The sequence below is a fragment of the Candidatus Poriferisodalis sp. genome, from assembly GCF_965208555.1.
GTDB lineage: Bacteria > Actinomycetota > Acidimicrobiia > Acidimicrobiales > Poriferisodalaceae > Poriferisodalis.
In genome coordinates this window covers 3,144,871-3,202,541 of record NZ_OZ242342.1, presented here as the reverse complement: position 1 = coordinate 3,202,541, position 57,671 = coordinate 3,144,871, and the positions used below count along the sequence as shown (strand labels likewise).

Sequence of the window (57,671 nt, the reverse complement as noted above, 5' to 3'; positions counted from 1 at the left end):
CAACAGCCAGGTTGATCGTGCGGTTCGGGATGTCGATCTCGATGATGTCCCCGTCTTGCACCAGCCCGATGAGCCCGCCCGACGCAGCCTCCGGCGAGACATGGCCGATCGACAGGCCTGACGTGCCGCCGGAAAATCGGCCGTCGGTGACCAGCGCACACGCCTTGCCGAGCCCTTTCGATTTCAGGTACGAGGTGGGGTACAGCATCTCCTGCATGCCGGGGCCGCCCTTGGGGCCCTCATAGCGCACCACCACGACGTCACCGGCCACGACCTCGCCGTCGAGAATGTGCTCGACCGCTTCGTCCTGGCTTTCGACCACATGAGCCGGGCCGGAGAACACCCAGATGGACTCATCCACCCCGGCGGTCTTCACCACGCAGCCGTCGGGCGCGAGGTTGCCGTACAAGATGGCCAGCCCCCCGTCGGCGGAGTATGCGCTGTCGACCGAGCGGATGCAGCCGCGGTCGCGGTCGAGGTCCAGCGTGCGGTAGCGCTCGGATTGGCTGAACGCCACCTGCGTGGGGATGCCCGCCGGACCGGCCCGGAAGAACTCGTGGAGCGACGCATCATCGTTCGTCGCCACGTCCCAGCGGGAGATGGCATCGAACATGGTCGGCGAGTGCACGGTCGGCACCTGGTTGGCGATGAGCCCAGCCCGATTCAGCTCAGCCAGGATCCCCATCACGCCGCCGGCGCGGTGCACGTCTTCGACGTGGAAGAACTCCGATGCGGGCGCCACCTTGCAGATGTTGGGCACCTTGCGAGACAGCCGGTCGATGTCGGCCATCGTGAAGTCAAGCTCCGCCTCTTGGGCGGCGGCCAGCAAGTGCAGGATGGTGTTGGTGGAACCGCCCATCGCGATGTCGAGCGTCATCGCATTCTCGAACGCCTCGAAGCTGCCGATGGACCGGGGCAGCACCGATTCGTCGTCCTCCTGGTAGTAGCGGCGGCACAGCTCCACCACGAGGCGCCCTGCCTCCAGGAACAGCTCACGACGGTCTGAGTGGGTCGCCACCACGGTCCCGTTGCCGGGCAGCGACAGGCCGAGCGCCTCGGTGAGGCAGTTCATGGAATTGGCGGTGAACATGCCCGAGCACGAACCGCACGTGGGACAGCCCGACCGTTCCATCTCGGCCACGTCCTCGTCGCTGACCGAATCGTCGGCGGCTACCACCATCACGTTGATGAGGTCCACCTTCTGCGTGGCCAGCTTCGTCTTGCCGGCTTCCATCGGGCCGCCTGAGACGAACACGGTGGGGATGTTCAGCCGCATGGCGGCATTCAGCATGCCCGGTGTGATCTTGTCGCAGTTCGAGATGCACACCAGCGCGTCAGCGCAGTGGGCATTCACCATGTACTCGACGGCGTCAGAGATCAGATCTCGCGACGGCAGGCTGTAGAGCATCCCGTCGTGGCCCATGGCGATGCCGTCGTCGACGGCGATGGTGTTGAATTCCTTGGCCACGCCCCCCGCAGCCTCGATCTCACGCGCGACCAACTGGCCGAGGTCTTTCAGGTGGACGTGGCCGGGCACGAACTGGGTGAACGAGTTGGAGATGGCGACGATCGGCTTGCCGAAGTCCTCGTCGGTCATGCCGGTGGCTCGCCACAATGCTCGGGCCCCGGCCTGATTTCGGCCCGCTGTGGAGGTGACAGATCGGTAGCTCGGCATGGGTTCAGCCTACGCCCCGGCCGCCTGTTCGCTTCACCTGAACGCCCGTACCCGAGTTTCCGCCCGCACCGCCGCAAGGGTCCATGTTCTGCATTCATGACGGCCATTCATGGCACGATCTTGGCCCGATTCGAGGGCGAAGTAGCCTGCGCAAACCAATGGACCCGGATGACCAGGCAGCGCCGAGGGACACGATCCTCATCCGGGTGACCGGCCCCGACGGCCCGGGCATCACCACCGACCTGCTCAGCCTGCTTTCGAATGCGGGCGCTGACGTACAAGACATGGAGCAGGTCGTCGTCCGCCGCCAGCTCACCCTCGGGCTCGCGATCACGGTGCCTGCAGGCCGAGACCTGGTCAAAGAAGTGCTGCTGTTCGGCTACGAGCGGGGCTTGGAGATGAACTTCGAGGTCGTCGACGCCACGCCGACCCGGCACGCGGAGCGCCTCGTGGTCACTGCCCTCGCTCCCGAGCTCAAGCCGGCGGACCTGTCCGTCGTGACCGGCGCCATCGCCACCAGCGGCGGGAACATCGATCGCATTCACCGGCTCTCACGCTTCCCGGTCTGGAGCTACGAGTTCCTGGTCGAGGGCGCGCAGGGCGACAAGCTCCGTACCGATCTGATCGAGGTGGCCGCCGATCGGCGCATCGACATTGCCGTCCAGCCACACGGCCTGTCACGGCGCTCGACCCGCATGATCGTGATGGACGTCGACTCCACGCTCATCCGCAACGAGGTCATCGATCTGCTGGCCGCGGAAGCAGGGCACGAGGCGCGCTCGGCCGAGCTGACCGCAGCCGCGATGGCCGGCGAGATCGATTTCGAGACGTCCCTGCGGCAACGGGTGAGACTGCTGGCCGGCCAGCCTGAGGGGATCATCGAGGCCGCGATCGTGCACATGTCGCTGACGCGCGGCGCCCGCACGTTCGCCCGCACGCTGAAACGACTGGGCTACAAGGTCGCAATCATCTCCGGCGGCTTCACGCACTTCACCGATCACCTAGCGCAGCGATTCAAGTTCGACCACGCCTACGCCAATGTGCTCGAGATCCGCGACGGCCGGCTGACCGGCGAAGTGGTCGGCGATGTGATCGACGCAGAGGCCAAGGCGCGGCTGCTGCGGCAGCTCGCGTACATCGAGGGCGTGCCGCTGGAGCAGATCGTGGCAGTGGGCGACGGCGCCAACGACCTGCCCATGCTGACCGCAGCCGGGCTCGGCATCGCCTTCAACGCCAAGCCGGTCCTGGCCGAGTCGGCCGACGCCACCGTGAACGTGCCCTACCTCGACGCGATCCTGTTCATGCTGGGCGTCACACGCGAAGAAGTCGAAGCCGCCGACGCGTCGACGACCCCGCTGAGCGCTGAGCGGCCGCTGTCGAAGCTGTTGCCCTGAAGTGTGCTGCCACGACAACTGCTGCAGTGACATTCATGCCCGCATGTCCAATGTTGGGCGGCTCGCGCAGGTAACTTCGGCCCCATGGCCGAGGTGACCATCTATCACAACCCGCATTGAAACTCGTCCCGGAATGCCTTGGCGGTCGCCGAGGAAGCTGGAGTCGAGACCGACGTCGTCCTGTACATGAAGACGCCTCCCGACCGGGAGACGCTCGAGCACTTGGTGTCGATCCTCGAGGATCCCGTCGAAGACCTGGTGCGCAAGGACTCGCAGTTCAAGAAGCTGGGGCTCGACGCCGACGACTACGTCGGCAATGCCGAAGCAGTGGTGGACCTGCTGAGCCGGCGCAAGGCGCTCATGCAGCGCCCGGTCGTCGTGCGCGGCAACCGGGCCATCGTCGGACGTCCAAAGGGTCGCATTGCCGAGCTGCTCGCCGACTGAGACGCACCGGCAGAAATCCCTGAGTCGATGATTGACCCAGGCACCGGGGGCCTTCGCACCCCGCTGTTCGACCTGCACACCGAACTCGGCGGCCGCATGGTCAACTTCGGCGGCCATGCGCTGCCGATGCGCTACGGCGACGGCACGGTAGCCGAGCACCGCTCGACCAGGACCGCCGCCGGCATGTTCGACGTGAGCCACATGGGCATCGTCGAACTGCACCCTGCGGACGGTGGTGAGCTCGGCGATGCCGCGATCTGGCTGGAACAGTGCGTGCCGGGGTCGATCGTGAATCTGGCACCTGGCCGGATGCGCTACACGCTGTTCACGACAGCAGCGGGCGGGGTGCTCGACGATCTCATCGTGTCGAACCTCGGGAGTCACCTGCGCATCGTGGTCAACGCCGTGCGAACCGAGGCCGATCTGGACATGCTGCGGCGCGCCAACGGCGGCAGCGACGACGGCAGCGTGCGCATCACGGTGCGCACGGATCTGGCGCTGCTGGCGCTGCAAGGCCCCGCTGCCGTGCAGGTCGTCGCCCGCTGGGCCCCTGCGGCCGCCGATCTGGCGTTCATGTCGACAGCCACCATGTCGATCGACGGCGTCGAGTGCGAGGTCGCACGCTGCGGCTACACGGGCGAGGACGGCTTCGAAGTCGCCGTGCCTGCTGGACAGGCGCCACAGATCGCAAGGCTGCTGCTGAGCTCCGCTGAGGTCGCCCCCGCAGGGCTCGGTGCTCGCGACACGCTGCGACTCGAAGCAGGCCTTCCCCTGGTGGGCCATGAGCTCACCGAGGCGACGACGCCGGCTGAGGCCGGCCTGGGCTGGTCGATACCGAAACGCCGGCGCGCCGAGGGCGGCTTCCCCGGCGCTGACGTCATCGTGGCCCAGCTGACCGCAGGGCCGCCGCGACAGCGTGTGGGCGTCTCGGCCGATGGTCGCCGTCCGATTCGTGACGGTGCCGTGCTGACAGATGCCGGCGGCAACCAGGTCGGCATGGTCACGAGCGGCGGGTTCGGGCCGACAGTCGATGCTCCCGTGGCCATGGCCTACGTGGGAGCCGAGCACTCGGCCGACGGCACTGAGCTGTTTGCCGAAGGCCGCAAGGGCCTCGAGCCGTGCCATGTGGCCCCGCTGCCGTTCACCGAGCACCGCTACTGGCGGCCGGCGTGATGGACAGCCGGATCGAGGAGCGTGATCAGGAGTCGTGATGAGAAGAGGCGCTGGGAATGAGTGAACCCCATGTAGGTACGAACGCAGGCGGCGAATTCGCATCGCGTCACATCGGCCTGCGGCCCGACGATGTCACCGCCATGCTCAAGCGACTCGGGTTCAGCTCGCTAGGTGACCTCGTCGACGCAGCGGTTCCCGCCGAAATCCGGCTCGACGAGCCGATCACACTCGACGGCATCGACCGCCCCTTGACCGAAACGGAAGCCACCGCTGCGATGCGCTGGCTGGCGAACGCCAACACACCGGTGCACTCGCTGATCGGGCTCGGCTATTACGGCACGCTCACCCCGGCGGTCATCCGGCGCAGCGTGCTCGAGAATCCGTCGTGGTACACGGCCTACACGCCCTACCAGCCCGAGATCTCCCAAGGTCGGCTGGAGGCGCTGCTCAACTACCAGACAATGGTCTGCGATCTGGTGGGCATGGAGATCGCCAACTCATCGCTGCTGTGCGAGGGCACCGCAGCGGCCGAGGCGATGGCCATGGCCCGCCGCATCACACGCAGCGGGCCGGATCGGTTCTTCGTCGATGCCGACTGCCATCCCCAAGTCATCGACGTCGTTGCAACACGCGCCGCCCCACTCGGCATCGACATCGTCGTGGGCGATCCCGGCACCGAATTGCGGCCAGCCGAGGTGTACGGGGCGCTGCTGGCATTCCCGGGCAGCAGCGGCGCCGTCCGCGACCTTCAACCAGTGATCGAGACCCTGCACAGCACCGGTGCGGTCGCCGCCGTCACCGCCGACCTGCTGGCGTGCTGTGTCCTGCAGCCGCCCGGCTCGGTGGGCGCCGACATCGTGGTCGGCAGCTCGCAGCGCTTCGGCGTGCCACTGGGATTCGGCGGACCGCATGCGGCGTTCCTGGCTACCAGCGAGCAGCATCGGCGCTCGATGCCCGGGCGTCTCGTGGGCGTCTCGGTCGACGCGGCCGGCCGACCCGCGTACCGGCTGGCGCTGCAGACCCGTGAGCAGCACATCCGGCGGGAGAAGGCCACCAGCAACATCTGCACCGCACAGGTGCTGCTCGCGGTCATGGCCTCGATGTATGCGGTCTGGCACGGCCCCGAGGGCTTGGCCGAGATTGCCGGGCGGGTGCAGCGCCTGACCGCAGCGCTCGCTGCCGGCCTGCGATCCATAGGGTCTGGCGGCACGCCACGCGGCACGTCGGGCCGGTTGTCGGTGCACAACCACACCTTCTTCGACACGCTGACGGTGGAGGTTCCCGGCGCCGCCGATCTCGTGGTGGATGCTGCGCTCGCGGCGGGCTTCAACCTGCGTCGCGTCGATGCCGACACGGTAGGTGTCTCGCTGGACGAGACCTGCGACGAGGCGACGGTGGCGCACCTCCTGGACGCGTTCGGCACGCTTCCGGACGACCGGATTCCCGATGTCGGCACGGTGGCAGGGCTGGCCGCCTCGGCGCCGTCGGGGATAGCCGACGGGCTGCGGCGCACCAGCGAGTACCTCACCCATCCCACCTTCAGCGCCTACCGCTCCGAGACCGAGATGATGCGCTACCTGCGTCGTCTTGCCTCGTTCGACGTCGCTCTGGACCGGTCGATGATCCCGCTCGGCAGCTGCACCATGAAGCTCAACGCCGCTGCGGAGATGACCCCGGTCACCTGGCCGCAGTTCGCTGACATCCATCCGTTCGCGCCTGCCAACCAGTGGGAGGGCTACCGGCAGATCATCGCCGACCTCGAGCGATGGCTGGCAGCGGTCACCGGCTACGACGCAGTGTCGTTGCAGCCCAACGCCGGCTCCCAGGGCGAGCTGGCCGGGCTGCTCGCCATCCGCGGCTACCACGACGACCGTGGCGACACCCACCGCACGGTGTGCCTCATCCCCTCCTCAGCGCACGGCACGAACGCTGCTTCCGCCGTCATGGCCGGCATGCGAGTCGTGGTGGTGGGCTGCACCGACGACGGCGACGTGGACCTCGACGACCTCGACGCCAAGATCGCTGAGCACGGCGATCAGCTCGCGGCGTTCATGGCCACCTACCCCTCCACGCACGGCGTCTACGAGGACGGCATCCGGCAGGTCTGCCTGAAGGTGCATGAAGCGGGCGGGCAGGTGTACGTGGACGGCGCCAACCTCAACGCCCTCGTGGGCCTGGCCGCACCGGGCACCTTCGGCGCCGACGTCAGCCACCTCAACCTGCACAAGACGTTCTGCATTCCCCACGGCGGCGGCGGGCCGGGCATCGGGCCGGTGGCATGCCGGCTGCACTTGGCGAAGTACCTGCCCAACCATCCGCTGGCGCCCACTGCCGGCCCCGACACAGGTCCGGGAGCCATCTCGTCGGCACCGTGGGGCTCTGCGGGCATCCTGCCGATCCCATGGATGTACATCGCGATGATGGGTGTCGAGGGGCTCACCCAAGCCACCCAGACTGCGATCCTGTCGGCCAACTACCTGGCGTCCCGGCTCGGCGAGCACTTCCCGATCCTGTACCAGGGCCGCTACGGCCTCGTCGCGCACGAGTGCATCGTGGATCTGCGTCCGTTCTCCGAGTGGGCCAGCGTGGACGATGTCGCCAAGCGGCTCATCGACTTCGGCTATCACGCCCCCACGATGTCGTTCCCGGTCGCGGGGACGCTCATGATCGAGCCCACCGAGAGCGAATCGCTCGCGGAGATCGACCGCTTCTGCGATGCCATGGCGTCCATCAGAGCCGAGATCGACAGAGTCGCCTCGGGCGAATGGCCCGCCGGGGACAACCCCCTCGTCAACGCACCGCACGCGGCGGTCGACGTTCTCGCTGACGAGTGGAGCCACCCCTACTCGCGTACCGAGGCTGCCTATCCGGCCGGTACCGGCGTGGCGACGCTGGTCGCCGACAAATACTGGCCGCCGGTCAGCCGCATCGACGGTGCCTATGGCGACCGCAACCTCATGTGCGCCTGTCCCGACCCCCGCGCATTCGAAACCTCCTAGCGTTCGCTCATGGCGAGAGTCGATCCTTCCGTGCTGGAGATGCCGGCCGATGCCGCGGCCGGCACGATGCCGTACTTCTCCCATATCGACACGTGGCTGCGCGCCGAGATCGACGGCCTCACCGACGCTCAGCTCGACCTTGATGACCAGTCCCCCGACCGGGAGCTGATGTGGTGGTCGATCCGCCGGCAGATCAGCCACATCGCCTGGGTGTCGCTGATCTTCTCGAAGCGTCGCTGCGGGATGCTGCTGTGGCCCGACGGCAACATTCCCGAGCCCATCGTGTGGTCCGAGCACCACCAGGGGCGCAACAACAAGCACGGGCTGCGCCTCGACCCTGCGTTGTTCTGGGAGGTGCCCGATCTGCTCGACAAGCTGGACCTCGGCCTGAGCTGGATGCGCTACGTGGTGGCGTCGCATCCGATCGAGACGTTCCGGGACATGGTCGAATCGCGCCACAGCACGCATTTCTGGGACGACGCCATCACCGTTCTGCCCCGGAGGGCGTGGCACGACCCCGAAGACGAGCGCATGATTGTCAACACGCTCGAGTGCGCCGTCTGGATGCTGTTCTACGAGATGGCCTCGCACATCCGATCCATCCAGCGGATCAAGCAGATCCAGGGATTGCCCTCGGCAGTCGAGCTGACACGCTTCGGCTACCTGCGCCTGCCCCACTACTGGGGCGAGACCGACGCGCCGGCACCCAGCATCACCAAGCTGTGAGCCCGAAGATCATCCTCGACTGCGATCCCGGCCACGACGACGCAGTGGCGATCCTGCTGGCCGCTCGCGAGTGCGAGGTGCTGGCCATCACCACCGTCTCTGGCAACGCGCCGCTGCATCTCACCACGGCGAACGCCTTGCTGATATGTCAACTGGCCGGGCTCGACATACCGGTTCACGCCGGCGCCGATCGCCCGCTGCTGGTGCCCGCAGCGCATGCGCCGCGGGCCCACGGGGCGACCGGGCTGGACGGACCGCCGCGACCGGAGGTGTATCTGGAGGCCGCAAGCGCCGATGCAGTCCGCTGCATCATCGACACGGTCAGATCGCATGACGACGTGTGGCTCGTGCCGGTGGGCCCGCTCACGAACATCGCGCTCGCCATCCGCCAGGCGCCCGACATCGTCGAGCAGATCGCGGGCATCTCGCTCATGGGCGGCGCGGTGGGAGCCGGCAACGTGACGCCTGCCGCCGAGTTCAACATCTGGGCCGACCCGCATGCCGCGCAGATCGTGTTCGGCAGCGGAGCGCGGGTGATGCGCATGGCAGGGCTCAACCTCACCCACCAACTGTGCGTCGGTCCCGAGGTCATCACTGCGCTGCGGGCAGAAGGCGGCACAGTGCCGGGCTTCATGGCGGACCTGTTCGACTTCTACCTGGCCGGCTACCGGGAGCGGGCAGGGCTGGAGGCTGCGCCGATGCACGACCCCTGCGCCGTGCTGGCGGTTACCCGGCCCGAGCTATTCACCTTCGGCACCCGGCAGGTCGACGTGGAGACAGAGGGTGGGCTCACCCGCGGCATGACGGTGGTGGATGAGCGCCCAGGCACCGACGCCGTGCCCAACTGCGACGTCGCCTACGGCATCGATGCCGTGACGGCGCTCGATCTCATCGTCGACGCGGTGCGAAGCTACGGCTGATGCGCCGCCGCTTGGCTGCACTGATCGTCCTGGCGCTGGCGGCCGTCATGGCCGCAGTTGCCTGCAGCAGCGACGAGCTTGAAGCACGAGACCTGACGCTGCCCGAGGCGGTGGGTCAGATGCTGCTGTTCGGCTTTCCCGGCACCGACGTGGAGCCTGCCGTGGCCGAGCTGCTCGACGAGGTCCGCCCCGCAGGGCTCATCGTGTACGACTACGACGTACGCAGCGGCGGCACGCAGCCGCGCAACATCGTCTCGCCCGACCAGCTCGCTGCGCTCACTGCGAGCCTGCAAGAGCACAGCGACATCGGTCTGCTGATTGCCGTGGATGCCGAGGGAGGGCTGGTCAACCGGCTCAAGCAGAAGTACGGCTTCCCCGTCGCGGTGCCCTCGGCCGCCGAGATGGGCGCCGGCGACGCGGCGGAAACGTCCAGGATCGCTGCAGAGCTGGCCCGAGAGCTCCGTGCAGCGGGCATCAACTGGAACCTGGCACCGGTAGTGGACGTCGACGTGTATCCCGACAGCCCGGCGATCGGTGCGCTGGGGCGGGCGTTCAGCGCCGATCCCGCCGAGGTGGCCGCACATGCCGGCGCGTTCGCGGACGCTATGCACGCCGAGTCCGTGGTGCCGACGCTGAAGCACTTCCCCGGCCACGGCAGCGCGGTCGGCGACACGCATCTGGGTGTCACCGACGTCACCGACAGCTTCGTGCGCGAGGTCGAACTCGCTCCCTACCGGACGCTGTTCGAACAGGACTACGCCGGCGCGGTGATGACCAACCATGTCGTCAACCGCACGCTGGACCCCTCAGCGCTGCCCGCCACGCTGTCAACGGCCGTCGTCACCGGCCTGCTGCGCAATGAGCTCGGCTTCGAGGGTGTGGTGATCTCCGACGATATGGGCATGGGTGCCATCGTCGAGGAGTACACCCTGGAGCACGCGGCGGTGCGCGCCGTGATTGCCGGTGTGGACGTCGTGCTGCTGGCCAACCAGATCCAGGACGACGAAGCCGAGCGGGTGCTGCGCGTCCGGGACGCGATCCTGGCCGCTGTGGAGTCGGGCGAGATCCCCGAGGAGCGGATCTACGAGTCGGCGCAGCGGGTGCTGGAGCTGAAGCGCCGGTACGGCTTGCTGGACTGAGGGGCGTGGGGCCCAGACGGCCACCTCGGCGCGCCACGTCGGTACCGTTGCCGCTGTGCCGACCGACAGCACACACGACAGCCCCGCGTTCAGGCTGAGCCAGTACAGCCACGGTGCGGGCTGAGCGTGCAAGCTCGGGCCATCCGAGCTGGCGCAGGTCCTGCGCCATCTGACCCCCCCGTCGCATCCGGACCTGCTGGTCGGCACCGACACCAGCGACGACGCCGCCGTGTGGCGCCTCGACGACGGCGCGCTGCTGGTGACGTCGACCGACTTCTTTGCGCCGATCGTCGATGACGCCCGCACGTGGGGACGCATTGCGGCAGCCAACGCTGCCAGCGACATCTACGCAATGGGCGCCAGCCCGCTGTTCGCCCTCAATCTGGCGGCGTGGCCCCGCGACGTGCTGCCGCTGGACCTGCTGGGCGAGGTGCTCGCCGGCGGTGCCGATGCCGCCGCTGAAGGCGGCTGGATCATCGCCGGCGGCCACACGATCGACGGGCCCGAGCCGCTCTACGGGATGTCGGTCACCGGCACCTGCAGGCCGGCCGCCGACGGCACGGGCCTGCTCACCAATGCGGACGGCCGCCCAGGGCAGGCGCTCGTGCTCACCAAGCCGCTGGGCACCGGCTTGCTCGCCACTGCGCTGAAGCGTTCCGAGCCTGAAGCGGTCGCCCGGGGCGGCACGCTGTCGGGCACCTATGAGGCCGGCGTGGTCGAGATGTGCAGGCTCAACAACACGGCTGCCGCTGTGGCCATCAAGTCCGCAGCGACGGCAGCCACCGACGTCACCGGCTTCGGACTGCTCGGTCACCTGGCAGAGCTGGCTGCGGCCAGCGAGGTGAGCGCTGCGGTAGACGCGCCGGCCGTGCCACTGCTCGCCGAGGTGATCACGCTGGCAGGCGAGGGCTTCGTGCCCGGCGGCACCGGGCGCAACCTCGAACATCTCGCTGAGCGCCTCGACGGCGGCGACGAGTTGACCCGAACCGTGCTCGCAGATCCGCAGACCTCGGGAGGACTGCTGTTCAGCTGCGATCCCGAGCGCGCCGACGGCGCTGTGCAAGAACTGCGCGACAGCGGCCACGACGCTGCGGTGATCGGCGAACTGGTCGCCGGCAGCAGCGGCACGATCGCCATCGCGGGCGCGATCACCGCGGACGCCGGCTCCGACGCGGGCTGAGGTTCACCGTGGTCGCTTCAGAGGGGACGACCAACGACACTGCGAGGACGCCGGCCGCCGCGGCACCGCCCGCGTCGGCTGCAGGCACGTCACGACGGGGCGTGTTTCCCGGCTCGTTCAACCCGCCCACGACTGCTCATCTGGCCATCAGCGAAGCCGTGCTGTCTCAGCATCGCCTCGATGTGCTCGTGTGGTCGGTGAGCCGAGTGGCGCTCGCCAAGGAGGACGTGCAGCGCCCGCGCCTCGCAGACCGGCTCACTGTGCTCGAGCGTGTAGCTGCAAATCTCGATTGGCTCGAGATCAGCGTAACTGCGGCGCAGCTGCTGTCGGAGATCGCCGCCGGGTTCGACGTCATCGTCATGGGCGCCGACAAGTGGCAACAGATCCACGACCCGGTCTTCTATGGGAACGACCCAGCACGCCGGGACGCCTCCATTGCAGCGCTGCCGACGGTGGCCATCGCAGCCCGCCCACCGCACGACTGCCCCGCCGAACTCATGCTCGACCTGCCGGGCTGGGTCGGCACCGTGTCGAGCACTCAAGCCCGAACGGCGGACCCGGCACTGATGGTGCCAGAAGCAGCTCGCTTCGACACAGAGACCGGCGCCTGGACCGATCCGACCCGCTATGAAGCCTGGCTGAGACGCGAGCAAGGAGACTGAGACGCGCAATGGATGAGATTCTCGATGTGGACCTGCTGGCCTTCGAGCAGGGTTCGGCGGCTCAGCGTCGAGCTGTGACCGAGGGCGTCATGGCCAGCCTGCGGACCGGCTTCGTGTACACAGCGCACGACCTCTCTGGCGGGCTGCTCGACGACGCCTACGACGTGCTGGGCAGGTTCTTCGCGCTCGAGGCCGAGGCGAAGATGCGCTACGTCGACGCGGAGTCCTTCGGCGCCCGCGGCTACACCGGCCGTTTGACCGAGACCGCCGCCGTCTCCGACCTGCCCGACTGGAAGGAGATGTTCAACTGGAGCGACCAGCCCCCGGCCGGCCACCCGCTCACCGTCCAGTACAAGCGTTGGTACCGGCCCTCGATCTTCCCTGATGCTGACATCGCCGACGCCAGTGCGATCCTCACCGAATTCCATCGGCGGCTCGTCGAGCTGCAGCGCCGCTTCCTGCGGGTGATCGCTGAGGGCATCGGTGCCCACGAGACCTACTTCGACCGGACGACCACCTACGGCACGCACCTGTCCCGGGCCATTCACTACCCGCCGATGTCGCACGCCCCCGGCGGCGGCAGCGAGGGCCACATCTGGGCGGATGAGCATGCCGACATCAACCTCATCACTGCCCTGCCCCGGGCGACGGTCCGGGGGCTGCAGGTGCGTACCGGGGGTGAGTGGATCGACGCCGCGCCGCCGCATGATCACGTCATCATCAACTCGGGGATCATGCTGGAGCACGTCACCAATGGCCTGATCGGTGCCGGCTGGCATCGCGTCAAGGCCGACTCCGACCAGCACGACAGCCGTCTCAGCGTGGTGCAGTTCTGCCACCCCCGCCCGTCGACCATCCTGACACCGGCGCCGTCCACGGTCACGCCAGAGCGGCCGTGCCGCTACGAGGCCGTCTCGGCTGAGGACCGGCTCGAAGAGGTGATCTGGGAGATCAACCTGATCCCCGACGCCCGCCGCGTCGAGTAGCCGGTACGGGACCAGCTAGAGCTCCAGCAGCGCGTTCTCGATGACCTCGGTGAGGGCGGGGTGAATGTAGAACTGCTCGTGGGCCATCTGATCGACGGTCTGGCCGAACGACATGCCCTGGATCAACTGCTGGATCAGCGTGGAGGCCTGCGGACCGATGATGTGGGCGCCGAGCAGTTCGCGGGTCTCTGCGTGCGCGATCAGCTTGGCGAAGCTGGCGGTGTCCTCCATTGCCCAGCCGTAGGCGGTGTGGCCGAACGGCTTGTTCGCCACTGAGATCGGCAGACCCGCTGCGCGGGCATCCCGCTCGGTGAGACCCACCGACGCGACCTGCGGGTGCGAGAACACCGCATGGGGCACCAGTCGTTCGTCCACGCTGCGCATGGGCCCGTCCGCCTGGCCCTCGGCCACCAGCAGGTTGTGCCTCAGTGCTCGTACCTGTGCGTTGGCGAGGTGCTTGAGCTGGATCTCGCTGGACAGGTCGCCGAAGGCCCACACTCCCGGCGCCGAGGTACGGAAGAACTCGTCGGTCAGCACGCGGCCGTCACGGTCGTCCACCCCCCCGAGATCGAGGGCAAGCTGGTCGCCATTGGGCACCCGCCCGGTGGCCACCAGCAGCACATCGGCGTGCACGGTCTCGGCGCGGCCGTCCCGGCTGAATTCGACGGTGTAGGTGTTGCCGTGTGCACTGGGCGAGCCGTCGGCGGCATACATGAAGTCGGCAGCTCCGCGCACGCTGGTCACCGTCGCGCCGAGTCGCAGATCGAAATGGCGCTGCGCGGCGGTGGTGAATGCCGCCGACACCTCGTCGTCCTCGGCGCGCAGCAGACGCTCGCCGCGGTTGACGACGGTGACCTCGGTGCCGAGCGCCGAGAACACGTAGCCCAGCTCGCACGCGATGTAGCCCCCGCCGAGCACGATCATCGACTCCGGCAGAGAGTCCAGCCGCATCACCGTGTCGGACGTGTGGAACGGCACGGTTCCGAGGCCCCGATAAGGCGGGATGTAGGGCCGGGCACCGGCACCGAGCACGACGTGACGGCCCGAAACCGACTCGGTGGTCCCGTCGTGCATGCGCACGGCCAGTCGCCGGTCGCTCACGAACCGCGCGTCGCCTTCGAACACGGCGATGTTGGGACACTCGCTGCCGATTCGATAGCCACGACCGCCGCCGGCAATCGGATCGATTCGCCCGAACACGCGGTCCCGGATGGAGGGCCAGTCGGCACCGTCGAAGCTCGCAGAGATGCCGTAGCCGGCCGCCGTTGCGATCGTGTCAGCCACATCGGCCGCGTACACGAACATCTTGGACGGAATGCACCCCACGTTCAGGCAGGTGCCGCCGAAGACGCCCCGCTCGACGATGGCGATCGACCAGTCGTCGAATTCGGGGCCGGGAATGGAGTTGGCCGAGCCGGTGCCGACGATGACCAAGTCGAAATCTGCCATAGGCGCAGTCAATCAGCGCCCCGCATCACACGAGGGCTTGGTACACGAGGGCCTTAAGCTCCGGCCGGATCGGGTGGACACTGGAAGGCAGCAGCTGCGTCAGGAAGACGAGGGTGATGTCCTCAACCGGGTCCACCCAGAACGCCGTCGACGCAGCACCTCCCCAAGCGAACTCTCCCTGGCTGGAGACGACCTTCGCCTTTGCAGGATCGAGCACAACCGAGAAACCGAGGCCGAAACCCACACCGTCGAAGGCCGCCTCGGAGAACAGGGCCCGACCGCACTCGGTGAGGTCAGTCCCGCCCGGCAGGTGATTGCTGGCCATGAACTCGAGGGTGCGCCGGCCGATGACGCGGGCACCGTCCAGCTCGCCGCCGTTGCGCAGCATCTGGGTGAAACGGTGGTAATCCCCCATGGTCGACACCAGTCCCCCGCCGCCAGAGAGGATCTTGGGTGGTCCCAGGTACGCCGACGTGCGCGGATCGTCCATCAGCGTCCGATGCAGGCCCGGATCGTCGGGCCGGTACGGCGGCACTGTCGGCCCCGTGTTCCCCGCTGCCTCGCGTGCCGCCAACGTTGCTGTCGTGTAGTTGGCAGCGAAGCGCTCGACATCGGCCGCAGGCACCTCGAAACCAGTGTCGACCATGCCCAGCGGCCCGGTCACGTGCTCGACGAGGTAGTCGTCGAGCGACTGGCCCGAGACGAGCTCGACGACGCGCCCCAAGACATCGGTGGAGTAGCTGTAGTTCCATTCAGTGCCCGGATCGAACAGCAGCGGCAGCGATGCCAGCGCCTCGCATGTCTCTTCGAGGTTGCCGGGGGCGCCCCAGTTGAAACCGTTCGCCCGGTAGAGCGCGTCGACCTCATTCGCGAAGTGGAAGTCGTAGGTCAGGCCCGATGTGTGGGTCAGCAGGCTGTGGACGGTCACTTCGCTTGCCGGTTCTCGTGTCTGGTACTGCATCACGTTGCCGCCGGCAAAGACGCGTGCATTCGCGAATTCCGGCATCCAGCGCGAGACCGGGTCCTTGAGCTGGAAGCAGCCCTGCTCGTAGAGCTGCATCGCAGCGATCGACACGATGGGCTTGGTCATGGAGTAGATGCGGTAAATCGTGTCGGAGGTGACCGGCAGCGACCGCTCGCAATCCCGCTGGCCAGAGCGGTGCGTGTAGGCGATCTGGCCGCCGCGCGTCAGCAGCACTGACACGCCCGGCAGGCGCCCGTCGTCGACATAGCGATCCAGATGGGCAGCGATGCGCTCCAGCCGGCCGGGTTCGAAGCCCACATCTGCCGGATCGACGGTCGGTTCGATTTCGGGCGTGCTCGATGCCATCACTGCCTCTGCCTTGTTTGCCTGCGGCGCCGACGTCCTAGGTCGCGCGTACTCGGGCCGCAGGCTACGGCGCTGGCACCGGCCGACGACCCTGTCAGTGGCTCCCGGACAGGTTCAGGACACAGCAGCTGACGGTTGCTGCGTCCGGAAGCTGTTCAGTGGTCGCGAGGCCGCGCTCGACGATCGCCTCGGCCAGATCTGGATCCGACCAGCTGGCGACGATCTGAAAACCCCGTTCCTCGTAGACCTCGACGGATTGGCCGCCCATGAAACCCATCACCGGCCTCAGCGACGGCGACGCCTTGGCCACGATGGCCGCCGCGCCCGTGGAGGCCGCCCACTCCAACAGGTGGTCGAGCAGCCCGGCCCCGAGGCCCCGACCGAAGTAGCGGCTGTCGCGGTCGTCGGTGTCGTCGAGCTGGCCGACGTGATAGCAGAAGACGCTGATCGTGCTGGGGGGAAGAGTCGGTGCACGGCCGTCGAAGTCCATCCAGTACAGCGGGTCCCAGATGCTGTTGGGGCTTCGCTGCCCCGCGATGTATCTCCGAAACTGCAGTTGCCCGACATGGCGGTCTCCCTCGAACGCCAGGATCGCGGCAGAACCAAGGCTGGCAATCCGCGCTTGCAGCTCATCGGGTTCGCCCATGCAGCCCACAGGCACCGAGCCGACATCGGAGGCCGCCATCGCTCGGAAGGTGATGTGCTGCGACGCTGACATCCCCAGGTCACATGTCATCGGATCGCAGGCTACGGCGCACGGAGCGTCATTCGAGCCCACGGCCAGAGACAGATTCCTAAACTACACAGAAACTATGGAAATAGATTGAGAATAAAGCTCTTGACAGCAGACAAGCAACCACCACTAGAGTGCCGCAGACCCGTCGGATGCTTGGTCATGCGATCAGGCCCTCCGGCATCGAGCGATTCAGCAAGAAGTGAGGCGTACGTGATGACCACGCATGAGTTCTGTTTGTTTGTCGACGGCACCGACCTCACCGCTCCATCGACGGTCGAGCGATTGATATGCGCCGGCTACTCGCGCCCGGCCGCCGGGGCCCACGACGGCGTTCACGCACTCGTGTTCTCGCATCAAGCAGAGCGCCTCGTGGATGCGGTGAGCGCGGTCGTCGTAGCGGCCGAAGGCATCCCTGGGCTCTGCGTCGCCAGGGAGGCCCGAAGCGACGCCGTGCCCGTGTTCGACCCGGACTCGCTGGAGTTCACGACGGCCTGCACGGTCGCTGTACCCACCGATGCGGCCGGCGCTGCGCCGACCGGCAGGCGCCACGCGCTCGTAGAGTCTTGCGGTGTGGATGTCGGCACCAGGCGAGATGGCTGACGAGCAAACCCTGTCGCGCTTGCTGATCGTCCGGCATGGCGAATCGGTCGCGATGGCCGAAGGGATCGTCGGCGGACCCCGGGGATGCCGGGGCCTCACCGACCGGGGCCGCGCTCAGGCCGCGGCACTGCGCGACAGATTCGCTTCGGGCCGCGAGCCCGAGGTGCACGTCGCGTACTCCTCGCCGCTGCCCCGGGCCCGCGAGACCACCGACATCGTCCTGCCGGCACTGGGGAGCGGGTCCGACCGCGGCAAGCTCGAGGTTCGTCTCCATGACGACCTCGAGGAGATGCGCCTCGGACCTGCCGACGGCATGACGTGGGAGGCGGCACGCGAGCGATTCGGATTCATCCAACCGATGGACCAGCCGTACACACCCGTGGTGGAGGGCGGCGAGAGCCGCGCCGGCTTCCGCCACCGGGTTGCCCAGGCACTCAACGACATAGCTGCGGCCCACACGGGCAAGACCGTCTTCGTGGGCTGCCACGGCGGCATCTCCTCTGCGGCCATGGCCATGGCCTTCGGCATCCCGCCCAGCCATCGCGGCGTCGGCGTGGTCACCGCGGTCACCGCCATCACCGAACTGGAATTGCTCGAATTCAACGGGCGGCGCCTCTGGCAGGTGCGACGATTCAACGACGCCGCTCACCTCGCTGCCGTCGAAGCGGCCTGAGGCACTGCGGCAACCGGCACAGTCCGCACAGCCTCTAACTTGGCGCATAGTCAGCGAACTGCGGGAATCTGGAGGACCAGATGCTGGTCGAGCGAATCGAAGCGAAATGGATCGACGCGTTCTCGTCGGTCTTCGAGATGTGCGGCGTCGAGCCGCCCCAGACCGCAGCGATCCTGTCAGAAAGCCAGAGCCGGGCCGTGAACGTGAACCTGGCCGAATTGGCATTGGACCGGCTCGGCATGCCCCCGATCCACGTGGTGGTGCCCACGCCGCGCCAGTCGGCACCGGTACCGGTGAGATCGACCGGGGCGTCCGACGCCATAGCCGGCTCGGCGGCAGTTCTGGCGGCTCTCGGCGCTGTGGACTTCGTCGTCGACTGCACAGTGGAGGGGCTGCTGCACGCCCCGGAGCTGCCGAAGATCCTGGGCGAGGGCACCCGCATCCTGATGGTCTCCAATGAGCACCCCGAAGCCCTCGAGCGTCTCATTCCGGAACCGGACCTCGAGCCGAAGGTCAAGGTGGGCATCAAGAAGCTGATCGCGGCCTCGGAGCTGCACGTCACTTCGGCGGCGGGCACCGATCTGATCGTCGACGTCAGCGGGGCACCCTGCGGTGGGGGTTGGGGCTACACCGCCCGGCCGGGCACGATCAGCCACTGGCCCGGCGGGCTCTGCCTGGCATTCCCGAAGGCCAACACGGTCAACGGCACCATCGTGATGGACCGCGGCGACATGAACCTCACCTTCAAGCGGTACATCGAGTCGCCGGTCACGCTGCAGATTGACAACGACTACGTGGTCAACGTGGAGGGTGCCGGCACCGACGCCGCACTGTTCCGCAGCTACACCGATGCCTGGGGCGACCGCGAGGCGTACGCCACCAGCCACGTGGGATGGGGCATGAACCCCGGCGCCCGCTGGGACACCCTGTCGATGTACGACCGGAGCCAAACCAACGGAACCGAGCAGCGAGCCTTCGCCGGCAACTTCCTCTACTCGACGGGAGCCAACGAGCACGCCGGCCGGCACACGCTGGGCCACTTCGATCTGCCGATGCGCAATCACAGCGTGTTCCTCGACGGCGAGGCAGTCGTCATCGACGGTCAGCTGCAAGGCGAACTTGCCTGAGTCGAGCGACGGCCGGCCGCTCGCGGCCGGCGCTGACCTCGCAGCGCGCGTCGGCGTTGGGCTGACCACCGCCCGAACGCGGTCGCCGTGGCATTTGAGGGCACCGAGCACAGTTATCGCGCATTCGCCGATCAGATCGCAGCGACCGCCGGCTGGCTCGCAGCGAACGGTGTCGGCGAAGGCGATCGCGTGGCGTGGCTCGGCCCGAATCGGCCCGCTGCATTGCGGCTGATGCTCGGGTGCTCCTGGCTGGGCGCTGTCTACTTGCCGCTGAACTCGCGCCTGGCGCCGCCCGAGCATCAGTGGATCCTCGACCACGGCGGTGCGAGCCTGCTGGCGATCGATGCGGCGTTTGCCGACCACGCTGCCTCCATCGGCGCGCACTGCGAAGTCCACGTCGTGCCGGACGAGCCCGACTGCTTCGATTCGCCTGCCCCAGCGCCATCGCGCCGGGGCACGCCGGCTCACCCGGTGCTGCTCGCCTACACCTCGGGCACCACCGGGCATCCCAAAGGTGCACTGCTGGATCAGGCGGCCATGTCGGCGAACGCCGTCAACTCGACCCATGCTCATGACCTGACCAGCCACGATCGGGTGCTCACGACCATCCCGCTGTTCCACGTGGGCGGTCTCAACATCCAGACCCTCCCGGCTCTGCTGGGAGGCGCAGCGGTGCGGCTGCAGCGCTCCTTCGACGCCGGACTGTTCTTGGACGACGTTGAGAAATGGCAACCGACCTGGACCGTGCTGGTGCCCGCCGCGCTGACCGCCGTGGCTGCCCACCCGCGCTTCGCCGGCGCCGACTTCGCTTCACTGCACGGGATCATGACCGGATCCTCGCCCGTGCCGGCGGCGGCCACCCGGCCCTTCTTCGATCGAGGTGTGCCGGTCGGGCAGATCTACGGTTCCACGGAGACCGCCCCGATCGCGGTGCATCTGCGCTGCGACGAAGCAGCCGACCATCCGGGTTCGTGCGGCAAGCCATCGACGATGTGCGAAGTGCGGATCGTCGACACTGCCGGGGGCGATGTCGCGGCGGGCGAGCGCGGCGAACTCTGGGTGCGCGGGCCGAGTGTGCTGCGGGAGTACTGGAACGACCCGCAGTCCACTGCCGAGGCCCTCACCGATGGCTGGTTTCGCACGGGAGACATCGGGCACGCTGATGCCGACGGCTGGATCTTCATCGATGATCGGCGCACGGACATGATCATCTCCGGGGGCGAGAACATTTATCCCGCTGAGCTCGAGGAAGTGCTCTCCGGCACGGACCTCGTCGCAGAAGCGTCGGTCGTGGGTCTAGCTGATGAACGCTGGGGCGAGGTGCCCGTGATCGTGGCCGTGCGTGCGTCGAGAGGCGCTGGCGCATCCGACGCCGACATTGCTGCTGAATTGCTCCGGCTGTTCGACGGACGGCTTGCGCGCTTCAAGCACCCCAAGGCAGTGTTCTGGGCCGACAGGCTTCCCCGCACAGCGCTCGGCAAGGTCCGCAAACACGAGGTGCGAGCAATGCTCACCGAGAACAACGGAGGCCACCGTGCCCAATGAAGTCGCATTCATCGGGCTCGGCGTCATGGGCTACCCCATGGCCGGTCACCTCGCAGCGTCCGGTCACCGGGTCGCTGTGTTCAACCGGACAGCGAGCGTGGCGCAGCAGTGGTCTGCCGAGCACCCCGGTCGCGTCGCCGCGACGCCTGCGGATGCGGCTCGGGACGCCGAGTTCGTGTTCATGTGCGTCGGTGCCGACGACGACGTGCGCGCGGTCGCCTACGGCGATGACGGGGCATTGGGTGCCATGAGCGAAGGCACTGTGCTGGTAGATCACACGACTGCCTCGGCCGATCTGGCACGTGAGCTGGCTGCGGCCTGTGCAGAACGGGGCATGGGCTTTGTGGACGCGCCGGTGTCCGGCGGCGAGGCCGGGGCACAGGGCGGCGTGCTGACCGTCATGTGCGGCGGCGACGCCGAGGACTTCGAGCGGGCTCGCCCTGCGATGGAGGCGTACGCCCGAGCAGTCACGCTGATCGGTCCCGCCGGGTCAGGACAGCTCACCAAGATGGTCAACCAGATCTGCATCGCTGGGCTGGTGCAGGCACTGTCGGAAGGCCTCGAGTTCGGCCGCCGGGCCGGCCTTGACCTCGATGCTGTGCTGGAGACCATCTCGAAGGGCGCAGCTGGCTCGTGGCAGATGTCCAACCGCGGCACCACGATGACCGCAGGCGAATTCGACTTCGGCTTCGCCGTGGACTGGATGCGCAAGGACCTCGGCATCGTGCTTGCCGAGGCGCAGCGCAACGGCGCTCCCCTGCCAGTCACCTCGCTTGTCGACCAGTTCTACAAGCGTGTCCAGGAGCTCGGCGGCGGCCGCTGGGACACCTCCAGCCTCATTGCGCTGCTGCGCCCCCTCGAGGAGCGCTAGCGCCGAGGACGCTCGAACGTCACCGGTGTGCGACCGGTACCGTGCGGGCTCGTGACACACAGCGACCGCATCCTGATGGGCCCGGGGCCCTCCAACCCCTATCCCGAGGTGATGGAGGCTTTCACCCGCCCTGTCCTGGGCCACCTCGACCCGGAGTTCATCGCCCTGCTGGACGAGACCAATGACCGGCTGCGGGCCGTGTGGCAGACCCAGAACTTGCTCACATTCCCGGTCAGCGCCACCGGGTCGGCGGGCATGGAAGCAGCGTTCTGCAACTTCGTCCAGCCTGGCGACACCGTCGTCGTCGGCGTGAACGGCGTCTTCGGCACCCGCATGTGCGATGTCGCCGCGCGGTGCGGTGCCGAGGTCGTGGCGGTGAACGAGGACTGGGGCCGCGCCATCGATCCCCAGCGGCTGATCGACGCCCACCCGTCGCCGAAGATGATCGCCGTCGTGCATGCGGAGACGTCCACCGGCGTGCGCAACGACATAGCGCCGCTCGGCGACGCCAAGGGCGATGCTCTGCTGCTCGCCGACTGCGTCACGTCGCTGGGCGGCATCGAGGTCGACATCGACGGCTGGGGTGTCGACATCGCGTACAGCGGAACGCAGAAGTGCCTCGGCGTGCCTCCCGGCCTCGCACCCCTCACGGTCAGCGAGCGCGCGCTGGAATCGCTCGTCGAGCGGCCCCAGAGCTGGTACCTGGACCTGAACATGATCCGGGCGTACGTCGTCGGCGAGGGCGCCCGCGCCTATCACCACACTGCGCCGATCTCGATGCTCTATGCGCTGCACGCTGGCCTCGGCACGGTGCTCGATGAGGGTCTCCAGAACGCCTGGGCGCGCCACCGGGCGTGCGGCGACGAACTGCACGCGCGCCTGCCGGAACTGGGCTTTGAGCTCTGGGCCCAAGAGGGCCATCGCCTGCCCGAGCTCACCACCGTCACGCTGCCGGACGGCCTCGACGATGCTGCCGGGCGACGCGCCCTGCTCGAGCGCTACGGCATCGAGGTGGGCGGCGGGCTCGGACCTGTCGCCGGCAAGGTGTGGCGCATCGGCTGCATGGGGCATACGGCCCGCATGCGCAACGTCACCATGCTGCTGGGCGCGCTCGCCGAACTCGTCGGCGCCTGATCAGCGCCACATCAACAAAAGGGCGCCGGCAGGCCCAGACCGGCACCGAGACCCGTTCAGGGCGTCGGGTGCAGCGGCAGCAAGTCCTGGCCGAGCGCGGCCCGGTACGTGTTGTGGAAATGGTGCAGCGCAGGCTCGTTGCGCCCGAACACGACGTGCTCGAGCGCCCCGCTGTTGGCCGAACGCTGCTGGCTGGCGCTCATCACGTAGTCCTCGTCGCGGATGACGTTGCCGAACGCCCGCGACGCCTCGGCCATGAAATCGAACTCGGCATCGTCCCGGGCAACACCTGGCCGCAAGTAGAACGAGATCTGGCTGGTGTGACGGCCGGGTTCGGTCGGGTGGGGGTAGGCCCGAACCAGGAACAGCACCTCGCGCGACGGGATGAGCTGCACGTTCGGGAACAACCAGTACACCGGCAGGCCGTACCGGGTGATGTCCCACTCTGAGGGCGGCCGTTCTCGAGCCTCCTCGATGACACGGCGGCACAGGATCAGCCGGTGATGGCGTCCGAACTCGTCATAGCACTGCACGTTGCCGTAGAAGTCGTTCGACAGCGTGTCCGAGTGCAGCACGGGGAAGTGGTAGGTCTCGCCGAACGTGTCCATGGCGAGCTTCCAGTTGCAGCCGACCTCATAGGTGTCGCATCCCAGCCATTGCAGGCTGCCGAAGTCCCACCCGGCGATGTCGGCGGTGAGCTCTTCGCCCAGCAGCGCATCGGGGTCGAGCTCGCCGCCGGTCTGCGGGTGCACCCACAGCAGGCCATGGCGCTCGACTGCCGGCAGTTCCACCAGCCCCAGATCGTCGCGGTCGAGCTCACCGAAGTGATCTGACTTCGGCAAGCCGACCAGCGCGCCGTCCGCGTCGTAGGTCCAGTTGTGGAATGGGCAGGCAAAGCGGCGCTTGCGCCCGCGCGGTTCGGTCTCGATGACCACGCCACGGTGACGGCAGGCATTCACGAATGCGCGGAACCGGCCGCTCGGCGAGCGCACCAGCAGCAGCGGCGTGCCCAGGTCGTCCTGGGTCATGAACGAGCCGGGTTCGGGCAGGTCGCCTGACAGCCCCACCATCTGCGGGTGGGTGTCGAAGAACTGCCGCCGCTCGATGCCTGCAAGCTCGCGGTCGGTATAGGCAGACGTGGGGTTGTAGCGCACCCCGCCGGCATCCACGTTGGTGCCGGAGTCGAGCCGCGCCAGCAGCGTCTTGATGTGGCTGACTTGCTCAGCGTGCTCCACGGTCGGCAGTATGCCAGCACTCGGCGCCGCAGAGCAGCCCCGTGCTTTCCGCTCTAGCTCCCAGTTTCGATTGATTACGGGCTCGCGGGCCGCTTGGGCCCAGGGCTCAGCCAGTCGTTGAACTCGGGCGGTCGCTTGGACAGGAAGGCCGAGACGCCCTCGGCAGCATCGGGCAAGTGATCGGTGATCGCCGTCTTGGAGGCGATCTCGTCGAGGGACTGCTCCCATGTCATTTCCGCAGCCAGCAGGATCGACCGCTTGAGCATGCGCATCGCCACCTGCGGACCACCGGCCAGCTCGGCTGCGAGCTCCGCGGCGGCAGCGGGCAGCCTCTCGTCGTCGACCACTTCGTGCACCAGCCCGAGCTCGTGTGCGGCCTCGGCGTCCACGATCCGCTTGCGCATCATGAAATCGGTCGCTCGGGCGACACCCATGTGCTGCACCAGCAGCCACTGACCGCCCTCGTCGGGCAGCAGCCCGAAACGAAGCGTCGCGGAACCCATGCGAGCCGACCGTGCCGCGATCCGGAAATCGCACGCGAGGGCGAAGCTGAAGCCAGTCTGGATCGCGAATCCATTGATGGCCGCGACCGTCAGCTTGTCCAGGCGCCGCACGGCAGTGTTCACCGCTTGCGAGATGGTCCGCAGGCTGTTGTATGTGCCGGCGGCGTTGTGGTGGCCGCCGAAGATCTCGGGCATCGCCGAGGGACGCTCGACCTGGTAGCCGCCCAGGTCGTCTCCGGCCCAGAACGCTCGCCCCTGCCCGGTGAACACCACGACCCGCACGGCGTCGTCCATCTGGACTTGGGTGACCAGCTCGATCAGATCACGCTTCATTGCGTGGTTCGACGCATTCATCGACTCGGGCCGGTTGAACGTCACGGTCAGCACCCCGTCAGATCCCAGCGCCTGGGAGAACCCGAAGTACTCGGTGTCCAGATAGCCCGCTTGCTCGCTTGACATTGCTCGTTACCCCCTGTGTGAGTCGACCCGCTCCGGGGCGGCTCGCGTGCCGAAACTAGTGAAATCTCGGCTGCTCGGTACGCTGCCCGCCGTGGCCCCCGAGTCCGGCGACACCGGCAGTGCAGCGTTCGCCCCTTTTGCTCCCCTTGACGGCGTGCTCATGCTGCGACTCGACACCGAGACGCCGTCCGGCGCCCGCACCTACTACGTCACCCCGTTCGTCACCGACGGCAACCGGCTGTTCGTGTTCGACGAACCAGGCGACCGGAGCGACGCGCTGGAAGAACTGCTCGTCGGCAATCGAACGACCATCAGCGCGGCATCCACGGGCAGGCTGAGCATCGACGCCGTCGGGCGCTACCCGACGGCGGAGGAGGAGGCATGGGCGCGTGACGCGTGCTCGGCGCGCTTCTTCTACGACCAAGCGTTGCAGGATCTCGCCCAGCTCGGCGGCCTCGTCACACTGGCCCCCGAGATCTAGGGTTCCGGGCGTGCGGACAGCCATCGGATTCGGAGGGCCGGCGTCGGGCAAGCGCCGAGACTGGGACTCACAGGTCGACTTCCTGCGGGAGGCTGACCGTCTCGGCGTGGACATCCTGTGGTCCGCCGAGGCATGGGGTATGGACGGCGTCAGCACGCTTGCCTACGTCGCTGCGGTGACCGAACGCTGCCAGCTCGGCACGGGCATCTTGCAGATCTCGGCCCGGGCGCCGGTGATGACCGCCATGACGGCGCTGTCTCTGGCTGCGATGACCGGCGACCGGTTCATCCTGGGTCTGGGCGTCAGCGGGCCCCAGGTGGTCGAAGGGCTGCACGGGGTGCGCTTCGGCGATCCGCTGGGGCGGCTGCGCGAGACCGTCGACATCTGCCGCCAGGCCTTCGCAGGCGAGAAGATCGACTACGACGGCCGCCACCATGTCCTCCCGCTGCCGGGCGGGCAGGGCAAGTCACTGCGACTCGCACAGCCCGCGAACGACTCGATCGAGATCTGGCTCGCGACGCTCGGTCCCAAGTCGTTGCGCTACACCGGCGAGGCTGCCGACGGATGGGTCGGCGTGTGCTTCGTGCCGAGCCATCCCGAGGTCACCTGGGGCCAGGTGGTCGAAGGGGCGGCGGCAGCAGGACGCCCGCCGGGCTCGGTGGCCTGCCAAGCCGGCGGTGCTGTCGAGTTCGGGGATGATCTCGAGGACCTCATCGAGCCGCGGCGACCCGGCATCGCGTTCACGCTGGGCGCCATGGGATCGGCCACCGCCAACTTCTACAACGACGCCTACCGCCGAGCGGGCTTCGAGGACGAGTGCCGCCACGTGCAGCGCCTGTGGCTCGATGGCGACCGGGCCGCCGCCGCGGCCGCGGTCCCGGATCGGCTGATCACCGAGACCAACTTCCTGGGCAGCCACGAAGACGTCACCGCCCAGGTGCGGGCGTATCGAGACGCCGGCGTGGACGTCCTGCGCCTCCAGCCTGAAGGACCGACGGCCGCGGACCGGCTGGACACGCTGGCGGCGATGATCGACATCGTCCAAGCCGTCAATGCAGAGACCCCTGACGGGAAGCACTAGCCGCGCCCTTCACCCCATCCACGGGCGACCCAATCACCGTGCGCTGCATCACTACCGTGGTGCCCATGACTGGGCAATCTGAGACTGGACGCGCTGTCACCTACTCCGAATCGGAGCTGCGGGAACGGCTCACGCCAATGCAGTACCACGTCACCCAAGAAGCCGGCACTGAGCGACCGTTCACGGGCGACACCTGGGACAACCACGCCGACGGCGCGTACCACTGCGTCGTGTGCGGCGCCGAGCTGTTCAGCTCGGAGACGAAGTTCGAGAGCGGCTCCGGCTGGCCGAGCTTCACCGAGCCCGTGGCCGACGACGCTGTCGACACCGAGGTCGATCGCAGCTACGGCATGATCCGCACCGAAGTCATGTGCAGGGCCTGCGGAGCTCATCTCGGTCACGTGTTCCCCGACGGTCCCCGTCCGACAGGCGACCGGTTCTGCATGAACTCGGCGTCGCTGCAGTTCGCGCCCACGCCCGACGTCGACGCCGGCTGAACACCGCCGGCAACGTGCTGAGGGCCCTCAGCTGGGGCCGTCGCTCCCGATGTCCAAGCTGAGCTGCACAGCGATCGGCTCATCGGGAAACAGCTTCACCACATCGGCATCGAGTTGACGGCGCACTCCCGCGACCGGCAGCACCGTCAGCATTGCGGCCTGGCCCTGACGCAGCAGGCTGAGCACCTGATCGTCGTCGACCAGCAGCACATCGCTGCCGCTGATGACGATGTTGGCTGAGGCAACCTCGCCCCCGAGCTGGTTGCGCAGGTAGTCGAATGCCCGGGCGATCGATTTCAGGTCGATGCCCTGGTCGCGCATCGTCTTGGCGATCTTCAACTCGACGAGGTCGTTGTAGGAATAGCGACGCCGCGAACCGCTGCCGGCGGCTTGGGCGACCGACGGCTTCACGAGCCCCTGGCGGGCCCAGTGGTCGAGCTGGCGGTAGCTGATGCCGACCAGTTCCGCCGTCTGCGGGCCGAAGAACCCTTCGGCCAACGCGCCCGCCGCCTCGGACGCCGCCGGGGAGTCGGATCCGGCAGAAGGGTCAAGCGGCGGCACCGGAGCGCTCTCGCTGCCGGGGTCGATTGCCGCAGGTGCGGGCGCCCGCTGCTGCTCTGCCATCGGTCTCTCCTCCCCGTCGAAGCACGACGTCGCAAATCACACCCTGCGAACTACCGAGCTGTGATCTGCACCCACACAGAGGGTACGAGGACCTGCTATCGCAGCGCAAGAGGCCGCTTCGCGGGAGTGCCCGCTGGTTGCACGAGCCGCTGCGACGAGCCGGTCGCCGCGCCTCACTCCTTGTCGCCGGCCTCCGCCGCAGGTCCGAAGTCGTCGGGCTGCACGTCGTCCAGGAACTGCTTGAACTCGTCGAGCAGCTCGTCGGGGTCGACATCGTCGGGCGGATCCGCAGGGAGCTCGATGATCTGACCCGCCTCATCGAGCACCGCCTCGCTGGCGAAAATCGGCGTGTCGGCCCGCACTGCCAGCGCGACCGCGTCGCTCGGCCGGGCGGAGATCGTGTGAGTGGCCGAGCCGATGGTGACCTCCATCTCGGCGAAGAACGTGCGATCCCGCAGGTCGGTCACCGTGACCTTGACGAGCGTCGCACCCAGAACGTCCAACATGGCCGCCATCAGGTCGTGAGTGAGGGGTCTCGGCACCCGGATCTGCTCGATGCCGCGGTAGATCGCTTGGGCCTCAGGCGTGTCGATCACCACCGGCAGCACTCGCTGAGAACCGCCGGTCTCGCGCAGCAGCAAGAGGGGGCTCTGCGAGGGCATCTCCACCTGCACGCCAAGGAGCTCCATCTCGACCATGCCACGCACACTACTTCGGCCCCTGCGAGCGGTGAGCCGGGAAAGGCCCCCGGACTAGGGCCAATAGCGGCGCAACGCCTCCCCCATCACCACTGACCGCAAGCGCTCGCAGAGCGCAACCAGGCGACTCATCGAGCGCTGGGCGTCGAGGTCTGCCGATGCGCCGCCGGCATGGAGGATCGGCTGAATGCCCTGCTCGAACATGGAGGCATCTCGCACCGCGGCGTTGCGGATGACGCGCAGGTGGCGGGCCTGCAGGCCGTACGTGGCGAACTCGCGCGAGATGCGAGCGATGAGCAGCGCACTGCTGCCATACCGTGGTTCGGGAGGCTCCAGCCCCAACGAGGCCTGCACGGGGCTGGTCTGTGCAGCTCCGGTCCCAGTCGGCAGTGACCGATCTGGGTCGTCATCGGCGAGTGGCACCAGCAGTCCGAAGCTGGTCAGCTCGGCAATCTCGGCGACGGAGAGCCCACTCTCGGCGCTCAGCTCCTCGGCGCTGTACGTCGGTGAGTCGCCAGACGGTGACACGCCGACGTCGGTGGCGCCGGTGCCCCAGATATCGGCCAGATGCTCGCCCCGGTCGATCTGCTCGCCGATGATGCTGAGCGGCAGGTAGTTGTCGCGCTGGCGCGTGAGGATCCAGCGCAGCACCTCAATGTCGTGAGGCCCGAAGCTGCGGTAACCCCCCGCCGTGCGGGCCGGCGAGATCAGCTTGCGATCCTCGAGGAATCGGATCTTGGAATCCGTCAGATCGCTGAACTCGGTTCGCAGCAGCGCGACGACCTCGCCGATCGACAGCCGGGCTCCAGGTGGGGACGACTCGGACCCGGCGCTCACAGCCCGACCGAGGAGACCAGGTACAGCAGCTTGAACTTGCCGACCTGCAACTCGTCGCCGCTCCGCAATGTCACCTCGCCATCGGTGCGAATGCCATTGACATAGGTGCCGTTCAGCGAGCCCACGTCGTACAGGATGTGGCCCGCCGTAGCGAGTTCGAGCACCACGTGACGGCGCGACACCGTGATGTCATCCAAGAACACATCGCTGTCCGGATGGCGACCGACGGTGACGCGGTCTCCAGCCAGCTCGAACCGCGTCCCCGACCGGTGACCGGACGTGACCACGAGTTCCGCCTGACCGCTGTAGGGCGGAACCTCGGTGACGCCGACAGGCGAGAGCACCTCGGTGGGCGCATCGGCAGACGGGTCGAGACGCGTCCCGCAGCCGGAGCAGAAGCGTGCATCGTCGGTGTTCGAGTACCCGCACCTTCCGCAGACGATGGCCATGACGATCAGATGTCCTCGGCGATCAACGCGGCATAGCCATCGGCATCCAGCAGTGCCTCCATCTCAGCAGATGCCTGCGATGCGTCGTCAGTCGGGGCAATGACGCAGATCCACCCATCGCCATAGGGCGATTCGTTGACCAGCTGCGGCTCGTCCTCGAGGGCGACGTTGGCCTCGACGATCTGCCCCGAGATAGGGGCGAAGATGTCCGAGACCGATTTGGTGGACTCGATCTCGCACATCGGCTCATCGGCGGTGACCTGAGCGCCCACCTCGGGCAACTCCACGTACACGACATCACCGAGCGCATCCTGTGCGAAATCGGTGATGCCCACCTGCACCCCGCCGTCGGCAGGGCGCACCCATTCGTGATCGCTCGAGTAACGAAGCTCGGCGGGTATCTCCATGCTCGCGAAGCTACCGGATAGCTGTCAGGGGACCCGGCCGGCACGCCCCTCTCGCACGGCGGCAAAGGCTTGGGGGATGTACCCCACAGCCGACCAGTAGTGGATCGGCAGGCCTGCCGCCACGAAGATCCATGCCCCGATGCGGAAGGCATCCGCGACGTCGATATCGCTGTGCCCGGCCAAGAAACACGGCACCGCGAACATCATGAGAAACGTCCCGGTCTTGCCCCACCAGGTGACGTCGATCTTGCGAGCACCGAGCGCACCCAGCACCAGTGCTGCGACAGCAACAACCCCCTCGCGGAACAGCGCCAGCACCGCAATCCACAGCGGCAGCGAACCGTCCACGATCATCACCACGAGCGCGACCAGCAGCAGCAGCCGGTCGGCGGTGGGGTCCAGGATCTTGCCGAGTTCGGACACCTGGTTGAAGCGCCGCGCCACCCAGCCGTCGACCCAGTCGGTGGCACCGAGGGCGCCCAGCAGCAATGCGGCAGCCCAGCGGTCCTCGGCCCCGAACACCAGCCACACGAACCACGGCAGACAGCACAGTCGAGCCAGGCTGATCAGGTTCGGCACCGTGAACGGCCGCCACCCGGGCTCAGGGGTCAACGACGCATCGGGGGCCTCGCTCACCCGGCTCACAGTACCGACATGCCGTCGCCTTAGGATGCGCGCAATGAGCACTGTGTTCACCAGGATCATCGAGGGCGAGCTACCGGGGACGTTCGTCTGGCGCGACGAGCAATGCGTTGCGTTCCTGTCCATCAACCCGCTGTCGCCGGGCCACACGCTGGTGGTGCCGGTAGCCGAGATCGATCACTGGCTGGACGTCCCGGCGGACCTGCAGACGCATCTGTTCGATGTGTCCAGACGCATCGGAGAGGCGCAGATGCGAGCCTTGAGGCCCGAGCGCATCGGACTGGTGGTCGCCGGATTCGAAGTTCCCCACTGCCACATCCACGTCTGCCCGGTGAACTCGATGGCCGACATGAACTTCGCCCGGGCCCTGCCGATGGCCTCGGCCGAGGAGCTGAGCGGGCCCGCCGAAGCCATCCGCGCCGAGCTCGGCGTGTCGGCTGAGCAGACGGGCTAGCCCGCTGCGCAAGGCGCCGTTGCTCGCGCTGAACGCAAGGCTCAGAACAGCCGTTCAGACGAGGTATCGAGAGGGTCTGCAGGCTCGATGAGACTGGCGTCACTGTTGCGGACGTTGCCCACCGCGCGACCGACCTGATGCGAGCGCAGGACACCCTCGGCAGCGGGCGCGCACATGGCCGCCAGCGCTTCGACACCGTCATTGGCGGGATCCAGCCACGCACCCCACTGCGACCGCTCCAGCAGCACCGGCATACGATCGTGAATCGGCACCATGAAATCGTTCGCTGCGGTCGTCAGCACAGATGCGGAGTGCAGCACATGCCGCTCAGGGGCTGAACGGTCGGCGTCGGGAGAGTCTTCAGGCGGCCACCAACGCTCCCACAGGCCTGCCATGGCGAGCATGCCGCCATCCGTGCGGGTGATGTAGTGCGGGAGCGGGCGTTCATCGGGGCTCGTGCGGGTCGGCGCCTTCGGCCACTCGTAGAAGCCGTCTGCGGGCACGATGCAACGTTGCTGCTTGAACGCACGGCGAAACAGGTTCTTGACCGCTGCGGTCTCGGAGCGGGCGTTGAACAGCGGCGGGCCCTTGGCGGGGTCGGCGGCCCACGGCGGCACCAGACCCCACCGGAATGTCTCGAGCCGGCGTTCGTCACCGTTGCCGACCACGGCCACGATGTCGGCAGTCGGACCGACGTTGTAGCTGCGAGGTGCCTCGAAGTCCGGAAGCGGGGTGTCGAAGTACGTCGCCACCTGCTCGAGGCTTGATGCTGAGACGAACCGCCCGCACATGCCGTGCAGCCTCGGCCGCGTGCCCTCGCCCCGCTACACGTAGGTGGAGCCCTTCATGGCGCCGCGGTCCTGGCGGATCTCCACATTGACCAGCGCAGGCAGGCCAGCGTCGAAGGCACGCCGCAGTGCCGGCGCGATCTGGTCCGGCTCGGTGACGTGCTCGCCGTGGCCGCCCATGGCCTCGACCACCTTGTCGTAGCGGGTGTAGTTCAGCTCGGTGGCGACGACTCGATCCTGGCCGTACAGGCTGGCTTGGGGGCGCAGCATCTGACCCCAGGCGGCGTCGTTGCCGACGACGCCCACGATGGGCAGCCCGAAGCGCACCGCCGTGTCGTACTCGAAGCCGTTCAGGCCGAACGAGCCGTCGCCGTAGACGATCAGTACCCGCTTGTCCGGATGGGCCTTCTGCGCAGCGAGCGCGAACGGCATCCCCACGCCGAGCGTCCCGAGCGGTCCGGGATCCATCCACGTGCCTCGCTTCGGCACTCGGATCACTTTGGACGCCTGAGCGACGATGTCGCCCCCGTCGCCGATCACGATCATGTCGTCGGTGACGGCGTCGGCAATCTCCCGGCAGAGCCGCAACGGGTCGATCGGCACCTCGTCGCTGTTCAGCTCAGCCTTGCGGGCCTCATCCATCTCGGCTTCGCGTGCCGCGAGCGCGGCCAGCTGAGCCGACGCGTCGACCGTGACTCCGACTGACTTGAACAGCTCCAGCAGTGCCTCGAAGTTGGCACCCAAGTTTCCGACCAGCCCCACTTCGGCGGCGCGGTTCTGCCCGATGAGCGTCTCGTCCAGATCGAGCTGCACGATGCGAGCATCGGCGGGAATGGCGCGGCCGAACTTCATCCGGAAATCGAGCGGCGTCCCGGCCAGGATCACCACATCGGCTGCGGCGAGAGCTTCTGCACGAGTCAATGACAGGAACGACGGATGGTCCCACGAGATCTCCCCGCGGGCCATGCCGTTCACGTAGCACGGGATGGAGGTGGCGTCACAGAACGCCGCCAGCGCGTCGCCGCCCTCGCTCCACTTCAGCGACGTGCCCGCCATGATCACCGGCGTGCGGGCACCCGCGATGATCTCGGCGGCGCGGGCCAGTTCAGCGGGCGCGGCTGCCGAGGCCACGCGGTAGTCGCGGAACTGAGGCATGGCGACCGCGTCGAGGTCCACCTTGCCGTGCAGCACATCCATCGGGATCTCGAGGAAGGACGGCCCGGGCACACCGCTCAGGGCCGTGCGCACCGCCAGCTCGATGTACTCGGCGATGCGGCGGGTCTCGCCGCATGCGCCCGACCACTTGGTCACCGGCCGCATGAGCGACACATGGTCCATCTCCTGCAGCGAGCCGCGGCCGGCGTGCTTGAACGGCCCCTGGCCGCCGAAGACCAGGATCGGCGAGTTGGCGCGCCAAGCGTTGGCCACGCCGGTGACGCCGTCGGTCACGCCGGGTCCTGCCGTCAGGATGGCCACGCCGACCTTGCCCGGGTGCAGGCGGGCCCACGCATCGGCGGCATGGGTGGCGGCCTGCTCATGGCGGACGTCGACGACCTCGATGCCCTCGTCGAGACAGCCGTCATAGATCCCCATGACGTGCCCTCCCGAGAGCGTGAACACGCATTCCACCCCGGCTGCCTTGAGTGCCTTCGCGGCCAGCTTGCCGCCGTGGGTCTCGGTGGGTGTCACGCCCAGCGCACGCCGTTCCTTGTCGCTCATGCCGTTCTCCCCCTCAACCCAATACGTGTCCAATGCTGCTGGCTCACGCCAGCACGTGTCCAATGCTGCTGGCTCACGCCAGCACGATGTTCACCAGCTTGCCCGGTACGGTCACGACGCGCCGGATGTCGGCTCCGGCAGTGAGCTCGGCGATTCGCTCATCGGCCTTCGCAGCGGCCTCGAGGTCGTCCGGCGAGATGCCAGCGTCCACGGTGATGCGGCTGCGGACCTTGCCGTTCACCTGCACCGGCACCTCGATGACCTCAGCGGCCAGCAGTGCGGGGTCGGCCTGCGGGAACGGCGCATAGACGACCGTGGTCGAATTGCCGAGCTTCAACCACAGCTCCTCGGCCAGGTGCGGCACCAGCGGCGCCAAGAGGCGAACGAGCACGTCCGCTACCGGGCGGGGCGTCGGCTCGCCCCGGCGGGTCAGCTCGTTGTTCAGCTCGGTGATGCGTGCGATCGCCGAGTTGAAGCGCAGGTCCGACATGGCATCGGTGACCGACGCGATGGTCCGGTGCACCCATCGCTGCAGGTCAGCATCAGGCTCGACATCGGCAACCGTCAGCTCGCCGGTCTGCTCGTCGACCAGGTTTCGCCACACACGCTGCAGTAGCCGGTGCGAACCGATCACCGAGTGGGTCTCCCAGGGGCGGCCTTGATCCAGCGGACCCATGAACATCTCGTAGGTCCGCAGCGTGTCGGCGCCGTACGCGACGTAGATGTCGTCGGGCGTCACCGCGTTGCGCAGCGACTTGCCCATCTTGCCGAAATGCCGGGTGACCTCGACATCACCCCAGAGGAATCTGCCGTCCCGCTCGGTGACCTCGGACGCCTCGACATAGACGCCCCTGCTGTCCTGGTAGGCGGCCGCCTGGATGTAGCCCTGGTTGTACAACCGGCCGAACGGCTCGGGACCCGACACATGGCCCAGGTCGTAGAGGACCTTGTGCCAGAAACGGGCATACAGCAGGTGCAGTACGGCATGCTCGACGCCGCCGACGTACAGGTCGACACCGCCGACACCGCCGTCGGGATCGGCCATCCAGTACCGCTCCACGTCGGGGTCCACCAAGACCTCGTCGTTGGTCGGATCGAGGTAGCGCAGGTAGTACCAGCACGAACCGGCCCACTGCGGCATCGTGCTCAGCTCGCGGCGGTAGGTGCGCGTGCCGTCCCCCAAGTCGTAGGTGGCCGTGGCCCATTCGGTGGCCCGACCGAGCGGAGGCTCCGGCTCTGACGACTCGTCGAGCGCCCGGGGCGCCCAGTCGATGAGCTCGGGCAGTTCCACCGGCAGTTCGCTCTCTGGCACTGCCAGCGCCAGACCGGTCTCGTCGAACACGATCGGGAAGGGTTCGCCCCAGTAGCGCTGCCGGCTGAACAGCCAGTCCCGCAGCTTGTAGGTAACCGTGCGCCGGCCGCAGTCCCGCTCCTCCAACCAGTCGCAGATGACGCCGATGGCATCGGCCTTTTCGAGGCCGTTCAGGAAATCGCTGTTGATGGCCACGCCGTCGCCGTCGTACGCCTCGCCGTCGAAGGCTGTGCCGTCGGGATTCGGCGGCGGCTGCACGGTGCGCATGATCGGCAGCCCGAACTTCACCGAGAAGTCCCAGTCGCGCTGGTCCTCGCCCGGCACCGACATGACCGCCCCGGTGCCGTAGTCGATCAGCACGTAGTCGGCGACGAACACCGGAACCGGTTCGCCGGTGGTCGGCACCTGGCAGTTGACGCCCAGCCACACGCCCGTCTTGTCGCGCTCCGTCTGGCGCTGCAAGTCGGTCATCTCGGCCGCCTGGGCCCGGTAGGCGTCGAGAGCCTCGCGAGGCGTAGCCGCACCGCCGGTCCAGCGCGGATCGGTCCCGGGAGGCCACTCATCGGCGACGAGCTCATCGACGAGGGGATGCTCGGGGGCCAGCAGCATGGCCGTCGTGCCGTAGATCGTGTCGGGACGGGTCGTGAATACCTCGATGGCTGGACGTGATCCGACTGGATCTGCCTCGACTGGGCCTGCATCTTCGGCGTCGAGCGCGAAGCTGATGAACGCGCCCTCGCTGCGGCCGATCCAGTTGTGCTGCATGATCTTGACGCTCTCGGGCCAGTTGACCCGATCGAGATCAGCGAGCAGCCGGTCGGCGTAGGCCGTGATGCGCATCATCCACTGTTTCATCGGGCGACGGAAGACCGGGTGGTTGCCGCGGTCCGATCGGCCCTCGTTGGTGACCTCCTCGTTGGCCAGCACGGTGCCCAGCGCCGGGCACCAGTTGACCGGCGCCTCGCCCAGGTAGGCCAGGCGGTGCTCGTCCAGCTCGACGCGCCGCTCCACGTCGCTCATGTCGGCCCAGGCAGCGCCGGTGGTGGTCGCCGTGCGCCCAGTCTCGAACTGCTCGATCAGCTCGGCAATGGGGCGCGCCCGGTCGGCCTCGGTGTCGTACCACGAGTTGAAGATCTGCAGGAAGATCCACTGGGTCCAGCGGTAGTACTCGACGTCGGTCGTGGCCAGCGAACGCTGGTCGTCATGCCCGAGCCCGAGCCGGGCCAGCTGGCGCGACATGTTGGCGATGTTCTGCTCGGTGTTGACACGGGGATGCTCGCCGGTCTGTCGAGCATGCTCCTCGGCGGGCAGGCCGAACGCGTCGTAGCCCATGGGGTGCAGCACCGTCCAGCCGCACATGCGCTTGAACCGCGCATAGACGTCGGTGCCGATGTAGCCCAGCGGGTGCCCGACATGCAGCCCCGAACCCGACGGGTACGGGAACATGTCCATGATGAAGAGCTTGTTGTCGGCCGCAGGCGAGTCCGCCGGCGGACCGTTTGGATTGGGTGTGCGGTACGTCCCGTCCGCTCTCCAGCGCTCCTGCCAGCGCAGCTCGATCTCGTTCGCCATCTCGGCGTTGTAGCGATACGGCGGCAGCTCGCTCGCCGCGTCTGCTTGCGCGACAGCTCCTTCGGCCGATGCGGGGGCAGACATGAGGACAGGATGCCACGACCGTTTGGGAATCACCTCTCCTCAGCCACATTTCTGCGCGGAAGGCGACCGCTACCCTGCGGCAAGTGGCAGAGAGTCCCGCAGCGCAGCCCAGCTCCGTGCTGAGCGATCCCGGTTTCCCCGACGTCACCGAGAGCGATTGGGAGACCGCAGCCGAGGGAGCGCTGCGCGGCCAGCCGCTGTCATCACTGGTGACGACGCTGCTCGACGGCATCGAGACAGCCCCGCTGTACACCGCACAGCGAAACGGCACCGAGGCCGACCCTGCCGGGCTGCCCGGCGATGCACCGTTCACCCGCGGCGCGACCGCGGCCAGCGGGGGGCGAGGCTGGGAAGTCCGCCAAATCCACGACGTTCGCCTGGCCAGCACGCCCGACGCCGTTGCCGTCGACACCACCTCGGGCGTGGATGCCGTCACAGTGGCCCACGGCTGGAGCGCCGTCGACGACGCAGTGCTGCTCGACGCTGCCGTCGGCGATGCCGCCGGAGCCGGTGTGACGATCCACTTGCAGGCCGGAGCCTCGCCGGAACACGCTGAGGCCCTGCTGGGGGTCCTCGGCCGCCACGGTGCAGTTCCGGAGCACACCCGATCCTGGCTGGGCATCGACCCGATCGCGGCAGCCGCTGCGGGCAGCCAGACCTCACTGGCCGACATGGGCGATGGCAGTCGACTGGCAGGACAGATGGCACACGCTGTCGCACGCGCTGTTGAGTTCCGCCAGCAGCGGCCTCAGGCCATCCCGCTCGAAGCCGACGGCTCGGTCTTCGCCGACGCCGGTGCAACCGATGTCACCGAGTTGGCGTCGATGCTGGCGACCGGGACGGCGTGGCTCCGCGCCGCCTGCGACGCCGATGCGGGTCCCCGCCTGGAGCCCGCAGCAGCGGCACGGCTGCTGGGCTTCACCATCTCTGCCGGACCTGACCCATTCGTCGTAACCGCCAAGTGCCGGGCACTGCGACGGAGCTGGGCGCGCATTCTCGCGGCGTGTGCCGTTGATCTGCGCGACACCGACGGGTTGCCGATGCCCCTGCACGCGGTGACCTCGACTGCGATGGCCAGCAGTCTGGACCCGTGGGTGAACATGCTGCGAGCCACCACGGCGTGCTTCGGCGCCGCGAACGGCGGAGTCGACGCGATCACCGTCCGCCCCTACGACGCGGTCAGCTCCGGCCCAGCGTCCAGTGCGCTCGGATGGCGTGTCGCCGCCAACACCCAGCTGATTCTCCGCCACGAGAGTCGCATCGGGTCCGTCATCGATCCCGCCGGCGGAAGCTGGTATCTCGAGGACTTGACCCGGTCAATGGCACACGAGGCGTGGGACCGTTTTCGCCGGATCGAAGCTGCCGGGGGCATCTGCTCAGCTCTCGCAAGCGGGGAGCTCGAGGCTCGGATCTCCCAGGAGCGGGCGCAGAGGCAGGAGCAGATCGCAGCTGGCGACCGGGTGATCGTCGGGGTGACGCAGTTCGCGGATTCGCTGGACGCCTCAGGCGGCGCTGCACCCCCAGCCGGCGGCGGCACCGACCCCGAAGCTGCGTCCGCCCGCACCGGCGAGGCGCACGGCGGATTGGGCACGCACCGCTGGGCTGCGCCCTTCGAGGCAGGAGCAGCCTGATGAGCACCGTTCCAGATTTTGCAGCACCGGAATTTGCCGGGCTGGAACTGGACGCGCCCGGTGCCCCACAGACGGCGTCGAGCGAGGAGCGGCTGGCGTCGTGGCAGGCGCGCTTTGCCGAGATCGCCGGAAGCTCCCCAGAGCAGCGCGCCACGCCCGAGGGCATCGAGGTGGCGCCGCTGTACGCGGCTGCGGACACTGCAGATCTCTATTCGGGCAACGGCACCACGAACGGGCGCACCTACCTCGACGGCTACCCCGGCTTCGCCCCGTACCTGCGGGGCCCCTACCCGACGATGTACACCAATCAGCCCTGGACGATCCGGCAGTACGCCGGTTTCTCCACCGCTGAGGACTCCAACGCGTTCTACCGGCGCAACCTGGCGGCCGGCCAGCGCGGCCTGTCGGTGGCCTTTGACCTCGCGACCCACCGCGGCTACGACTCCGATCATCCGAGGGTCGCTTCAGATGTGGGCATGGCGGGCGTGGCCATCGACTCGATCCTCGACATGCGCACGCTGTTCGACGGCATCCCGCTCGACCGCATGAGCGTGTCGATGACCATGAACGGCGCCGTGCTGCCGGTGCTAGCGCTCTACGTCGTGGCAGCGGAGGAGCAGGGCGTCAAGCCTGCCCAACTCGCCGGGACCATCCAGAACGACATCCTCAAGGAGTTCATGGTCCGCAACACCTACATCTACCCGCCCCAGCCCTCCATGCGGATCATCAGCGACATCTTCGAGTTCACCTCAGCCGAGATGCCCCGCTACAACTCGATCTCCATCTCCGGCTACCACATGCAAGAAGCCGGGGCGACTGCCGACCTCGAACTCGGCTACACGCTGGCCGACGGTCTCGAATACCTGCGCTGCGGCATCGGCGCCGGCATGGGCATCGACGACTTTGCGCCGCGCCTCAGCTTCTTCTGGGGCATCGGCATGGACTTCTTCATGGAGGTCGCCAAGCTGCGCGCTGCACGGCTGCTGTGGGCCAAGCTGGTCTCAGGCTTCGATCCGCAGAACCCGCGATCGACCTCGCTGCGCACCCACTGCCAGACCTCGGGCTGGTCGCTCACGGCCCAGGACCCCTACAACAACGTCGTGCGCACCTGCATCGAGGCGATGGCCGCCGTCGACGGTCACACCCAGAGCCTGCACACGAACGCATTCGACGAGGCGCTGGCGCTGCCGAGCGACTTCAGCGCCCGCATCGCCCGCAACACGCAGCTGTTCTTGCAGCACGAGGCCGGCGCCACCCGGGTGATCGATCCGTGGGGCGGGAGCTACTACGTGGAGCGGCTCACTGCAGAGCTGGCGCGCCGCGCTGCGGCTCACATCGCCGAGGTGGAAGAGCTCGGCGGGATGGCCCGTGCCATCGAAGCCGGCATTCCCAAGATGCGCATCGAGGAAGCGGCCGCGCGCACCCAGGCACGCATCGAGGCGGGGCAGCGGACAGTGGTCGGTGTCAACCGCTACCAGTCCGAGCTGTCCAACGAGGTCGACATCTTGCGGGTCGACAATGCCGAGGTTCGCGGGGCCCAGCTTGCGAAGCTGGACCGTCTGCGCACCGGGCGCGACGCTGATGCGGTGCAGCGCTCACTGGATGCGCTGCGCGAGGTGGCGCGCACAGGCGAGGGGAACCTGCTGGCCGCATCCGTCGACGCGGCGCGCTGCCATGCCACCGTGGGAGAGATCAGTGCCGCCATGGAAGACGTGTTCGGGCGGCACACTGCGCAGATCCGCACGATCAGCGGCGTGTACGGGAGCGAGATGGCCGGCGACAGTTCGCATGACGCAGACGGCCCCGACGCCCACGGCAGCCCGAACACGATGGCTGCTGCCGTCGATGCTGTCCGTGCCCGGATCGCCGCCTTCGGCGACCGCACCGGGCGCCGACCGCGCATCCTCATCGCCAAAATGGGCCAAGACGGCCATGACCGGGGCCAGAAGGTGGTGGCCACTGCCTACGCGGACTTGGGCTTCGACGTCGACATCGGACCGCTGTTCAGCACACCTGCCGAAACAGCGCGCCAAGCTGTCGAGAACGATGTCCATGTGGTCGGTGCCTCGTCCCTGGCGGCAGGTCACTTGACCCTGGTGCCAGAGCTGCGAGAGGCGCTCGGCGAACTCGGTCGGCCCGACATCTTGATCGTCGTCGGCGGCGTCATCCCGCCACAGGACTTCGACGCCTTGCGCGCTGCAGGCGCTGCCGCGATCTACCCGCCCGGCACGGTCATCGCCGAGGCCGCGGCCGAGGTGCTGGACCTGCTCGAGAGCGCCGGCTAGTTCCCCGCCGGCGTCGCCGGCTCAGCGATGGCGGCGCCCCACGTTGCGCACCTTCTTCTTGGCGCGTGCCGCCCGGTACGCGCTGCTCGACGCCGCCCGCATGCCGCGCGGCGCGGCGGCGAGCCGCGCATCGGCATCGTCGAGGTGGTTGTGGTACCTGCGATGCACCCACAGCTTCTCATCGCCCACGACGATCTGGCCCCAAGCTGAGCCCCGGATGTCGAACGGCGCGACGCGCTCGATGCGGCTGAGCAGCTCGACGGGCTTCGCCGGTCGCAGCGCTCGGGTGCGCATCACGACGATGTCTGCATCGGTGAGCGCAAGCAGCCGGTAGCGCGACATGGTCAGCACCGCCGCCGTCGCGAACACCGTCGTGGAGATCAGGCTGATCTGCAGCCACGGCAGGTTGACCGTGAGCACGATGCCCGCCAGCGCAGCCACGCCGATCACCAGCATGGAGAACGGGTGGAGACCGCCCTGTGCGGGTACGAGCGCGTGCAGATGGTCGCCCTGGCTCAGGTACTGCTCGGCTGGGTGGGAACGGTCCCCTGTGCGCATCCGCTTCAGCAAACCCACCCGCACATTGTGCCCGAACCGCCGGTCCTCGCAGGCAGGCCGTCGCCGTGGCTGCCGGTACCTTGCTACCGATGGCCGAAGTCGATGTCGCTGAACTTGCCGCCGGCGTACGGGCGTGCGACCGTGCCGCCGTCGGCCGGGCCATCACGCTCGTCGAGTCCCGGTTGGCTGAAGATGCCGAACCGGCACAGGAACTGCTCGCCGAACTGCTGCCCGACACCGGCGGCGCGCATCGAGTGGGAATCACCGGCGTTCCCGGTGTGGGCAAGAGCACCCTCATCGAGACGCTCGGCACAGCGCTGACTCAGCAGGGTCATCGTGTCGCCGTGCTGGCCGTCGACCCGACGTCGGCGATGCACGGCGGCTCCATCCTCGGCGACAAGACCCGCATGACGGCACTCGCCAACGATCCCGCTGCCTTCGTGCGACCGTCTCCGACGCAGGGACAGCTCGGCGGCGTGACCAGGGTGACCCGAGAGACCATCCTCGTCGTCGAGGCCGCCGGATTCGATGTTGTGCTCGTGGAGACCGTGGGCGTCGGCCAGTCAGAGACGGTCGTTGCGGACATGGTGGACTTCTTCGTCGTGCTCATGCTGGCCGGCGCCGGCGACGACCTGCAGGGCATCAAGAAGGGCATTCTCGAAATCGCCGACTTGATTGCCGTGAACAAGGCCGACGGCGACAACGCTGATCGTGCCGCAAACGCGGCGCGCGACTACCAGCTCGCTCTGCACATGACCCAACCGGCCTCGCCGACCTGGACTCCTCCCGTGATCACCTGCTCAGGCTTGACCGGGGACGGCCTCGACGTGCTCTGGGATCACGTGATCACCCATCGCCGGCTGATGTCGGCCTCGGGCGAGCTCGGTGCACGGCGAGCCGATCAGCGTGTGCGGTGGATGCGGGCGATGCTCACCGAGCGCATGCGCGCCCGCCTCGCTGCCGGCGTTGCAGGCCTGCTGGCCGATCTCGAAGCCCAAGTGCGAGCAGACGAGCTGACGCCCACCGCTGCCGTGGACCGGCTGATGGCAGCCTTTGGCGGATCGACCGACGCCGGCGACCTCGCCTAGAAATCCTCGTCGAAGGCGACCTCGCCTAGAAATCCTCGTCGAAGGCGACCTCGCCTAGAAATCCTCGTCGAAGGCGACCTCGCCTTCGATGCCGACCTGGTAGCTGGCCACCGTGCGCTCGAAGAAGTTGGTGAGCTCCTGCACATCCTGCAGTTCCATGAACGAGAAGGGATTCTTCGAGCCGTACTCCTTGGCGAGGCCGAGCTGGGCGAGCCGCTGGTCGGCCACGAACTCCAGGTACGACCGGGTGTCGGTCACCGACATTCCCGCCACACCGCCGGACAGCACGTCGTGCGCGAACTGCGTCTCGACGTCGACGGCCTCGATGATCATCTGCCGGATCCGGTCGGCGAGATCCTGGTCGAACAGATCGGGCTCTTCGGCCCGGATCGTGCGGACTACCTCGAAGGCGAAGTTCATATGTGCCGACTCGTCCCGGAACACCCAGTTGGTGCCGGCCGCCAGCCCGTTCAGCAGTCCCTTCGACCGCAGGAAATAGACATAGGCGAACGCCGCAAAGAAGAACAGACCCTCGATGCACGCAGCGAAACAGATGAGGTTCAGCACGAAGGCCTTGCGGTGCTCTGCGGTGGACAGCTGATCGAGCGACCACACGCTGTCCATCCAACGGAAGCAGAAGTCGGCCTTGGCGGCAATCGACGGGATGTTCTCGATGGCCGCGAACGCCGCTGACCGTTCGTCCAGGTCCGGGATGTAGTGGTCCAGCAGCGTCAGGTAGAACTGCACGTGCAGCGCTTCCTCGTAGAGCTGCCGGCTCAGATACATGCGAGCCTCAGGGCTGTTGATGTGCTGGTACAGGTTCAGCACCAGGTTGTTCGCGACGATCGAATCGCCGGTGGCGAAGAACGCCACGAGCCGGTTGATGAGATGCCGCTCGGCGGGCGCCAGCTTGCGGTTCAGGTCGACGATGTCATCGGAGAAGTCGATCTCCTCGACCGTCCAGGTGTTGCGGATGGCGTCGCGGTACATGTCGAAGAACTGCGGGTACCGCATCGGCCGGAGTGTCAGCTCGAAGCCCGGATCCAGGATGTTGCCGCTGCGGGCAGTGCTATCGGCGCCCGGGCTGGCCTGTGTCGAGCCGGTCGCAGATTCGTCGCCCGGAAGCGGCTCGGGCGACACTTCGGGCGCTGTCTGCGCTAGTGCCATGAGGATCCTCTGTCTGTTTCAGGAGTGGGTGTCAGGTGGTTCGGCTGCGTAGCTCTGGACGGCTCATTCGCAGGCTTCGCAGGTCTCGGGGTTCTCCAGCGAGCACGCCACGGCCTCGGCGGCTGCTTCGTCGGACATGGCGGCATTCGCGTCGGTCATGACGGCGCCTGCATCAGCCATGATGGCGACCGTCCCGGTCGCCGAGCCGGTCGCCGCGCCGGTCGGAGCCGTCGTGTCCGTGGTGGTCTGGTTGATGCGGGTGGCCGGCCGGGAGCGCAGGTAGTACGTGGTCTTCAGGCCCGACTTCCAGGCGTGCATGTACATCGAGGAGAGCTTCCCGATGTTGGGGCTCTCCATGAACAGGTTCAGCGACTGGCTCTGGTCGACGAAGGCACCGCGGGCTGCGGCCATGTCGATGAGCGCCCGTTGAGGCAGCTCCCACGCCGTGCGATACACCGACCGGATGTCGTCAGGGATGTCTGCGATGTTCTGGACAGAACCCTCGGCCATCTTGATCCGGTTGGCCATCGGCTCGTTCCACAACCCGCGCTCCTGCAGTTCGCGCACCAGATAGCGATTGATCTGCATGAACTCGCCCGAGAGCGTCTCGCGCTTGAACAGGTTGGACACCTGCGGCTCGATGCACTCGTAGCAGCCGGCGATGGAGGCGATGGTGGCCGTGGGTGCAACCGCAACCAGCAGCGAGTTGCGCAACCCGTGCTGACCGATCCGCTCCCGCAGCTCGGCCCAGCGCTCAGGCTGGGAAGGCTCGACGCCCCACAGGTCGAACTGCAGCTGCCCGGCGGCTGCACGCGTGTCGCCGAACGCTGCGTGCGGACCGTGCTTGCGGGCAAGCTCGCAGCTCGACCAGATCGCCCAGTAGTAGATCTCCTCGGCGATCCGGGCTGCGACCTGGGTGGCTTCGGGCGAGTCAAAGGCCAGATTGAGCTGGAAGAACACGTCCTGCAGCCCCATGACACCCAGCCCGACAGGACGCCAGCGCTCATTCGATCGGGCAGCTTCAGGTGTGGGGTAGTAGTTGATGTCGATGACGCGGTCGAGGTACGGCACCGCTGTCCGCACGACTTCTCCCAGCGCCTCGTAGTCGACTTCGCCGTCCCGCACGAATTTGGCGAGATTGACCGAGCCGAGATTGCAGACCGCCGTCTCGGCGTCGCTGGTGACCTCGAGGATCTCCGTGCACAGGTTCGACAGGTGGATGACGTTGCCGGGCCCGCCCGTCTGGTTGGACTTGGCGTTCGAGGCGTCCTTGAAGGTCATCCAGCCGTTGCCGGTCTGAGCCAGGGTGCGCATCATGCGGCTGTACAGCTCGCGAGCCGACACCTGCCGCTCGTACAGTCCGGCCGCTTCGGCCTCGCGGTATGCGTCGGTGAATTCGTCGCCGTACAGGTCAGTCAGATGCGGCACCTGCTTGGGGTCGAACAGCGACCACTGCCAGTCGTTCTCGACCCGGCGCATGAACTCATCGGGCACCCAGTTCGCCAGGTTCAGGTTGTGGGTGCGCCGGGCATGATCGCCGGTGGAGTCCTTCAGTTCCAGGAACTCCTCGATGTCGGCGTGCCATGACTCGAGGTACACGCAGGCCGCTCCCTTGCGCCGGCCGCCCTGATTCACAGCCGCCACCGACGAGTCCAGGGTCTTGAGCCACGGCACGATGCCGTTCGACAGTCCGTTGGTGCCGCTGATCAGCGAGCCGCGCGACCGCACCCGATGCCAGCCCACCCCGATGCCACCGGCGAACTTCGACAGCTTGGCGATGTCGGAATAGCGGTCATAGATGCCTTCGAGCGAGTCGGTGGGGCTGTCGAGCAGGTAGCACGACGACATCTGCGGGTGGGCCGTGCCCGAGTTGAACAGCGTGGGCGACGACGGCAGGTAGCGCAGGCTCGAGATGAGCTCGTAGAACGAGATGGCCTCTTCGGCCGTCTGCGACAGGCCGCACGCGACCCGGAGCAGGAAGTACTGCGGCGTCTCGATGACCGTTCGGCGCTCCGGATGCCGCAGCAGGTAGCGGTCGTAGACGGTGCGAAGGCCGAAGAACTCGAAGCCGCCGTTTCGCTCGCCGATGACGGCGTCATTGAGCTTGCGGGCATTGGCAGCCACGAACGCCACCACGTCGGGATGGATGAGCCCGCATTCGCCGCCCTCGGAGATGGACTGGCTGAACGAGTAGACGTTCTGGTTCTGGACTTCCTTGTCGATGTAGGTGGCCAGCAGCCGGGCAGCCAGCTTCGAGTAGTTCGGCTCCTCGGAGATGAGCGCAGCGGCCGTGCGAATCGACAGCTCGTCCAGCTCGGTGGTGGTGGCGCCGTCATGGAGGCCCGAGATGGTCCGTGTCGCGACCCGCATGGGATCGACACCGGCCAACTCGGTGGCGCAGCGCTCGACGGCGCGCACGATCTTGTTGACATCGACGGCCTGCATCGAGCCGTCGCGCTTCTGCACGCGCATGCCGGGGGCGTCTGCGGTCTGCTGCTGCGTGTCCTTCGCCGGCGCCTCGGTGACGCTCATCTGCCCGCATCCTGACGTGGACAGGCACCGAGATGCACTGTGAGATGCACTGTGCGACGTGCGATGTTCATGCCGTTCTCGTCCCTCTCATCCCGCCGGGTGCAGCGCCGCCCCCGGGTGCTTGCAGGCCACGGCGGCTGCTCGAATCACACTGTTGTAGTTACACAGGTGTGAGGAACATTTATAGCGCGGTCGGATCGGTGCTGCGAGCCTTGATCCGATCCCTTGGCAACTGGCCTCCTGCGGGGCCGCTGCCGACCCGCCGCCGCGCGGTCTGCCCGCGTCCGGGCTGCGCCGCCAGTCTTGTTTCCCCGCAGAGATGACACACTGCTCGCGTGGCAATCACACCGAATCGCATAGTCATCGTCGGTGCCTCCCTGGCGGGAGCGCGCGCCGCGCACAGCGTGCGCTCTGCAGGCCATGACGGAACGCTGACGCTCATCGGCGCCGAGCCGCATCTCCCCTACGACCGGCCTCCCCTCTCCAAGGAGTTCCTCACCGGCGATCAAGACCCGGGCTCACTGGCCCTGGATCCGGACGGCGCCTACGACGAACTCGACGCGGAGGTCATGCTGAGCACGCACGCCGTGGGGCTCGACCTGGAGGCCCGCACGGTTGCCATCGCCCCAGCGGCAGGCGGGAACGCCGAGACGGTGCCGTTCGACGGCCTCGTCATTGCGACCGGCGCTGCGGCTCGGCCGCTGCCCGGCGTCGGGAACCTCGCCGGCGTGCACACGCTGCGAACCCTCGACGACTCCGCTGCCATCCGCGAAGGCCTCCTCGCCGGCGCACGAGTCGCCGTCGTGGGCGGCGGCTTCATCGGTTCGGAGGTCGCCGCTTCTGCAGCGGCTCGGGGCTGCGACGTGACGGTGATCGAAGCGGCCCCGGCCCCGCTGGTGCGCGGGCTGGGCGCCGAGATGGGCACGCGGGTCGGTGCCCTCCACGGCCGCAACGGCGTCGAGCTGCGCCTCGGCGTCGGGGTGGAAGGAGTGCTCGGAACCGATCAGGTGGAGGCCGTCGCCATGGCGGACGGCAGCCGGATCCCAGCCGATCTGGTGGTCGTGGGCATCGGGGTCGTGCCGAACACGGCGTGGCTGGAGGGTTCGGGCCTGCAGGTCGACAACGGCGTGGTCTGCGATGCGACGCTGTGCTGCGGGCCCCCCGGCGTCTACGCCGTCGGCGACGTGGCGAGGGCGCCCAACGGGTGGCTCAGCCCGTGGCACGGCAACCGGCCGATCCGGGTCGAGCACTGGACAGCAGCGGTGGAGCACGGCATGGCGGTGGGCCGCAATCTGATGGCTCCCGCAGAAGCGCAGCCCTACAGCTCGGTGCCATTTGTCTGGTCGGATCAATATGACGCCCGCATCCAGATCGCGGGGCATCCCGACGCCGACGACGACGTGGAAGTGCTCGTCGGATCGGCCGAAGATGACCCCGATTCGGGCCGCTCCTTCCTGGCCGGCTACCGGCGCGACGGCCGTCTGAGCGCCGTGATGGCGCTGGACGCGATCAGGCCCTTCGTGAGATTCCGCCGGCTGCTGGCCGGCCACCCGACGTGGGACGAAGCACTCGAACTCGCCGCCACGCTGGGCTGACTGGCTCGGCGGACGGCGCGCCAGCGTCAGGAAACGACTTGGGACACCTCGTCGCGCTCGGCATAGAAGCTCATCAGGCCGGCGATCTCGGCCATTTCCGGGATCGGATCCGGATACGACCACACGATGTCGTCATAGGTCTGGCCGTTCACTGCTACTGACCAGTAGCTGGCATCGCCCTTCCACGGTCAATGGCTTGACGTGACCCTGGGACTGAACAGCTCCATGTGCACATCGGAGGCGGGCAGGTAGTGGCGCGGCGGCAGACGCCCCTCGGTGAGGACCACGGCCGACGTCGAGTCCGCCACGATCACGCCGTCCACCCGGACGGTGACCCGGCCCGGCTCCGGCTCGACGGCGATCTCGGGTTGCTGTCGCTGCGTTGCTGCACTGCTCATGATGGGTTTCCCTGCACGTCGATGGCCGGTTGGCGGTCGGGCTGAGAGGATTTGAACCTCCGACCCCTGGTCCCCCAGACCAGTGCGCTAACCAGACTGCGCCACAGCCCGCCTCGGCGAGCACGATACTGGCTCGCTCACCCGGCGCTCAGCCGACCCACTGGACCAGCCACACGACGCCCTCCACCGCCCTCCACCCCAGGTATACGGCGGCCATGACGACGACGAGCCAGAAGTGCCACGGTGCGCCGGCGCGCTGCTGCGACCCGTCGACCTCGCTGCGTCGGCGAGTGCCGGAGCCCGCGGGGCCGCCTGGGGACGGGCGGCGATTCTGCCGCTGGGCGGTCGGACCCGCTCCTCGTCGGGACAGCGGTCTCAACGCCGGCGCACCCGCAGCTTGAGCGGTGTCTTCGCCAACCCCAGCTCCTCCCTCAGGCGCCGCTCGAGGTATCGCAGGTAGGTGGGCGGGAGTTCCCGGTTGGCGAACAGTGTGAACGTCGGGGGCTGAGCGGCGACCTGCGTGGCGTAGAGCACGCGCGCTCCTCCCGGCGCCGGCTGGGCGGACTGCGCGAGCTGGACAATCGCATTGACCCTGGCCGTCGGTGCCCTCGACTCGTACGCCTCCATGGCTGCGGAGATCGCGGGCACCAGCCGGTGCACACCCCGGCCCGTCAGCGCGCTGATGCGCAGCACGGGTGCTTCTCCCACGAAGTGCAGGCGGCGTGCCAGGTCCCCCAAGACGCCCTCGCGGTGCTCTGCATCCAGTGTCTCCCACTTGTTGAGCAGCACCACGATCGGGCATCCGGCGGCGTCGATGCGCTCAGCGAGACGCTGGTCCTGCGCCGTCACGCCCTCGGTGGCGTCGACGACCAGCAGCGACACGTCACAGGCGTCGATGGCCCGCAACGCCCGCAGGTTGGCGTAGTACTCGGTATCGGCATCCACCCGGGCCTTGCGCCGCATGCCCGCGGTGTCGACGAACCGCACCGGGCCGGCCTCGGTCTCCACCAGGGTGTCGATGGTGTCGCGAGTCGTGCCGGGCCGGTCATGGACCACCGATCTCTCGTCGCCGATGAGCCGGTTGAACAGCGTCGACTTGCCGACATTGGGGCGGCCCACGATGGCGACCGCCGGGATCGCGTCGTCCTCGCTCGGCTCGTCGTGTGCGGAGCCGTCGTGGAACGGCTCGTCGCTGGACCGGTCGCCGTGACCTGCTCCATCCGCGTCAGCTCCGTCGACACCAGTCTCATCCGCCTCTGGCGCGCCGGCGCCCAGCAGGTCCAGCACCCGGTCAAGCACGTCGCCGATGTTGCGGCCGTGCAGGGCGGACACCGCCCAGGCTTCGCCGAGCCCCAGGCGGTTGAACTCCCACCGACCGTCATCGCGGGACCCGCTGTCGGCCTTGTTGGCGACGACCAGGGTCGGCCGGCCGCTGCGCCGCAGCATGGCGGCGATACGGGCATCGGGCTCGGTGATGCCGACGGTGACGTCGACCACCAGCAGCAGCACGTCGGCATCGCCCATCGCGCGCTCGCTCTGTTCGGACACTTTGCCGTCGAGCGAATCACCTTGCGCCGACCAGCCGCCGGTGTCGACCACCACGAAGGAGTTTCCGCGCCAAGCGGCCTCGGCTTCCTTGCGGTCCCGCGTCACGCCGGGCTCGGGCGCCACCACCGCCTCGCGACGCCCGACGAGCCGGTTGAACAACGTGGACTTGCCGACGTTCGGGCGTCCGACGATGCCGACCACGGGCAGGCCTGCGCTCATTGCCGCGTCTCCGCCGCTGCGGCCGCGAGCGGCCGGTCGCCGGCGCCTCCCGGCTCGAGACCGGCGGCAGCGTCGAGCCGCCGCCGCAGCGCCGCACCGTTCGTCGGGACGATCTCGACGTTGCGCGGAAGGTCCTCGGGTGTCGTGCCGTCGAGGAACGCTCCACCCGACAGGCAGACATCGGCGAGGAGGTAGCGATCAGCAGCCGGCTCGGATTCGAGCGCGGCGGCGATGTCGGCACCTGCGAGCAGACCGGTGACGCCGATGTTGCCGCCGAAGAAGGCGTTGGGCACGTCGATGATCCGCACCTCGGGTGCTGCCGTGCCCGTTGCCGCAGCCACGCCCGATCTCCACCCGGCCACCAGCGGGCGGAGCACGGCGGCACCGTAGGTACCGGTCAGGATGCCGATCGGCCGTCCATCGGCGCCGTGAGATCGCCGGGAGGTCGCCCGGAGCGTCACCGGTACCGGGCGCAGCGACAGCGGCAAACCGCCGCCATCGACCTCGCCGCTGCGGTTGGCGCCGTGTCCGGGCGCCCGTGCGGCCCGGTAGCCCTCCGCCGGCGCCCCGTCGACCCACGAGAAGAAGCCTGCCGCCGGCGCGCGGGGCCGGGGCGCCCGAGCGCCGCCGCCGCCGGAGCCAGCGCCGGCGAGATCAGCACCGCCGAGCGCGCTGTCCCCAGCCGGCCAGAACTCCTGCTCGAATGCCCGCGCCATGCCGATGCCGTCCTCGTGCATCGGGAAATCGCCATAGACGGATGCCTCAGGGAAGTCACGGCCGGACAGCAGGTAATACTCGTCCGCAGCAAACACCAGTCGCCGACCCAGCAGCTCCTCGAAACGCTGCTGCCACTGCTCGCACAGGTCCACCACGGCTGCGGCTTCCGCGGCGGTGTGGGGGCGCATGGCCGGCTCTCGCTGATGCGAGCTCACGCCCAGCGGGACCACCGCGAGCGTTGCCAACGACGCGAAGCGATCCAGAACGCCCAGCAGCGTGTCAGCCAGCACTGCCCCGTCATTGACGCCTGGGCACACGACCACTTGGCCGTGCACTTCGACACCGCCGGCAAGCAGCGCGCTCAGCCACCGCAGGCTGGTTGCGCCACGCGGGTTGCGGAGCATCCGAGCGCGCACCTCGGGATCGGTGGCATGGATCGATACATACAGCGGCGACAGGCGCTCGTCCAGCACCCGTTCCAGGTCCAATTCGGTGAAGCGCGTGAGCGTCGTGAAGTTCCCGTACAGGAACGACAGCCGGTAGTCGTCGTCCTTGAGGTACAGGCTGCGGCGCAGCCCGGGCGGCAGCTGGTAGATGAAGCAGAACTCGCAGTGGTTGTCGCAGGTCTGCACCCGGTCGAAGATCGCGGCATGCACCTCGGCGCCGAGCGGGACACCGGCGTTCTTGGGTACGTCAATGGCGATCTCGTGCCCGCCGCGCAGCACCGCCAGCGTGGGATCGGGCTCGTCCAGCAGCAGCTGCCAGGCGATCACGTCGGTCGGCACGACGCCGGAGATCGACATCACCTCGTCGCCCACAGCCAGCCCGGCCGTCTCGGCCGCCGAACCGGGTTCCACCGCCACCACAACCGGCCGAGACACACGCTCAGGATAGGAATCGGTAGCGTCATCGAGGTGGCTGTGGATCGGGTGCTGCTGGCCGCGCCCCGCGGCTTCTGTGCGGGCGTGGAGATGGCCATCAAGGCGCTGGCGTGGCTCGTTCGCTCGTTCCCGCCGCCCGTGTACTGCTACCACGAGATCGTCCACAACCGCCTCGTGGTCGACCGGTTCGAGCGGCTCGGCGTGGTCTTCGTCGACGACATCGCCGAAGTGCCGCCCGGTCGGCCGCTCATGCTGTCAGCACACGGCTCGGCACCCGAAGTGGTGGAGGGGGCCCGCCGGCGCGGCGGTTATGTAGTGGACGCCGTGTGCCCGCTGGTCACCAAGGTGCACCACGAAGTCCGTGTGCGCGCCGCCAAGGGTTACCAGGTGGTCTACGTCGGACACGAGGGTCATGACGAAGCTGTCGGGACCATGGCCGTGGCGCCTGACGCCATCTCGCTGGTCTCCGATCCGGCCGATGTCGAGGGGCTCGACGACATCGATGCGCCGGTTGCGGTGCTGGCCCAGACGACGCTCAGCCATCGTGACTGGGCCGATGTGGCCGACGCTGCCAAGGCACGCTTCGGCGATGTCTGGATGGCGGGACGCTCGGACCTCTGTTTTGCCACCACCAACCGCCAGAGCGCCCTCGAGCAGCTCGCACCCGACTGCGACGCTGTCGTGGTGATCGGTTCGGCCAACTCCTCCAACACCATGGCGCTCGCCAAGGTTGCCGTCGAGTCGGGCTGCGAACGCGTGCTGCGAGTGAACGCCGCCGCCGAACTCCCCGACGACCTGCGTGGCACCATCGGCGTCACTGCCGGGGCATCGGCGCCCGAAGAACTGGTGGACGCGGTGATCGAACGGCTCGCGCCGGTCCAGGGCACCACCCAGGTCACGATCACCGATGAGGACGAGTACTTCCCCCCGCCCCGCGAGCTGCGAGACCTGCTGGGCGCCATGGAGGCCGCCGTCCATGCCAGCCTCGCCGTGCCCGCCGGTGCACGGCTGGGCGCAGCCGACAGAACGACGGCGGCAAGCGGCGTCCTCGCTGCCCTGGTCACCACCGAGCGCTGAGGCGACGCCGCGCCGTCAGCGCACGTTGGGCGTGCCGACGGCAGCTTGAGCCCGGTCGAACACGTCTTGGATGCGCTCGCGCAGCTCTTCGGTGGTCTCGCGGATTGCTCGGCGGGAGACTCGGCCATTCGGTCCCGGCGCAGGCGGATCCATCGGCTCGCCGATGATGAACTTGATCCGGCGGGGATACATGAACCTGGCGCCCCGCGGCATCGCAGCCGCAGTTCCGCCGATCCCCACCGGCACGATCGGGACCTGCGCGCGCGCCGCCAGGTACACCGGGCCGTCCATCAGCGGCAGCACCCGCGGGCCGTCCTTTCGCTCGCCCTCGCCGAACATCACCACCGGGCCGTCGCCGAACTGCAACGCATTCAGCGCGGTGCGCAGCGCTGCCCGATCCGGCGCGTCCCGATTCACCGGGAAACAGCCGATCGTGGTGAACAGCCAGCCCGGGAAGCGGTACTTCCACATCGAGTCTTTGCCCATCACCCGCATCCGCGCAGGAATCGCGGCATGGATGGGCGTGTCGATGTAACTGCGGTGGTTGGGCACCCACACGCACGGGCCGTCGGGCAGGTTCACCAGGCCGTCCACGGAGATGCGGTTCCACGCCCGGAATACACCCCAGATGGCGTACTTCATGATCTTGTAGACGGCCATGTTGAGCGGCCCGTCGCGCAGCTCGACTTCAGGTTCGTCCGGTCCGGTCATCGGGCCTCGAGATCATTCATGCGAACCGGCGCCTCGGGCCCGGTGGCACGGCGATAGAACGCGGTGATGGTTTCGACGGTCTCGTCCTCAGACAGCTCGCTCGTATCGACGATGACCGCCCTAGGCGCGACCTGCAGCGGCGAGTCGGCCCTGCCCGAGTCGTGCGCGTCGCGCTCGCTCAGCTCGGCGGCCAGCTCTGCGACTGCATCGTCATCGAGACTCGCACCACCCGCGCCGCCGGCCCCCGCAGCCTGCTGGACCAGCCGCCGGCGGGCCCGCTCGCCCGCAGTGGCGGTCAGGAACACCTTCAGGATCGCATCGGGGAAGACCACGCTGCCGATGTCACGGCCCTCCATCACTCCCCCGCCCACGCGGTTGGCCCAGTCGCGCTGACGCCGGGTCAGCACCCACCGCACCTGCGGGTTGGCCGCCACCACGCTCACGCTGCGATCCACTTCCGCGCTGCGTATCGCCGCCGTGGCATCGGCGCCGTCGACAGTGACCTGCTGCGCGCCGCTCACGCTGGAGATCTCGATCTGCGCGGTGCGTGCGATCTTTGCCACCGCCGAGAGGTCAGCGAGATCGACTCCGGCTTGCAGTGCTGCCCAGGCCACCGCCCGGTACATCGCTCCGGTGTCGAGGTAGTCCATGCCGAGCTCGGCCGCCACCGCACGAGCCACGCTGGACTTGCCGGAGGCGGCGGGGCCGTCGATCGCGATCACCGGAACCTGTGCCGCCGCGACCGTTTCCGGTGTCGCTCTGAGCGACTCCAGCACGTCGTAGAAGTCGGGAAACGTCTTGGCGACGCAGTCAGGATCGTCGAGGTCGATCCCGGCGACGCGCAGACCGATGAGCGACATCGCCATCGCCATGCGATGGTCCCCATGGCAGTCCACCAAGCCCGCCCGCAGGCCGAATGGATTGGCACGCACGGTGATGCCGTCGAACTCGGCTGTCGCGTCCACGCCGCGCTTCGCGAGCTCGGTTGCCGTGTTGGCGATGCGGTCAGTCTCCTTGCGGCGGATGAAGCCGATTCCCTCGATGCTGGTGGTGCCCTCGGCGAACGCCGCCACGGCCGCCAGCGTCTGGGCCGTGTCAGAGAAGTCGCGCAAGTCGAACGTGCCTGCCCGCAGCGCCCCGTCCGGCGGCGCGCCGACGGTGATGGCATCGTCGCTGACCGTCACCTCCGCTCCCATCTCGCCGAGCACTTCCGCGAAGCGCACATCGCCCTGGATGCTGTGGCCGCCGAGACCCTCCACACGCACCTCGCCGCCGCACAGCGCCGCAGCAGCCCAGACATAGCTGGCAGCAGAGGCATCCGGCTCGATCCGGTAGCGGGCTGCGCGGTAACCGCCCTCGGTCACCACGTAACGATCGAGGCTGGGCACGACGACCTTGGCGCCGAAGGCCTCCATGACCGCCACCGTCATGTCGATGTACGGCCGGCTCACGGTGTCGAACTCAGCGTCGATCTCCACATGGATGCCGCCGCGCAGCGGACCCGCAAGCAGCAGCCCAGTGGCGAACTGGCTGGAGACATCGGCGCGGATGCGGACATGACGCAACGGTGCTTCGGCACCGGCACCTGCCGATTCCACCTCGATCGGCAGGCAGCCATGCTCGCCGAGCTCGCGCACCTCGACGCCGAGCGAGCGCTGTGCCGCGAGCAGATCGTCCAGCGGGCGCGCGCGCAGCTGCGGGTCGCCATCGAGCAGCCAGCGGCCGCCGAGCGCCGCGACCACGGGAAGCACGAAGCGCGCTGTCGTGCCCGACGACCGCGCGTGGACCATGATCGGCTCGTCGCCGGCGTCATGAGACTCCGAGCGCCGGCCGCCGATGCCGTCGATGACGAGCCGGCGCTTGCCACGATTGACCCGCACGATCGCGCCCAAGGCCGTGACGGCCTCGATCATCGCCTCGGTGTCGTCTGCGAACAGGACCCCGTCGAGCGTGCTGCGCCCCTGCGCCAAGGCGGCGCACAGCACCGCCCTGTTCGTGATGCTCTTGGAGCCCGGCAGCAGCGCCGAGCCCGACGCGCCGTTGGTGAAAGGGTCGATGACCCCGATGACCTGCCCGGTGCTCATGCCAAGTCGCGTGTGGTGGGGTGATAGCCCTGCCCGGCCAACGCCGCAAGAAAGCGCTGCGCCTCGGTGCGCGCCACGACGAGCACGAGCACGCCTTCGGATCCTTCGGGCGAGTGGGCCACCTCGATGTCGGCCACGTTCACATCGCAGTCCGCGGCGAGCATGGTGATGGCAGCGATCTGACCCTTCCGATCCGGGATCGGCACCCGCACTTCCAGCAGCTCCTGCGGTCGCACATACCGGGACGGCAGGTTGGTGCGGGCGCGCCGCGCTTGGGTGAGCACGGCGCGCAGGCCGTCGCGGTCGGCTCCCGCCACCACGTCGCGCATCTCGCTCAGGCGTTCGGACAACTCGTCGAGCACGCTCACGATGGCATCGCGGTTCTCGCCGCAGATGTCCAGCCAGATGCCGGGATGACCAGCGGCGACCCGGGTCATGTCCCGGAACCCGCCGGCCGCCAAGCGCAGCAGCGGTGCGTCGTCGAGGGCTCGATCGTCGGCCAGGCACATCAGCGATGCGGCGGTGAGATGGGGCACGTGACTCACCACTGCGACGAGCGCGTCGTGCCGTTCGGGCGTCATCGTCACCACATCGGACCCGAAGCCCGCCAGCACGGCCTGGCACACGCGCAGGGAGTGGTCGTCGGTGGCCTCATTCGGGGTCAGGGCCCACACGGCACCGGCGAACATGTCTGGGTTCGCCCCTTCGATGCCCTCCTGTTCCGAACCGGCCATCGGATGACCCGGCACGTAGCGGGGATCGGCGATGGCGCGGGAGACGGGCGTCTTCACGCTGCCCGTATCGGTCACGACGGCCCCCGCTGCAGCAGTGTCTGCGAGCGCAGCGGCAACCTGATCGGCCAGCAACGCTGCAGGTACAGCCACGACGCAGAACGTGGCCTCCGGGTCGGTGCCGACGGCATCGAGGCAGCCAAGCTCGAGTGCTCGCTGGGCATGACCGCCGATGGCGTCACGCCCGGTGACATGCCAGCCCGACTTGCGCAATGCCGCTGCGACCGAGCCGCCGATCAAGCCCGTGCCCACCACTTGGGCGCGACCCGCAGGCGCGCCGGCACGCGCCGACGGCAGAGTCGCTTCAGCAGGACTCGAGGCCACGGAACGAAGGGTACCGATGGCCCTCACCGTCCCCGGTATGGCCTGCGGGAGTCCGCGTGCGGCGATGGCTCAGCCGGGAGGTGCCAGTCCGGCGACATGGGTCGCCAGCTCCGAGCGGAACGTCGCAACAGTGGCCATCTTGACTTCCTCGTAGCCGCGCACCAATTCGGCCAGCCCAGCCACGGCGACGGCCTGCTCATAGCGGGCCGCGCCTGCGTCCCGCTCCAGCGCTTCGAGCACCGTTTCGAGCGCCGCTGCGTACTCGCCTGGCAATGCGCGCTCGGTGCGGCGGATTTCGGTGCGGCCGAACGGGTCGCACCAGCTGCCGCGCAGGCGCTTGCCACGCGCCAGCAGTGCGAACAGCGGTCGCCACGCCACCGAGAACCGGATCTTGCCGGTGCGCCCCAGTGCTCGCAGCAGCGGCGGGTGCAGGCTCCACGACACTGTGCCGCCGACAGATGCTGCCAAGTCCCGTGCCGCTGCCTGCGCCTCGTGATCCATCATGAGCCGGGCGACCTCATACTCGTCCTTGTAGGCCATCAGCTTGAAGTGCCCTGCGGCGGCGGCGGCGGTCAACCGGCCGGAGCCGTCCCCCGCGGATCCGTCCGCTGTGGCTGCCCGTTCGACTGCGTCGAGGAATTGCGTTGCCAGCCGGTCCGATTGGTAGGCACGCAGCTCGGCTGCATACCGGCGCAGTCCTGCACGGAGCCCATCGAGGTCGCCCGCTGGTCCCCTGCGGGCCAGCCCGTCGACCAGCGCGTCGACGCGGGCCGACAAGTGCTCCGGAACCGCACTGTGCTCACCAGTGCCTTCGGCACTGTGCACACCGGCGCCTTCGGCACTGTGCACACCGGCGCCTTCGGCACTGTGCACACCGGCGCCTTCGGCGCCGCCCGGGTGGCCCGCTGCACCGGCAGGGCGCTGCGCCGCGGCTGCCGTCACCGCCGCCGGATCGCAGATCATCGCCCGGCCCCAGCGAAACGCAGCGAGGTTCTGAGCGACAGCGACCCCGTTCAGCTCGATGGCGGCCTCCACGCTGGCCGGTGCGACCGGCAGCGCACCCGCTTGGACCGCCATGCCCACGACGAACACGTTCGCAGTCACTGCAGAGCCGCACAGTGCCGTCACCAGCACGGCGGCATCGGCCCAGTGCTGCCTGCCGTCGATGGTGACGGCAGCCACCCGCTCGAGCAACTCGGAGGTCGCGGGCCCTTCGATGCTGGGATCGGCGACCATGGCGCCCGTCGGCGTAGGCGACGTCGAGCCCACGACCATCGTCCTGGCCGGGTCGGCGACGTCGAGGCCCGCCGCTGATGCCGCCACAAGCAGATCGAAGGCCACGATGACGTCGGCTTGGCCGCTGCCGAGGCGTGCGGTAGCCGGCCCGCCGATCCGCTTCAGCCGCAGATCGCCCACCACGGTGCCCGCCTTCTGCGACAGCCCGATCTGGTCGAGGCCCC

48 protein-coding genes, 1 tRNA gene and 3 pseudogenes (2 of these 52 only partly in view) are annotated in these 57,671 nt (G+C 68.2%); 26 read left to right on the top strand and 26 right to left on the bottom strand.

Going from position 1 to position 57,671, the window contains the following annotated elements:
• Window positions 1–1,675: the 5' portion of a dihydroxy-acid dehydratase gene (gene ilvD, locus ACOGXE_RS14690; RefSeq protein WP_419931640.1), read on the bottom strand. It extends 161 nt beyond the left edge of the window; only the first 1,675 of its 1,836 coding nucleotides appear in the window; its start codon is at window positions 1,673–1,675; its stop codon lies beyond the left edge, outside the window.
• 83 nt (window positions 1,676–1,758) lie between these two features.
• Between ilvD and serB the strand changes: the two genes are divergently transcribed.
• From serB to ACOGXE_RS14640, 10 genes and pseudogenes are all read left to right on the top strand, one after another.
• Window positions 1,759–3,069: a phosphoserine phosphatase SerB gene (gene serB / locus ACOGXE_RS14685; RefSeq protein WP_419931639.1), complete on the top strand. Its 1,311-nt coding sequence runs from the start codon at window positions 1,759–1,761 to the stop codon at window positions 3,067–3,069.
• A gap of 135 nt (window positions 3,070–3,204) precedes the next feature.
• Window positions 3,205–3,513: pseudogene (locus ACOGXE_RS14680) on the top strand (ArsC/Spx/MgsR family protein); the annotation flags it as partial.
• A gap of 27 nt (window positions 3,514–3,540) precedes the next feature.
• Complete coding sequence (gcvT, locus tag ACOGXE_RS14675) at window positions 3,541–4,686, top strand: glycine cleavage system aminomethyltransferase GcvT (protein WP_419931637.1); 1,146 nt, start codon at window positions 3,541–3,543, stop codon at window positions 4,684–4,686.
• Between the two features lie 56 nt (window positions 4,687–4,742).
• The gene (gcvP, locus tag ACOGXE_RS14670) at window positions 4,743–7,685 is read left to right on the top strand and encodes an aminomethyl-transferring glycine dehydrogenase (protein WP_419931636.1); all 2,943 of its coding nucleotides are present in this window, start codon (window positions 4,743–4,745) and stop codon (window positions 7,683–7,685) included.
• A gap of 9 nt (window positions 7,686–7,694) precedes the next feature.
• Window positions 7,695–8,411 carry a hypothetical protein gene (locus tag ACOGXE_RS14665; RefSeq protein ID WP_419931635.1) on the top strand — a complete coding sequence of 239 codons (717 nt, stop codon included), beginning with the start codon at window positions 7,695–7,697 and terminating at the stop codon, window positions 8,409–8,411.
• A complete protein-coding gene (locus tag ACOGXE_RS14660; protein ID WP_419931634.1) occupies window positions 8,408–9,331 on the top strand; it encodes a nucleoside hydrolase in 924 nt (307 codons plus the stop codon). The genes ACOGXE_RS14665 and ACOGXE_RS14660 overlap by 4 nt, the downstream gene beginning before the upstream one ends.
• The gene (locus ACOGXE_RS14655) at window positions 9,331–10,470 is read left to right on the top strand and encodes a glycoside hydrolase family 3 protein (protein ID WP_419931633.1); all 1,140 of its coding nucleotides are present in this window, start codon (window positions 9,331–9,333) and stop codon (window positions 10,468–10,470) included. Before ACOGXE_RS14660 ends, ACOGXE_RS14655 begins: the two co-directional genes overlap by 1 nt.
• Before the next feature lie 94 nt (window positions 10,471–10,564).
• Window positions 10,565–11,650, top strand: a complete 1,086-nt coding sequence (gene selD / locus ACOGXE_RS14650; RefSeq protein WP_419933534.1) for a selenide, water dikinase SelD — start codon at window positions 10,565–10,567, stop codon at window positions 11,648–11,650.
• An 8-nt stretch (window positions 11,651–11,658) separates the two neighbouring features.
• Entirely contained in the window at window positions 11,659–12,312 is a 654-nt protein-coding gene (locus tag ACOGXE_RS14645) for a hypothetical protein (RefSeq protein WP_419931632.1), read from the top strand.
• Window positions 12,313–12,320: 8 nt separating this feature from the next.
• Window positions 12,321–13,298, top strand: coding sequence for an isopenicillin N synthase family dioxygenase (locus ACOGXE_RS14640; RefSeq protein WP_419931631.1), 978 nt, complete (start codon window positions 12,321–12,323; stop codon window positions 13,296–13,298).
• A 15-nt stretch (window positions 13,299–13,313) separates the two neighbouring features.
• Here ACOGXE_RS14640 and ACOGXE_RS14635 read toward each other — a convergent pair whose 3' ends face one another.
• The 3 genes from ACOGXE_RS14635 to ACOGXE_RS14625 all read right to left on the bottom strand — a co-directional run bounded on the left by ACOGXE_RS14635 (window position 13,314) and on the right by ACOGXE_RS14625 (window position 16,813).
• On the bottom strand, window positions 13,314–14,747 hold the full coding sequence (locus tag ACOGXE_RS14635; protein WP_419931630.1) for a mycothione reductase: 1,434 nt from the start codon (window positions 14,745–14,747) through the stop codon (window positions 13,314–13,316).
• A 25-nt stretch (window positions 14,748–14,772) separates the two neighbouring features.
• Window positions 14,773–16,077: a serine hydrolase domain-containing protein gene (locus ACOGXE_RS14630; protein ID WP_419931629.1), complete on the bottom strand. Its 1,305-nt coding sequence runs from the start codon at window positions 16,075–16,077 to the stop codon at window positions 14,773–14,775.
• Between the two features lie 94 nt (window positions 16,078–16,171).
• The gene (locus tag ACOGXE_RS14625) at window positions 16,172–16,813 is read right to left on the bottom strand and encodes a hypothetical protein (RefSeq protein WP_419931628.1); all 642 of its coding nucleotides are present in this window, start codon (window positions 16,811–16,813) and stop codon (window positions 16,172–16,174) included.
• A 213-nt stretch (window positions 16,814–17,026) separates the two neighbouring features.
• Here ACOGXE_RS14625 and ACOGXE_RS14620 point away from each other — a divergent pair, with 213 nt between their 5' ends.
• The 7 genes and pseudogenes from ACOGXE_RS14620 to ACOGXE_RS14590 all read left to right on the top strand — a co-directional run bounded on the left by ACOGXE_RS14620 (window position 17,027) and on the right by ACOGXE_RS14590 (window position 22,763).
• A complete protein-coding gene (locus tag ACOGXE_RS14620; protein ID WP_419931627.1) occupies window positions 17,027–17,413 on the top strand; it encodes a hypothetical protein in 387 nt (128 codons plus the stop codon).
• Complete coding sequence (locus ACOGXE_RS14615) at window positions 17,388–18,086, top strand: histidine phosphatase family protein (protein ID WP_419933533.1); 699 nt, start codon at window positions 17,388–17,390, stop codon at window positions 18,084–18,086. The genes ACOGXE_RS14620 and ACOGXE_RS14615 overlap by 26 nt, the downstream gene beginning before the upstream one ends.
• Window positions 18,087–18,166: 80 nt before the next feature.
• A complete protein-coding gene (locus tag ACOGXE_RS14610; protein ID WP_419931626.1) occupies window positions 18,167–19,213 on the top strand; it encodes a peptidase M29 in 1,047 nt (348 codons plus the stop codon).
• Window positions 19,214–19,276: 63 nt separating this feature from the next.
• Window positions 19,277–20,293: pseudogene (locus tag ACOGXE_RS14605) on the top strand (AMP-binding protein); the annotation flags it as partial.
• A 123-nt stretch (window positions 20,294–20,416) separates the two neighbouring features.
• Window positions 20,417–20,758 carry an AMP-binding enzyme gene (locus ACOGXE_RS14600; protein WP_419933532.1) on the top strand — a complete coding sequence of 114 codons (342 nt, stop codon included), beginning with the start codon at window positions 20,417–20,419 and terminating at the stop codon, window positions 20,756–20,758.
• A complete protein-coding gene (locus ACOGXE_RS14595) occupies window positions 20,748–21,629 on the top strand; it encodes an NAD(P)-dependent oxidoreductase (RefSeq protein ID WP_419931625.1) in 882 nt (293 codons plus the stop codon). The genes ACOGXE_RS14600 and ACOGXE_RS14595 overlap by 11 nt, the downstream gene beginning before the upstream one ends.
• Before the next feature lie 75 nt (window positions 21,630–21,704).
• Entirely contained in the window at window positions 21,705–22,763 is a 1,059-nt protein-coding gene (locus tag ACOGXE_RS14590; protein WP_419933531.1) for a pyridoxal-phosphate-dependent aminotransferase family protein, read from the top strand.
• Window positions 22,764–22,819: 56 nt separating this feature from the next.
• On the opposite strand, the gene ACOGXE_RS14585 is transcribed toward ACOGXE_RS14590, so the two are convergent.
• Both ACOGXE_RS14585 and ACOGXE_RS14580 read right to left on the bottom strand, forming a co-directional pair.
• Window positions 22,820–23,998 carry an aromatic ring-hydroxylating oxygenase subunit alpha gene (locus tag ACOGXE_RS14585; RefSeq protein ID WP_419931624.1) on the bottom strand — a complete coding sequence of 393 codons (1,179 nt, stop codon included), beginning with the start codon at window positions 23,996–23,998 and terminating at the stop codon, window positions 22,820–22,822.
• A gap of 74 nt (window positions 23,999–24,072) precedes the next feature.
• Entirely contained in the window at window positions 24,073–24,960 is an 888-nt protein-coding gene (locus tag ACOGXE_RS14580; RefSeq protein ID WP_419931623.1) for an enoyl-CoA hydratase/isomerase family protein, read from the bottom strand.
• 91 nt (window positions 24,961–25,051) lie between these two features.
• Here ACOGXE_RS14580 and ACOGXE_RS14575 point away from each other — a divergent pair, with 91 nt between their 5' ends.
• The 3 genes from ACOGXE_RS14575 (at window position 25,052) to msrB (ending at window position 27,019) form a co-directional block, all read left to right on the top strand.
• Window positions 25,052–25,441 carry a hypothetical protein gene (locus ACOGXE_RS14575; protein WP_419931622.1) on the top strand — a complete coding sequence of 130 codons (390 nt, stop codon included), beginning with the start codon at window positions 25,052–25,054 and terminating at the stop codon, window positions 25,439–25,441.
• Between the two features lie 10 nt (window positions 25,442–25,451).
• On the top strand, window positions 25,452–26,522 hold the full coding sequence (locus tag ACOGXE_RS14570) for an LLM class flavin-dependent oxidoreductase (protein ID WP_419931621.1): 1,071 nt from the start codon (window positions 25,452–25,454) through the stop codon (window positions 26,520–26,522).
• Between the two features lie 65 nt (window positions 26,523–26,587).
• Window positions 26,588–27,019: a peptide-methionine (R)-S-oxide reductase MsrB gene (msrB, locus tag ACOGXE_RS14565; RefSeq protein WP_419931620.1), complete on the top strand. Its 432-nt coding sequence runs from the start codon at window positions 26,588–26,590 to the stop codon at window positions 27,017–27,019.
• Between the two features lie 27 nt (window positions 27,020–27,046).
• Here the strand turns inward: msrB and ACOGXE_RS14560 are convergent, their stop codons facing one another.
• From ACOGXE_RS14560 to ACOGXE_RS14535, 6 genes are all read right to left on the bottom strand, one after another.
• Window positions 27,047–27,643 carry a MerR family transcriptional regulator gene (locus ACOGXE_RS14560; protein WP_419931619.1) on the bottom strand — a complete coding sequence of 199 codons (597 nt, stop codon included), beginning with the start codon at window positions 27,641–27,643 and terminating at the stop codon, window positions 27,047–27,049.
• Window positions 27,644–27,816: 173 nt separating this feature from the next.
• Window positions 27,817–28,341 carry a bifunctional nuclease family protein gene (locus tag ACOGXE_RS14555; protein WP_419931618.1) on the bottom strand — a complete coding sequence of 175 codons (525 nt, stop codon included), beginning with the start codon at window positions 28,339–28,341 and terminating at the stop codon, window positions 27,817–27,819.
• A 54-nt stretch (window positions 28,342–28,395) separates the two neighbouring features.
• Window positions 28,396–29,178, bottom strand: a complete 783-nt coding sequence (locus ACOGXE_RS14550; protein ID WP_419931617.1) for a MerR family transcriptional regulator — start codon at window positions 29,176–29,178, stop codon at window positions 28,396–28,398.
• Window positions 29,175–29,627: an FHA domain-containing protein gene (locus tag ACOGXE_RS14545; protein WP_419931616.1), complete on the bottom strand. Its 453-nt coding sequence runs from the start codon at window positions 29,625–29,627 to the stop codon at window positions 29,175–29,177. The genes ACOGXE_RS14550 and ACOGXE_RS14545 overlap by 4 nt, the downstream gene beginning before the upstream one ends.
• 5 nt (window positions 29,628–29,632) lie before the next feature.
• Window positions 29,633–30,034, bottom strand: coding sequence for a glycine cleavage system protein GcvH (gene gcvH / locus ACOGXE_RS14540; RefSeq protein WP_419931615.1), 402 nt, complete (start codon window positions 30,032–30,034; stop codon window positions 29,633–29,635).
• A 24-nt stretch (window positions 30,035–30,058) separates the two neighbouring features.
• Window positions 30,059–30,670, bottom strand: coding sequence for a CDP-alcohol phosphatidyltransferase family protein (locus ACOGXE_RS14535; RefSeq protein ID WP_419931614.1), 612 nt, complete (start codon window positions 30,668–30,670; stop codon window positions 30,059–30,061).
• 43 nt (window positions 30,671–30,713) lie between these two features.
• Here ACOGXE_RS14535 and ACOGXE_RS14530 point away from each other — a divergent pair, with 43 nt between their 5' ends.
• Entirely contained in the window at window positions 30,714–31,130 is a 417-nt protein-coding gene (locus ACOGXE_RS14530) for an HIT family protein (RefSeq protein WP_419931613.1), read from the top strand.
• Window positions 31,131–31,171: 41 nt separating this feature from the next.
• Here the strand turns inward: ACOGXE_RS14530 and ACOGXE_RS14525 are convergent, their stop codons facing one another.
• The 3 genes from ACOGXE_RS14525 to leuS form a co-directional block, all read right to left on the bottom strand.
• Window positions 31,172–31,921: an SOS response-associated peptidase gene (locus ACOGXE_RS14525; RefSeq protein WP_419931612.1), complete on the bottom strand. Its 750-nt coding sequence runs from the start codon at window positions 31,919–31,921 to the stop codon at window positions 31,172–31,174.
• Window positions 31,922–31,954: 33 nt separating this feature from the next.
• Window positions 31,955–33,637 carry a thiamine pyrophosphate-binding protein gene (locus tag ACOGXE_RS14520; protein WP_419931611.1) on the bottom strand — a complete coding sequence of 561 codons (1,683 nt, stop codon included), beginning with the start codon at window positions 33,635–33,637 and terminating at the stop codon, window positions 31,955–31,957.
• A 73-nt stretch (window positions 33,638–33,710) separates the two neighbouring features.
• Window positions 33,711–36,605, bottom strand: coding sequence for a leucine--tRNA ligase (gene leuS, locus ACOGXE_RS14515; RefSeq protein ID WP_419931610.1), 2,895 nt, complete (start codon window positions 36,603–36,605; stop codon window positions 33,711–33,713).
• Between the two features lie 83 nt (window positions 36,606–36,688).
• Between leuS and ACOGXE_RS14510 the strand changes: the two genes are divergently transcribed.
• Together ACOGXE_RS14510 and scpA are read left to right on the top strand one after the other, a co-directional pair.
• Window positions 36,689–38,236, top strand: a complete 1,548-nt coding sequence (locus tag ACOGXE_RS14510) for a methylmalonyl-CoA mutase family protein (RefSeq protein WP_419931609.1) — start codon at window positions 36,689–36,691, stop codon at window positions 38,234–38,236.
• Window positions 38,236–40,521 carry a methylmalonyl-CoA mutase gene (gene scpA / locus ACOGXE_RS14505; protein WP_419931608.1) on the top strand — a complete coding sequence of 762 codons (2,286 nt, stop codon included), beginning with the start codon at window positions 38,236–38,238 and terminating at the stop codon, window positions 40,519–40,521. Before ACOGXE_RS14510 ends, scpA begins: the two co-directional genes overlap by 1 nt.
• A gap of 21 nt (window positions 40,522–40,542) precedes the next feature.
• On the opposite strand, the gene ACOGXE_RS14500 is transcribed toward scpA, so the two are convergent.
• A complete protein-coding gene (locus ACOGXE_RS14500) occupies window positions 40,543–41,097 on the bottom strand; it encodes a hypothetical protein (protein ID WP_419931607.1) in 555 nt (184 codons plus the stop codon).
• 62 nt (window positions 41,098–41,159) lie between these two features.
• Between ACOGXE_RS14500 and meaB the strand changes: the two genes are divergently transcribed.
• On the top strand, window positions 41,160–42,167 hold the full coding sequence (gene meaB, locus ACOGXE_RS14495; RefSeq protein ID WP_419933530.1) for a methylmalonyl Co-A mutase-associated GTPase MeaB: 1,008 nt from the start codon (window positions 41,160–41,162) through the stop codon (window positions 42,165–42,167).
• 54 nt (window positions 42,168–42,221) lie between these two features.
• Here the strand turns inward: meaB and ACOGXE_RS14490 are convergent, their stop codons facing one another.
• Together ACOGXE_RS14490 and ACOGXE_RS14485 are read right to left on the bottom strand one after the other, a co-directional pair.
• Window positions 42,222–43,181, bottom strand: a complete 960-nt coding sequence (locus tag ACOGXE_RS14490; protein WP_419933529.1) for a ribonucleotide-diphosphate reductase subunit beta — start codon at window positions 43,179–43,181, stop codon at window positions 42,222–42,224.
• Window positions 43,182–43,397: 216 nt separating this feature from the next.
• The gene (locus tag ACOGXE_RS14485; RefSeq protein ID WP_419931606.1) at window positions 43,398–45,866 is read right to left on the bottom strand and encodes a ribonucleoside-diphosphate reductase subunit alpha; all 2,469 of its coding nucleotides are present in this window, start codon (window positions 45,864–45,866) and stop codon (window positions 43,398–43,400) included.
• Window positions 45,867–46,201: 335 nt separating this feature from the next.
• Here ACOGXE_RS14485 and ACOGXE_RS14480 point away from each other — a divergent pair, with 335 nt between their 5' ends.
• Complete coding sequence (locus ACOGXE_RS14480; protein WP_419931605.1) at window positions 46,202–47,461, top strand: NAD(P)/FAD-dependent oxidoreductase; 1,260 nt, start codon at window positions 46,202–46,204, stop codon at window positions 47,459–47,461.
• A 26-nt stretch (window positions 47,462–47,487) separates the two neighbouring features.
• On the opposite strand, the pseudogene ACOGXE_RS14475 reads toward ACOGXE_RS14480, so the two are convergent.
• From ACOGXE_RS14475 to ACOGXE_RS14460, 4 genes and pseudogenes are all read right to left on the bottom strand, one after another.
• A pseudogene (locus ACOGXE_RS14475) lies at window positions 47,488–47,859 on the bottom strand (DUF427 domain-containing protein).
• Window positions 47,860–47,895: 36 nt separating this feature from the next.
• Window positions 47,896–47,970, bottom strand: a tRNA-Pro gene (locus ACOGXE_RS14470).
• Window positions 47,971–48,234: 264 nt separating this feature from the next.
• Window positions 48,235–49,626, bottom strand: coding sequence for a ribosome biogenesis GTPase Der (gene der / locus ACOGXE_RS14465; protein WP_419931604.1), 1,392 nt, complete (start codon window positions 49,624–49,626; stop codon window positions 48,235–48,237).
• The gene (locus ACOGXE_RS14460; protein WP_419931603.1) at window positions 49,623–51,224 is read right to left on the bottom strand and encodes a DUF512 domain-containing protein; all 1,602 of its coding nucleotides are present in this window, start codon (window positions 51,222–51,224) and stop codon (window positions 49,623–49,625) included. Before ACOGXE_RS14460 ends, der begins: the two co-directional genes overlap by 4 nt.
• Before the next feature lie 33 nt (window positions 51,225–51,257).
• Between ACOGXE_RS14460 and ispH the strand changes: the two genes are divergently transcribed.
• Entirely contained in the window at window positions 51,258–52,301 is a 1,044-nt protein-coding gene (gene ispH, locus ACOGXE_RS14455) for a 4-hydroxy-3-methylbut-2-enyl diphosphate reductase (RefSeq protein WP_419931602.1), read from the top strand.
• Window positions 52,302–52,316: 15 nt separating this feature from the next.
• On the opposite strand, the gene ACOGXE_RS14450 is transcribed toward ispH, so the two are convergent.
• The 4 genes from ACOGXE_RS14450 to ACOGXE_RS14435 form a co-directional block, all read right to left on the bottom strand.
• Window positions 52,317–53,012 (bottom strand): lysophospholipid acyltransferase family protein, encoded by a 696-nt coding sequence (locus ACOGXE_RS14450; RefSeq protein WP_419931601.1) that lies wholly within the window; start codon window positions 53,010–53,012, stop codon window positions 52,317–52,319.
• Window positions 53,009–55,096, bottom strand: coding sequence for a 3-phosphoshikimate 1-carboxyvinyltransferase (aroA, locus tag ACOGXE_RS14445; protein ID WP_419931600.1), 2,088 nt, complete (start codon window positions 55,094–55,096; stop codon window positions 53,009–53,011). The genes ACOGXE_RS14450 and aroA overlap by 4 nt, the downstream gene beginning before the upstream one ends.
• Complete coding sequence (locus ACOGXE_RS14440) at window positions 55,093–56,211, bottom strand: prephenate dehydrogenase/arogenate dehydrogenase family protein (RefSeq protein ID WP_419931599.1); 1,119 nt, start codon at window positions 56,209–56,211, stop codon at window positions 55,093–55,095. The genes aroA and ACOGXE_RS14440 overlap by 4 nt, the downstream gene beginning before the upstream one ends.
• Window positions 56,212–56,280: 69 nt before the next feature.
• Window positions 56,281–57,671, bottom strand: partial view of an indolepyruvate ferredoxin oxidoreductase family protein gene (locus tag ACOGXE_RS14435; protein WP_419931598.1) — the end only. The gene runs 2,299 nt beyond the window's last position; only the last 1,391 of its 3,690 coding nucleotides appear in the window; its start codon lies off the right edge, out of view; its stop codon occupies window positions 56,281–56,283.

Bases quoted from the DNA above. Each gene is read 5' to 3' on its own strand.
- ACOGXE_RS14635 (WP_419931630.1), bottom strand. From the start codon at position 14,747: ATGGCAGATTTCGACTTGGTCATCGTCGGCACCGGCTCGGCCAACTCC.
- ACOGXE_RS14580 (WP_419931623.1), bottom strand. From the start codon at position 24,960: ATGTCAAGCGAGCAAGCGGGCTATCTGGACACCGAGTACTTCGGGTTC.
- gcvH (WP_419931615.1), bottom strand. From the start codon at position 30,034: ATGGAGATACCCGCCGAGCTTCGTTACTCGAGCGATCACGAATGGGTG.
- ACOGXE_RS14610 (WP_419931626.1), top strand. From the start codon at position 18,167: ATGCTGGTCGAGCGAATCGAAGCGAAATGGATCGACGCGTTCTCGTCG.
- ACOGXE_RS14655 (WP_419931633.1), top strand. From the start codon at position 9,331: ATGCGCCGCCGCTTGGCTGCACTGATCGTCCTGGCGCTGGCGGCCGTC.
- der (WP_419931604.1), bottom strand. From the start codon at position 49,626: ATGAGCGCAGGCCTGCCCGTGGTCGGCATCGTCGGACGCCCGAACGTC.
- leuS (WP_419931610.1), bottom strand. From the start codon at position 36,605: ATGTCTGCCCCCGCATCGGCCGAAGGAGCTGTCGCGCAAGCAGACGCG.
- ACOGXE_RS14450 (WP_419931601.1), bottom strand. From the start codon at position 53,012: ATGACCGGACCGGACGAACCTGAAGTCGAGCTGCGCGACGGGCCGCTC.
- ACOGXE_RS14600 (WP_419933532.1), top strand. From the start codon at position 20,417: ATGATCATCTCCGGGGGCGAGAACATTTATCCCGCTGAGCTCGAGGAA.
- ACOGXE_RS14490 (WP_419933529.1), bottom strand. From the start codon at position 43,181: ATGCGGTACCCGCAGTTCTTCGACATGTACCGCGACGCCATCCGCAAC.
- ACOGXE_RS14520 (WP_419931611.1), bottom strand. From the start codon at position 33,637: ATGAGCGACAAGGAACGGCGTGCGCTGGGCGTGACACCCACCGAGACC.
- ACOGXE_RS14640 (WP_419931631.1), top strand. From the start codon at position 12,321: ATGGATGAGATTCTCGATGTGGACCTGCTGGCCTTCGAGCAGGGTTCG.
- ACOGXE_RS14545 (WP_419931616.1), bottom strand. From the start codon at position 29,627: ATGGCCATCGTCTGCGGAAGGTGCGGGTACTCGAACACCGACGATGCA.
- gcvT (WP_419931637.1), top strand. From the start codon at position 3,541: ATGATTGACCCAGGCACCGGGGGCCTTCGCACCCCGCTGTTCGACCTG.
- ACOGXE_RS14630 (WP_419931629.1), bottom strand. From the start codon at position 16,077: ATGGCATCGAGCACGCCCGAAATCGAACCGACCGTCGATCCGGCAGAT.
- msrB (WP_419931620.1), top strand. From the start codon at position 26,588: ATGACTGGGCAATCTGAGACTGGACGCGCTGTCACCTACTCCGAATCG.
- gcvP (WP_419931636.1), top strand. From the start codon at position 4,743: ATGAGTGAACCCCATGTAGGTACGAACGCAGGCGGCGAATTCGCATCG.
- ACOGXE_RS14615 (WP_419933533.1), top strand. From the start codon at position 17,388: ATGTCGGCACCAGGCGAGATGGCTGACGAGCAAACCCTGTCGCGCTTG.
- scpA (WP_419931608.1), top strand. From the start codon at position 38,236: ATGAGCACCGTTCCAGATTTTGCAGCACCGGAATTTGCCGGGCTGGAA.
- ACOGXE_RS14620 (WP_419931627.1), top strand. From the start codon at position 17,027: ATGACCACGCATGAGTTCTGTTTGTTTGTCGACGGCACCGACCTCACC.
- ACOGXE_RS14560 (WP_419931619.1), bottom strand. From the start codon at position 27,643: ATGGCAGAGCAGCAGCGGGCGCCCGCACCTGCGGCAATCGACCCCGGC.
- ACOGXE_RS14525 (WP_419931612.1), bottom strand. From the start codon at position 31,921: ATGTGCGGGCGGTTCGTCTCAGCATCAAGCCTCGAGCAGGTGGCGACG.
- ACOGXE_RS14555 (WP_419931618.1), bottom strand. From the start codon at position 28,341: ATGGTCGAGATGGAGCTCCTTGGCGTGCAGGTGGAGATGCCCTCGCAG.
- ACOGXE_RS14590 (WP_419933531.1), top strand. From the start codon at position 21,705: ATGGGCCCGGGGCCCTCCAACCCCTATCCCGAGGTGATGGAGGCTTTC.
- ACOGXE_RS14625 (WP_419931628.1), bottom strand. From the start codon at position 16,813: ATGACATGTGACCTGGGGATGTCAGCGTCGCAGCACATCACCTTCCGA.
- aroA (WP_419931600.1), bottom strand. From the start codon at position 55,096: ATGAGCACCGGGCAGGTCATCGGGGTCATCGACCCTTTCACCAACGGC.
- serB (WP_419931639.1), top strand. From the start codon at position 1,759: ATGTTCTGCATTCATGACGGCCATTCATGGCACGATCTTGGCCCGATT.
- ACOGXE_RS14485 (WP_419931606.1), bottom strand. From the start codon at position 45,866: ATGAGCGTCACCGAGGCGCCGGCGAAGGACACGCAGCAGCAGACCGCA.
- ACOGXE_RS14530 (WP_419931613.1), top strand. From the start codon at position 30,714: ATGAGCACTGTGTTCACCAGGATCATCGAGGGCGAGCTACCGGGGACG.
- ACOGXE_RS14665 (WP_419931635.1), top strand. From the start codon at position 7,695: ATGGCGAGAGTCGATCCTTCCGTGCTGGAGATGCCGGCCGATGCCGCG.